The 52842-nt window shown below is 53.3% G+C and carries 71 protein-coding genes (2 of these 71 cut by a window edge); 16 read left to right on the forward strand and 55 right to left on the reverse strand.

Annotated features, from left to right (window positions below):
* From ACRQ84_RS13435 to fkpA, 38 genes are all read right to left on the reverse strand, one after another.
* Positions 1-767, reverse strand: the 5' portion of a protein-coding gene (locus ACRQ84_RS13435; protein WP_007891688.1) for a DNA-directed RNA polymerase subunit alpha. Its footprint begins 223 nt before the window's first position; 767 of the gene's 990 nt are visible here — the first part of the coding sequence; its start codon is at positions 765-767; its stop codon lies beyond the left edge, outside the window.
* A 25-nt stretch (positions 768-792) separates the two neighbouring features.
* Positions 793-1413: a 30S ribosomal protein S4 gene (rpsD, locus tag ACRQ84_RS13440; protein ID WP_007891687.1), complete on the reverse strand. Its 621-nt coding sequence runs from the start codon at positions 1411-1413 to the stop codon at positions 793-795.
* A 31-nt stretch (positions 1414-1444) separates the two neighbouring features.
* Complete coding sequence (gene rpsK / locus ACRQ84_RS13445; RefSeq protein WP_004160563.1) at positions 1445-1834, reverse strand: 30S ribosomal protein S11; 390 nt, start codon at positions 1832-1834, stop codon at positions 1445-1447.
* A gap of 16 nt (positions 1835-1850) precedes the next feature.
* Entirely contained in the window at positions 1851-2207 is a 357-nt protein-coding gene (rpsM, locus tag ACRQ84_RS13450; RefSeq protein WP_034830736.1) for a 30S ribosomal protein S13, read from the reverse strand.
* Between the two features lie 146 nt (positions 2208-2353).
* Positions 2354-2470 carry a 50S ribosomal protein L36 gene (rpmJ, locus tag ACRQ84_RS13455; RefSeq protein ID WP_004160566.1) on the reverse strand — a complete coding sequence of 39 codons (117 nt, stop codon included), beginning with the start codon at positions 2468-2470 and terminating at the stop codon, positions 2354-2356.
* 32 nt (positions 2471-2502) lie between these two features.
* Positions 2503-3834, reverse strand: coding sequence for a preprotein translocase subunit SecY (secY, locus tag ACRQ84_RS13460; protein WP_007891686.1), 1332 nt, complete (start codon positions 3832-3834; stop codon positions 2503-2505).
* Positions 3835-3841: 7 nt separating this feature from the next.
* A complete protein-coding gene (gene rplO, locus ACRQ84_RS13465; RefSeq protein ID WP_007891684.1) occupies positions 3842-4276 on the reverse strand; it encodes a 50S ribosomal protein L15 in 435 nt (144 codons plus the stop codon).
* Positions 4277-4279: 3 nt separating this feature from the next.
* The gene (gene rpmD / locus ACRQ84_RS13470) at positions 4280-4459 is read right to left on the reverse strand and encodes a 50S ribosomal protein L30 (RefSeq protein ID WP_007891681.1); all 180 of its coding nucleotides are present in this window, start codon (positions 4457-4459) and stop codon (positions 4280-4282) included.
* A 5-nt stretch (positions 4460-4464) separates the two neighbouring features.
* Positions 4465-4965: a 30S ribosomal protein S5 gene (rpsE, locus tag ACRQ84_RS13475; protein ID WP_007891679.1), complete on the reverse strand. Its 501-nt coding sequence runs from the start codon at positions 4963-4965 to the stop codon at positions 4465-4467.
* 14 nt (positions 4966-4979) lie between these two features.
* Complete coding sequence (gene rplR / locus ACRQ84_RS13480) at positions 4980-5333, reverse strand: 50S ribosomal protein L18 (RefSeq protein WP_007891678.1); 354 nt, start codon at positions 5331-5333, stop codon at positions 4980-4982.
* Between the two features lie 9 nt (positions 5334-5342).
* A complete protein-coding gene (rplF, locus tag ACRQ84_RS13485) occupies positions 5343-5876 on the reverse strand; it encodes a 50S ribosomal protein L6 (protein WP_064741586.1) in 534 nt (177 codons plus the stop codon).
* Between the two features lie 12 nt (positions 5877-5888).
* Complete coding sequence (rpsH, locus tag ACRQ84_RS13490) at positions 5889-6281, reverse strand: 30S ribosomal protein S8 (RefSeq protein ID WP_064741587.1); 393 nt, start codon at positions 6279-6281, stop codon at positions 5889-5891.
* 32 nt (positions 6282-6313) lie between these two features.
* Positions 6314-6619 carry a 30S ribosomal protein S14 gene (gene rpsN, locus ACRQ84_RS13495; RefSeq protein ID WP_039380805.1) on the reverse strand — a complete coding sequence of 102 codons (306 nt, stop codon included), beginning with the start codon at positions 6617-6619 and terminating at the stop codon, positions 6314-6316.
* 14 nt (positions 6620-6633) lie between these two features.
* Positions 6634-7173, reverse strand: coding sequence for a 50S ribosomal protein L5 (gene rplE, locus ACRQ84_RS13500; protein WP_007891665.1), 540 nt, complete (start codon positions 7171-7173; stop codon positions 6634-6636).
* A 14-nt stretch (positions 7174-7187) separates the two neighbouring features.
* Positions 7188-7502: a 50S ribosomal protein L24 gene (gene rplX / locus ACRQ84_RS13505; protein ID WP_007891664.1), complete on the reverse strand. Its 315-nt coding sequence runs from the start codon at positions 7500-7502 to the stop codon at positions 7188-7190.
* Positions 7503-7512: 10 nt separating this feature from the next.
* Complete coding sequence (gene rplN, locus ACRQ84_RS13510; protein WP_006120590.1) at positions 7513-7884, reverse strand: 50S ribosomal protein L14; 372 nt, start codon at positions 7882-7884, stop codon at positions 7513-7515.
* Positions 7885-8053: 169 nt separating this feature from the next.
* A complete protein-coding gene (rpsQ, locus tag ACRQ84_RS13515) occupies positions 8054-8308 on the reverse strand; it encodes a 30S ribosomal protein S17 (RefSeq protein ID WP_007891663.1) in 255 nt (84 codons plus the stop codon).
* Positions 8308-8496, reverse strand: a complete 189-nt coding sequence (rpmC, locus tag ACRQ84_RS13520) for a 50S ribosomal protein L29 (protein WP_007891662.1) — start codon at positions 8494-8496, stop codon at positions 8308-8310. The genes rpsQ and rpmC overlap by 1 nt, the downstream gene beginning before the upstream one ends.
* Complete coding sequence (gene rplP / locus ACRQ84_RS13525; RefSeq protein ID WP_002438716.1) at positions 8496-8906, reverse strand: 50S ribosomal protein L16; 411 nt, start codon at positions 8904-8906, stop codon at positions 8496-8498. The genes rpmC and rplP overlap by 1 nt, the downstream gene beginning before the upstream one ends.
* Positions 8907-8918: 12 nt before the next feature.
* Positions 8919-9617: a 30S ribosomal protein S3 gene (gene rpsC / locus ACRQ84_RS13530; RefSeq protein ID WP_034830744.1), complete on the reverse strand. Its 699-nt coding sequence runs from the start codon at positions 9615-9617 to the stop codon at positions 8919-8921.
* Positions 9618-9634: 17 nt separating this feature from the next.
* Entirely contained in the window at positions 9635-9967 is a 333-nt protein-coding gene (gene rplV / locus ACRQ84_RS13535; protein ID WP_007891659.1) for a 50S ribosomal protein L22, read from the reverse strand.
* A 13-nt stretch (positions 9968-9980) separates the two neighbouring features.
* The gene (rpsS, locus tag ACRQ84_RS13540; RefSeq protein WP_001138115.1) at positions 9981-10259 is read right to left on the reverse strand and encodes a 30S ribosomal protein S19; all 279 of its coding nucleotides are present in this window, start codon (positions 10257-10259) and stop codon (positions 9981-9983) included.
* Between the two features lie 16 nt (positions 10260-10275).
* Positions 10276-11097 (reverse strand): 50S ribosomal protein L2, encoded by an 822-nt coding sequence (rplB, locus tag ACRQ84_RS13545; protein ID WP_007891654.1) that lies wholly within the window; start codon positions 11095-11097, stop codon positions 10276-10278.
* Between the two features lie 17 nt (positions 11098-11114).
* Entirely contained in the window at positions 11115-11417 is a 303-nt protein-coding gene (gene rplW / locus ACRQ84_RS13550) for a 50S ribosomal protein L23 (RefSeq protein WP_007891652.1), read from the reverse strand.
* Positions 11414-12019, reverse strand: coding sequence for a 50S ribosomal protein L4 (gene rplD / locus ACRQ84_RS13555; RefSeq protein WP_064741589.1), 606 nt, complete (start codon positions 12017-12019; stop codon positions 11414-11416). The genes rplW and rplD overlap by 4 nt, the downstream gene beginning before the upstream one ends.
* 10 nt (positions 12020-12029) lie before the next feature.
* Positions 12030-12656, reverse strand: a complete 627-nt coding sequence (gene rplC / locus ACRQ84_RS13560) for a 50S ribosomal protein L3 (RefSeq protein ID WP_008104741.1) — start codon at positions 12654-12656, stop codon at positions 12030-12032.
* 32 nt (positions 12657-12688) lie between these two features.
* Positions 12689-13000 carry a 30S ribosomal protein S10 gene (gene rpsJ / locus ACRQ84_RS13565; protein ID WP_006120582.1) on the reverse strand — a complete coding sequence of 104 codons (312 nt, stop codon included), beginning with the start codon at positions 12998-13000 and terminating at the stop codon, positions 12689-12691.
* 321 nt (positions 13001-13321) lie between these two features.
* Positions 13322-13804 carry a bacterioferritin gene (bfr, locus tag ACRQ84_RS13570; RefSeq protein ID WP_064741590.1) on the reverse strand — a complete coding sequence of 161 codons (483 nt, stop codon included), beginning with the start codon at positions 13802-13804 and terminating at the stop codon, positions 13322-13324.
* Between the two features lie 103 nt (positions 13805-13907).
* Entirely contained in the window at positions 13908-14102 is a 195-nt protein-coding gene (gene bfd / locus ACRQ84_RS13575; RefSeq protein ID WP_064741591.1) for a bacterioferritin-associated ferredoxin, read from the reverse strand.
* Positions 14103-14279: 177 nt separating this feature from the next.
* Positions 14280-15464 carry an elongation factor Tu gene (gene tuf, locus ACRQ84_RS13580; protein ID WP_180822597.1) on the reverse strand — a complete coding sequence of 395 codons (1185 nt, stop codon included), beginning with the start codon at positions 15462-15464 and terminating at the stop codon, positions 14280-14282.
* A gap of 69 nt (positions 15465-15533) precedes the next feature.
* A complete protein-coding gene (fusA, locus tag ACRQ84_RS13585; RefSeq protein ID WP_064739692.1) occupies positions 15534-17648 on the reverse strand; it encodes an elongation factor G in 2115 nt (704 codons plus the stop codon).
* A gap of 93 nt (positions 17649-17741) precedes the next feature.
* On the reverse strand, positions 17742-18212 hold the full coding sequence (rpsG, locus tag ACRQ84_RS13590) for a 30S ribosomal protein S7 (protein ID WP_007886246.1): 471 nt from the start codon (positions 18210-18212) through the stop codon (positions 17742-17744).
* Positions 18213-18308: 96 nt separating this feature from the next.
* Positions 18309-18683, reverse strand: coding sequence for a 30S ribosomal protein S12 (gene rpsL, locus ACRQ84_RS13595; RefSeq protein WP_006120575.1), 375 nt, complete (start codon positions 18681-18683; stop codon positions 18309-18311).
* Positions 18684-18809: 126 nt separating this feature from the next.
* Positions 18810-19097, reverse strand: coding sequence for a sulfurtransferase complex subunit TusB (gene tusB, locus ACRQ84_RS13600; RefSeq protein WP_483816333.1), 288 nt, complete (start codon positions 19095-19097; stop codon positions 18810-18812).
* A gap of 9 nt (positions 19098-19106) precedes the next feature.
* Positions 19107-19466, reverse strand: coding sequence for a sulfurtransferase complex subunit TusC (tusC, locus tag ACRQ84_RS13605; RefSeq protein WP_064739694.1), 360 nt, complete (start codon positions 19464-19466; stop codon positions 19107-19109).
* A complete protein-coding gene (tusD, locus tag ACRQ84_RS13610) occupies positions 19466-19852 on the reverse strand; it encodes a sulfurtransferase complex subunit TusD (RefSeq protein WP_064739695.1) in 387 nt (128 codons plus the stop codon). The genes tusC and tusD overlap by 1 nt, the downstream gene beginning before the upstream one ends.
* Positions 19852-20574 (reverse strand): helix-turn-helix transcriptional regulator, encoded by a 723-nt coding sequence (locus ACRQ84_RS13615; RefSeq protein WP_007886240.1) that lies wholly within the window; start codon positions 20572-20574, stop codon positions 19852-19854. The genes tusD and ACRQ84_RS13615 overlap by 1 nt, the downstream gene beginning before the upstream one ends.
* A gap of 173 nt (positions 20575-20747) precedes the next feature.
* On the reverse strand, positions 20748-21578 hold the full coding sequence (gene fkpA, locus ACRQ84_RS13620) for an FKBP-type peptidyl-prolyl cis-trans isomerase (RefSeq protein ID WP_064739696.1): 831 nt from the start codon (positions 21576-21578) through the stop codon (positions 20748-20750).
* Between the two features lie 280 nt (positions 21579-21858).
* On the opposite strand from fkpA, the gene ACRQ84_RS13625 reads away from it, so the two are divergent.
* Positions 21859-22077: a protein SlyX gene (locus tag ACRQ84_RS13625; RefSeq protein WP_064739697.1), complete on the forward strand. Its 219-nt coding sequence runs from the start codon at positions 21859-21861 to the stop codon at positions 22075-22077.
* A 43-nt stretch (positions 22078-22120) separates the two neighbouring features.
* Here the strand turns inward: ACRQ84_RS13625 and slyD are convergent, their stop codons facing one another.
* From slyD to kefG, 4 genes are all read right to left on the reverse strand, one after another.
* Entirely contained in the window at positions 22121-22675 is a 555-nt protein-coding gene (gene slyD, locus ACRQ84_RS13630; protein WP_049851962.1) for a peptidylprolyl isomerase, read from the reverse strand.
* Positions 22676-22868: 193 nt separating this feature from the next.
* The gene (locus tag ACRQ84_RS13635) at positions 22869-23063 is read right to left on the reverse strand and encodes a YheV family putative zinc ribbon protein (protein ID WP_007892203.1); all 195 of its coding nucleotides are present in this window, start codon (positions 23061-23063) and stop codon (positions 22869-22871) included.
* Positions 23064-23108: 45 nt separating this feature from the next.
* Complete coding sequence (kefB, locus tag ACRQ84_RS13640) at positions 23109-24911, reverse strand: glutathione-regulated potassium-efflux system protein KefB (protein WP_483816334.1); 1803 nt, start codon at positions 24909-24911, stop codon at positions 23109-23111.
* Positions 24911-25462: a glutathione-regulated potassium-efflux system ancillary protein KefG gene (gene kefG, locus ACRQ84_RS13645; RefSeq protein WP_061719708.1), complete on the reverse strand. Its 552-nt coding sequence runs from the start codon at positions 25460-25462 to the stop codon at positions 24911-24913. The genes kefB and kefG overlap by 1 nt, the downstream gene beginning before the upstream one ends.
* Positions 25463-25576: 114 nt before the next feature.
* Here kefG and ACRQ84_RS13650 point away from each other — a divergent pair, with 114 nt between their 5' ends.
* Positions 25577-27481, forward strand: a complete 1905-nt coding sequence (locus tag ACRQ84_RS13650) for an ABC transporter ATP-binding protein (RefSeq protein ID WP_483816335.1) — start codon at positions 25577-25579, stop codon at positions 27479-27481.
* 76 nt (positions 27482-27557) lie between these two features.
* On the opposite strand, the gene tauD is transcribed toward ACRQ84_RS13650, so the two are convergent.
* Genes tauD through tauA form a run of 4 tightly spaced genes read right to left on the reverse strand, consistent with a single transcriptional unit; the run spans position 27558 to position 30977 of the window.
* Positions 27558-28397 carry a taurine dioxygenase gene (tauD, locus tag ACRQ84_RS13655; protein ID WP_483816336.1) on the reverse strand — a complete coding sequence of 280 codons (840 nt, stop codon included), beginning with the start codon at positions 28395-28397 and terminating at the stop codon, positions 27558-27560.
* Positions 28394-29221 carry a taurine ABC transporter permease TauC gene (tauC, locus tag ACRQ84_RS13660; RefSeq protein WP_483816337.1) on the reverse strand — a complete coding sequence of 276 codons (828 nt, stop codon included), beginning with the start codon at positions 29219-29221 and terminating at the stop codon, positions 28394-28396. Before tauC ends, tauD begins: the two co-directional genes overlap by 4 nt.
* Complete coding sequence (tauB, locus tag ACRQ84_RS13665) at positions 29218-29985, reverse strand: taurine ABC transporter ATP-binding subunit (RefSeq protein WP_483816338.1); 768 nt, start codon at positions 29983-29985, stop codon at positions 29218-29220. The genes tauC and tauB overlap by 4 nt, the downstream gene beginning before the upstream one ends.
* Positions 29986-29996: 11 nt before the next feature.
* Entirely contained in the window at positions 29997-30977 is a 981-nt protein-coding gene (gene tauA / locus ACRQ84_RS13670; RefSeq protein ID WP_483817928.1) for a taurine ABC transporter substrate-binding protein, read from the reverse strand.
* A gap of 233 nt (positions 30978-31210) precedes the next feature.
* Here tauA and ACRQ84_RS13675 point away from each other — a divergent pair, with 233 nt between their 5' ends.
* Entirely contained in the window at positions 31211-32191 is a 981-nt protein-coding gene (locus ACRQ84_RS13675) for a LacI family DNA-binding transcriptional regulator (RefSeq protein WP_483816339.1), read from the forward strand.
* 1 nt (position 32192) lies between these two features.
* Here the strand turns inward: ACRQ84_RS13675 and ACRQ84_RS13680 are convergent, their stop codons facing one another.
* Positions 32193-32795 (reverse strand): LysE family translocator, encoded by a 603-nt coding sequence (locus tag ACRQ84_RS13680; protein ID WP_064739704.1) that lies wholly within the window; start codon positions 32793-32795, stop codon positions 32193-32195.
* 60 nt (positions 32796-32855) lie between these two features.
* Between ACRQ84_RS13680 and ACRQ84_RS13685 the strand changes: the two genes are divergently transcribed.
* The 3 genes from ACRQ84_RS13685 (at position 32856) to ACRQ84_RS13695 (ending at position 35024) form a co-directional block, all read left to right on the forward strand.
* On the forward strand, positions 32856-33872 hold the full coding sequence (locus ACRQ84_RS13685; RefSeq protein ID WP_064739705.1) for a hydrolase: 1017 nt from the start codon (positions 32856-32858) through the stop codon (positions 33870-33872).
* Between the two features lie 2 nt (positions 33873-33874).
* On the forward strand, positions 33875-34093 hold the full coding sequence (locus ACRQ84_RS13690) for a YheU family protein (RefSeq protein WP_007892223.1): 219 nt from the start codon (positions 33875-33877) through the stop codon (positions 34091-34093).
* Positions 34094-34154: 61 nt separating this feature from the next.
* Positions 34155-35024, forward strand: coding sequence for a phosphoribulokinase (locus ACRQ84_RS13695; protein ID WP_483816340.1), 870 nt, complete (start codon positions 34155-34157; stop codon positions 35022-35024).
* Between the two features lie 80 nt (positions 35025-35104).
* Here the strand turns inward: ACRQ84_RS13695 and ACRQ84_RS13700 are convergent, their stop codons facing one another.
* On the reverse strand, positions 35105-35509 hold the full coding sequence (locus ACRQ84_RS13700; RefSeq protein ID WP_483816341.1) for an OsmC family protein: 405 nt from the start codon (positions 35507-35509) through the stop codon (positions 35105-35107).
* Between the two features lie 304 nt (positions 35510-35813).
* Between ACRQ84_RS13700 and crp the strand changes: the two genes are divergently transcribed.
* Together crp and ACRQ84_RS13710 are read left to right on the forward strand one after the other, a co-directional pair.
* Positions 35814-36446: a cAMP-activated global transcriptional regulator CRP gene (crp, locus tag ACRQ84_RS13705; RefSeq protein ID WP_003852956.1), complete on the forward strand. Its 633-nt coding sequence runs from the start codon at positions 35814-35816 to the stop codon at positions 36444-36446.
* A 58-nt stretch (positions 36447-36504) separates the two neighbouring features.
* On the forward strand, positions 36505-38583 hold the full coding sequence (locus ACRQ84_RS13710) for a YccS/YhfK family putative transporter (RefSeq protein ID WP_064739709.1): 2079 nt from the start codon (positions 36505-36507) through the stop codon (positions 38581-38583).
* Here ACRQ84_RS13710 and argD read toward each other — a convergent pair.
* Entirely contained in the window at positions 38580-39800 is a 1221-nt protein-coding gene (gene argD / locus ACRQ84_RS13715) for a bifunctional acetylornithine/succinyldiaminopimelate transaminase (protein ID WP_064739710.1), read from the reverse strand. The two genes, ACRQ84_RS13710 and argD, sit on opposite strands and share 4 nt — an antisense overlap.
* A gap of 87 nt (positions 39801-39887) precedes the next feature.
* Positions 39888-40463 (reverse strand): aminodeoxychorismate synthase component II, encoded by a 576-nt coding sequence (locus ACRQ84_RS13720; RefSeq protein ID WP_064739711.1) that lies wholly within the window; start codon positions 40461-40463, stop codon positions 39888-39890.
* 150 nt (positions 40464-40613) lie between these two features.
* On the opposite strand from ACRQ84_RS13720, the gene ACRQ84_RS13725 reads away from it, so the two are divergent.
* A complete protein-coding gene (locus tag ACRQ84_RS13725) occupies positions 40614-40985 on the forward strand; it encodes a type II toxin-antitoxin system RelE/ParE family toxin (RefSeq protein ID WP_483816342.1) in 372 nt (123 codons plus the stop codon).
* Complete coding sequence (locus tag ACRQ84_RS13730; RefSeq protein ID WP_483816343.1) at positions 40969-41292, forward strand: helix-turn-helix domain-containing protein; 324 nt, start codon at positions 40969-40971, stop codon at positions 41290-41292. The genes ACRQ84_RS13725 and ACRQ84_RS13730 overlap by 17 nt, the downstream gene beginning before the upstream one ends.
* Here the strand turns inward: ACRQ84_RS13730 and ACRQ84_RS13735 are convergent.
* The 3 genes from ACRQ84_RS13735 to ppiA form a co-directional block, all read right to left on the reverse strand.
* Entirely contained in the window at positions 41287-41886 is a 600-nt protein-coding gene (locus tag ACRQ84_RS13735; protein ID WP_064739714.1) for a putative adenosine monophosphate-protein transferase Fic, read from the reverse strand. The genes ACRQ84_RS13730 and ACRQ84_RS13735 overlap by 6 nt on opposite strands.
* Positions 41876-42046, reverse strand: a complete 171-nt coding sequence (locus tag ACRQ84_RS13740) for a YhfG family protein (RefSeq protein WP_483816344.1) — start codon at positions 42044-42046, stop codon at positions 41876-41878. The genes ACRQ84_RS13735 and ACRQ84_RS13740 overlap by 11 nt, the downstream gene beginning before the upstream one ends.
* 98 nt (positions 42047-42144) lie before the next feature.
* Entirely contained in the window at positions 42145-42717 is a 573-nt protein-coding gene (ppiA, locus tag ACRQ84_RS13745) for a peptidylprolyl isomerase A (RefSeq protein ID WP_064739715.1), read from the reverse strand.
* 262 nt (positions 42718-42979) lie between these two features.
* On the opposite strand from ppiA, the gene tsgA reads away from it, so the two are divergent.
* On the forward strand, positions 42980-44158 hold the full coding sequence (gene tsgA / locus ACRQ84_RS13750; RefSeq protein ID WP_483816345.1) for an MFS transporter TsgA: 1179 nt from the start codon (positions 42980-42982) through the stop codon (positions 44156-44158).
* Between the two features lie 33 nt (positions 44159-44191).
* On the opposite strand, the gene ACRQ84_RS13755 is transcribed toward tsgA, so the two are convergent.
* A complete protein-coding gene (locus tag ACRQ84_RS13755; RefSeq protein ID WP_483816346.1) occupies positions 44192-45475 on the reverse strand; it encodes a cytosine deaminase in 1284 nt (427 codons plus the stop codon).
* 288 nt (positions 45476-45763) lie between these two features.
* On the opposite strand from ACRQ84_RS13755, the gene nirB reads away from it, so the two are divergent.
* The 5 genes from nirB to ACRQ84_RS13780 all read left to right on the forward strand — a co-directional run bounded on the left by nirB (position 45764) and on the right by ACRQ84_RS13780 (position 51391).
* Positions 45764-48304, forward strand: coding sequence for a nitrite reductase large subunit NirB (gene nirB, locus ACRQ84_RS13760; protein ID WP_483816347.1), 2541 nt, complete (start codon positions 45764-45766; stop codon positions 48302-48304).
* Positions 48301-48627: a nitrite reductase small subunit NirD gene (nirD, locus tag ACRQ84_RS13765; protein WP_483816348.1), complete on the forward strand. Its 327-nt coding sequence runs from the start codon at positions 48301-48303 to the stop codon at positions 48625-48627. Before nirB ends, nirD begins: the two co-directional genes overlap by 4 nt.
* A gap of 30 nt (positions 48628-48657) precedes the next feature.
* Positions 48658-49461, forward strand: a complete 804-nt coding sequence (gene nirC, locus ACRQ84_RS13770; protein WP_483816349.1) for a nitrite transporter NirC — start codon at positions 48658-48660, stop codon at positions 49459-49461.
* Between the two features lie 44 nt (positions 49462-49505).
* Positions 49506-50870 carry a siroheme synthase CysG gene (gene cysG / locus ACRQ84_RS13775; protein ID WP_483816350.1) on the forward strand — a complete coding sequence of 455 codons (1365 nt, stop codon included), beginning with the start codon at positions 49506-49508 and terminating at the stop codon, positions 50868-50870.
* A 74-nt stretch (positions 50871-50944) separates the two neighbouring features.
* The gene (locus ACRQ84_RS13780; protein ID WP_064739722.1) at positions 50945-51391 is read left to right on the forward strand and encodes a hypothetical protein; all 447 of its coding nucleotides are present in this window, start codon (positions 50945-50947) and stop codon (positions 51389-51391) included.
* Between the two features lie 598 nt (positions 51392-51989).
* Here the strand turns inward: ACRQ84_RS13780 and trpS are convergent.
* Positions 51990-52842, reverse strand: partial view of a tryptophan--tRNA ligase gene (gene trpS, locus ACRQ84_RS13785; RefSeq protein WP_064739723.1) — the 3' portion only. 152 nt of this gene lie beyond the right edge of the window; the window shows 853 of its 1005 coding nt (coding positions 153-1005); its start codon lies off the right edge, out of view; its stop codon occupies positions 51990-51992.

Below are 52842 nucleotides of genomic sequence, written 5' to 3' on the forward strand. Positions count from 1 at the left end.
GGGCGCAGCAGGATCGGATCGAATTCTGGTTTCTCTTCTTTCACTTCCGGCTGACGTACATCACGTAAGTCAACGAAAGCTTCCAGTTGTTCTGCCAGGATGGTAGCCGCACGACGAATCGCCTCTTCAGGATCGATTGTGCCGTTAGTTTCCATTTCGATGACCAGCTTGTCCAGGTCGGTACGCTGTTCTACACGCGCTGCTTCAACATTGTAGGCGATACGGTCTACAGGGCTGTAGCAAGCGTCAACCAACAGACGGCCGATTGGGCGCTCATCTTCTTCCGAATGAATTCGGGCAGAAGCCGGCACATAACCACGACCACGCTGAACTTTGATGCGCATACTAATAGATGCGTTTTCATCGGTCAGGTGGCAGATCACATGCTGCGGCTTGACGATTTCAACATCACCGTCGTGGGTGATGTCGGCTGCAGTCACAGGGCCAATGCCAGATTTATTCAGAGTAAGGATGACTTCATCTTTACCTTGAACTCTTACCGCCAACCCTTTCAGGTTAAGCAGGATTTCCAGGATATCTTCCTGTACGCCCTCTTTGGTGGAGTACTCATGAAGCACACCATCAATCTCAACCTCGGTCACCGCGCAACCCGGCATGGAAGAAAGCAGAATACGGCGCAGTGCGTTACCAAGAGTATGGCCAAAGCCACGCTCTAACGGCTCAAGGGTCACCTTGGCGTGCGTCGAACTCACTTGCTCGATATCTACCAGGCGCGGTTTTAGAAACTCTGTCACAGAACCCTGCATTGTGTCCTCTCTTTGGTACTAAGCTTTACTTAGAGTAAAGCTCGACGATCAGGTGTTCGTTAATGTCCGCAGACAGATCAGTACGTTCAGGAATACGCTTGAACACACCTTCCATCTTAGTAGCATCAACTTCCAGCCAGGTTGGCTTTTCACGCTGCTCAGCCAGCTCCAGAGCGGCCTTCACGCGAGATTGCTGTTTGGCTTTCTCACGGATGCTTACGACATCATTCGGAGATACCTGATAAGAAGCGATGTTAACAACGCGACCGTTCACCAGGATAGATTTGTGGCTAACCAGCTGACGTGCTTCTGCACGAGTGGCGCCAAAGCCCATACGGTAAACAACGTTATCCAGACGACCTTCCAGCAGGGCCAGCAGGTTTTCACCTGTGTTGCCTTTCAGACGTGCTGCTTCTTTATAATAGTTACGGAACTGACGCTCCAGCACGCCGTACATACGACGAACTTTCTGCTTTTCACGCAACTGGCCGCCGTAGTCAGACAGACGCGGTTTACGCGCACCATGCTGACCAGGTGGTTGTTCAATTTTGCACTTGGTATCGATCGCGCGAACGCCAGACTTAAGGAATAAGTCGGTACCCTCACGACGGCTCAGCTTGAGCTTAGGACCCAAATATCTTGCCATTTTCTTTCTCCAACTAACCTAAAAACGGGCGTTAAACGCGACGTTTTTTCGGCGGACGACAACCGTTGTGAGGGATTGGAGTCACATCAGTAATATTAGTGATGCGGAAACCAGCAGCGTTCAGAGCACGAATTGTTGATTCGCGACCTGGACCCGGACCCTTAACCATAACTTCCAGATTCTTAATACCGTAATCTTTCACTGCTTCTGCACAGCGCTCTGCAGCTACCTGAGCAGCAAACGGAGTAGATTTACGTGAACCGCGGAAACCGGAACCACCGGCGGTTGCCCAACCCAGTGCGTTACCCTGACGATCCGTAATGGTAACGATGGTGTTGTTAAAAGATGCATGGACATGAGCCACGCCATCTGAGACTTGTTTTCTTACACGCTTACGTGCACGAACTGGTGCCTTTGCCATTATTTACTCACCCCGATTATTTCTTGATCGGTTTACGCGGACCCTTACGGGTACGTGCATTGGTCTTAGTACGCTGACCGCGAACTGGCAGACCACGACGATGGCGTAAACCACGATAGCAACCAAGGTCCATAAGACGCTTGATGCTCAGGGTGATTTCACGGCGCAGATCACCTTCAACAACGAATTTACCAACTGCTTCACGCAGCTGTTCAATTTGTTCTTCAGACAGCTCTCTGATCTTAACATTTTCAGCAATACCCGTTGAAGCGCAGATGGCTTTAGAACGAGTTTTACCGATACCGAAGATCGAAGTTAATGCGATAACGGTATGTTTTTGATCAGGAATGTTAATGCCTGCTATACGGGCCACTATGCACTCCTATAATTAAACAAATGCGTCCCATGCTGAAAAGCCCGTTTTCAGGATACTCAAATGGTAACGCATCGACATACAAAAGATTGGCTGGCTAATCTAGCCAGCTCAACCCGACTTTGCAAGAAAAATATGTGACAATATCAGCCTTGGCGCTGTTTATGCTTTGGCTCGGCGCTGCAGATCACACGTACGACACCGTCGCGGCGAATGATTTTGCAGTTACGACATAATTTCTTGACGGAAGCACGAACTTTCATTTTTACTCTCCGTAACTTCTCAAGCACCCGAATTAACGGCCATAGCCCTTCAGGTTAGCTTTCTTCAATGCAGACTCGTACTGACTCGACATCATCAGAGTTTGCACTTGAGCCATAAAGTCCATGATGACGACCACTACAATGAGCAGCGATGTACCGCCAAAGTAGAATGGAACTTTCATAGCATCACGCATGAACTCCGGGATCAGGCAGATAAAAGTAATATACAGTGCGCCGATTAAGGTCAAACGTGTCATTACTTTATCGATGTACTTCGCCGTTTGCTCTCCCGGACGAATTCCCGGTACGAATGCACCAGACTTCTTCAGGTTATCTGCTGTTTCACGTGGGTTGAATACCAACGCCGTGTAGAAGAAACAGAAGAAGATGATTGCAGTCGCATAGAGTAGCACATAAAGCGGCTGTCCTGGTTGCAAATACAGCGAAATTGTTGTCAGCCAGTTCCAACCGGTACCGCCCCCGAACCATGATGCTATGGTCGCTGGGAACAGAATAATGCTGGAAGCAAAAATAGCTGGGATTACGCCCGCCATGTTCACTTTCAACGGTAAATGTGTGCTCTGTGCAGCATATACACGACGACCTTGCTGACGTTTAGCGTAGTTGACCACAATGCGGCGCTGGCCACGCTCGACGAAAATAACAAAGAACGTCACTGCAAATACTAGAACTGCAACCAACAGCAACAGAAGGAAGTGCAGGTCACCTTGCCGCGCTTGCTCGATGGTATGGCCAATGGCCGGCGGGAGGCCCGCAACAATACCTGCGAAGATAATGATCGAGATACCGTTGCCGATACCTCGTTCAGTAATCTGTTCGCCCAGCCACATCAGGAACATTGTCCCGGTAACCAGACTTACAACAGCGGTAAAGTAGAATGCAAAGCCTGGATTCATTACCAGTCCCTGCATTCCAGGCATATTCGGTAAACCGGTAGCAATACCGATCGACTGGAATACAGCCAGAACCAGTGTGCCGTAGCGAGTGTACTGGCTAATCTTACGACGACCAGCTTCACCCTCTTTCTTAATCTCAGCTAACGCTGGATGAACCACCGTCAGCAGCTGGATAATAATAGAGGCCGAAATATACGGCATAATACCCAGTGCGAAGATTGAGGCACGACTGAGAGCACCACCAGAGAACATGTTGAACATTTCAATGATGGTGCCACGCTGTTGCTCAAGCAGTTTGGCAAGTACAGTGGCATCGATACCGGGGATTGGAATAAAAGAGCCAATTCGGAAGACAATGAGTGCACCGATTACAAACAACAGTCTGCGCTTCAGTTCACCAAAGCCACCTTTGGCACTTTGAAAATCTAATCCCGGTTGCTTTGCCATCTGCTACTTATTCCTCGATTTTACCGCCAGCAGCTTCGATTGCAGCACGAGCACCTTTGGTGACACGCAGACCGCGAACCGTTACCGGTGCAGAAACTTCACCAGAAAGAATCACTTTCGCGAATTCAATCTGAACACCGATAATATTGGCCGCTTTCAGCGTATTCAGGTCAACAATACCGCCTTCAACTTTCGCCAGATCAGACAGACGAACTTCTGTGGTGATCATTGCTTTGCGAGAGGTGAAACCGAATTTCGGCAGACGACGGTACAGAGGCATCTGACCACCCTCGAAACCGCGACGTACGCCACCGCCAGAACGAGAGTTCTGACCTTTGTGACCACGACCACCAGTTTTACCGAGGCCAGAACCGATACCACGACCCAGACGCTTAGAAGCGTGTTTAGACCCTTCGGCCGGAGACAGAGTGTTTAAACGCATCTCTTACTCCTCCACTTTCAGCATGTAGGAAATCGCGTTAATCATACCGCGTACAGCAGGCGTGTCTTCACGCTCAACGGTGTGATTGATGCGACGCAGACCCAAGCCAACCAGAGTCGCTTTGTGCTTAGGCAGGCGGCCGATTGAACTGCGGGTTTGTGTAATTTTAATAGTCTTAGCCATCGTGATTACCCCAGAATTTCTTCAACGGATTTACCACGCTTGGCAGCGACCATTTCCGGAGAATTCATATTGCCCAGGCCATCGATAGTTGCACGAACCACGTTAATCGGGTTTGTAGAACCATACGCTTTAGCCAAAACGTTATGTACTCCAGCGACTTCTAAAACGGCGCGCATTGCACCACCGGCGATAATACCGGTACCTTCAGAAGCCGGCTGCATGAACACACGAGAACCTGTGTGAGCACCTTTAACAGGGTGCTGCAGAGTTCCGTGAGTCAGCGCGACGTTAATCATATTGCGACGGGCTTTCTCCATCGCTTTCTGGATCGCTGCTGGAACTTCACGCGCTTTACCGTAACCAAAACCAACGCGGCCGTTACCATCACCCACTACAGTCAGTGCGGTGAAGGAGAAAATACGACCACCTTTTACAGTTTTAGATACACGGTTTACCGCGATCAGTTTTTCCTGCAGTTCGCCAGCTTGTTTCTCGATGTTTGACATCTTAGACCTCTACCTTAGAACTGAAGGCCAGCTTCACGGGCAGCATCTGCCAGTGCCTGGACACGACCATGATATTGGAACCCGGAACGGTCGAAAGAGACATTTTTGATGCCTTTCTCAACAGCGCGCTCAGCCAGAGCTTTACCTACAGCTGCAGCGGCGTCTTTGTTACCGGTATACTTCAGTTGTTCGGCAATAGCTTTTTCTACAGTAGAAGCAGCAACCAGAACTTCGGAACCGTTCGGGGCGATCACCTGTGCGTAAATATGACGCGGGGTACGATGTACCACCAGGCGAGTAGCACCCAGCTCTTTGAGCTTGCGACGTGCACGGGTCGCACGACGGATACGAGCAGATTTCTTATCCATAGTGTTACCTTACTTCTTCTTAGCCTCTTTGGTACGCACGACTTCGTCGGCGTAACGAACACCCTTGCCTTTGTAAGGCTCAGGACGACGGTAGGCGCGCAGATCAGCTGCAACCTGACCAATCAGCTGTTTATCAGCGCCTTTCAGCACGATCTCAGTCTGAGTTGGACATTCAGCAGTGATGCCGGCCGGCAGTGCATGGTCAACAGGGTGAGAGAAGCCAAGGGCCAAGCTCACAGAGTTGCCTTTAACAGCTGCACGATAACCAACACCAACCAGTTGCAGCTTCTTGGTGAAGCCTTCGGTAACACCGATAACCATGCCGTTCAGCAATGCACGAGCAGTACCTGCTTGTGCCCAACCATCCGCATAACCTTCGCGTGGAGCGAAAGTCAGGGCGTTGTCTGCTTGCTTAACTTCTACAGCACTGTTGATAGTACGAGTCAGCTCGCCGTTTTTGCCTTTAATCGAAACTTCCTGACCGTTGAGTTTTACCTCTACGCCCGCAGGAACAACGACAGGTGCTTTTGCAACACGAGACATTTTATCCTCCGATTACGCTACGTAGCAGATAATTTCGCCACCAAGACCAGCTTGGCGCGCTGCACGATCAGTCATGACACCTTTAGAAGTAGAAATTACAGCAATGCCCAGCCCAGCCATAACTTTTGGCAGCTCATCTTTTTTCTTATAGATGCGCAGACCTGGACGGCTAACACGCTGAATGCTTTCTACAACAGACTTACCCTGGAAATACTTAAGTGTTACTTCCAGTTCAGACTTGATGTCGCCTTCGATTTTAAAATCTTCAATATAGCCTTCTTCCTTCAGCACGTTGGCAATTGCCACTTTCAGCTTGGAGGAAGGCATAGAGACCGCAACTTTGTTCGCGGCCTGACCGTTACGGATACGGGTCAGCATATCCGCGATCGGATCTTGCATGCTCATCTGTGTTACTCCCGTGATTCAAATGGTGACAATTACCAGCTAGCCTTTTTAAGGCCCGGGATCTCACCGCGCATTGCGGCTTCACGGACCTTGATACGGCTCAACCCAAACTTCCGCAGGAAACCGTGCGGACGACCTGTCTGACGGCAGCGGTTACGCTGACGTGAAGGGCTGGAATCACGCGGCAGACTCTGCAGCTTGAGAACGGCATTCCAACGGTCTTCGTCGGAAGCGTTCACATCAGAAATGATCGCTTTCAGTTCAACACGTTTAGCGAAGAACTTGTCTGCTAATTTCACACGCTTAACTTCGCGTGCTTTCATAGATTGCTTAGCCATTAAGTAACCCTGCCTTACTTGCGGAACGGGAATTCAAAGGCAGCCAGCAGAGCACGGCCTTCATCATCAGATTTCGCAGTAGTGGTAATGGTAATATCCAAACCACGAACGCGATCGACTTTGTCATAATCGATCTCTGGGAAGATGATCTGCTCACGAACGCCCATGCTGTAGTTACCACGACCGTCGAAAGACTTCGCAGATAAACCACGGAAGTCACGGATACGCGGTACAGCAATAGTGATCAGACGCTCAAAGAACTCCCACATGCGCTCGCCGCGCAGAGTTACTTTACAGCCGATCGGATAGCCCTGACGGATTTTGAAGCCTGCAACTGATTTGCGTGCTTTGGTGATCAGCGGTTTTTGACCGGAGATTGCTGCCAGATCAGCTGCTGCATTATCCAGCAGTTTCTTGTCAGCGATCGCTTCACCAACACCCATGTTCAGGGTGATCTTCTCGACCCGAGGGACTTGCATGACAGAATTGTAGCCGAACTCTGTCATGAGTTTCTGGACTACTTCGTCTTTGTAGTAATCATGCAGTTTCGCCATCGTACTACTCCAAATTACTTGATAGTTTCGCTATTAGACTTGAAGAAACGGACTTTTTTGCCGTCTTCGAATCTAAAGCCTACACGGTCAGCCTTGCCGGTTGCCGCATTGAAGAGTGCAACGTTGGAAGCCTGAATTGCAGCCTCTTTCTCAACGATGCCACCTGGTTGGTTCAGGGCCGGGACCGGCTTCTGATGTTTCTTAACCAGGTTAATACCTTCAACGATGACCTTACCAGAAGTCAGGACATTCTTTACTTTACCGCGTTTACCTTTGTCTTTGCCGGTAAGCACGATAACTTCGTCGTTACGACGGATTTTCGCTGCCATTGCTCGCTCCTTAGAGTACTTCTGGTGCCAGAGAGATAATTTTCATGAACTTTTCAGTACGAAGTTCACGAGTTACCGGCCCAAAAATACGCGTACCGATAGGTTGCTCGCTGTTATTATTTAAAATAACGCATGCATTACCATCGAAGCGAATGACAGAACCGTCCGGGCGACGAACACCCTTCCTGGTGCGCACCACTACCGCTTTCAGGACATCACCTTTTTTCACCTTGCCACGAGGAATTGCTTCCTTGATGGTCACTTTGATGATATCGCCGACGCCTGCGTAGCGACGGTGCGAGCCACCCAGAACCTTGATACACATTACGCGACGTGCACCGGAGTTGTCGGCGACGTTCAGCATAGTCTGTTCTTGGATCATTTTAGTGCTCCGCTAATGTCAACTACTACTTCGGGACCCAAACCTCAGGTCGTTAAAAAGCCCCATAATTGAGGGCGCGGCATTATAACACCGGTTCTCGCACATGGGTAGAAAAAATGAACGGCTCAGACGAGCCGTTCATTTTATTTTTTAGAGGAAGCGGATTCTATTACAGAACCGCTTTCTCTACAACGCGAACTAACGTCCAAGACTTAGTCTTAGACAGCGGACGAGTTTCGCGGATTTCAACCACGTCACCAATACCGCATTCGTTGTTCTCGTCATGGATGTGCAGCTTAGTCGTACGCTTGATGAATTTACCGTAGATCGGGTGTTTCACGACACGTTCGATAGCAACAACTGCAGATTTCTGCATTTTGTCACTAATAACACGACCCTGCAGAGTACGGATTTTATCGGTCATTACGCCGCCTTCTCAGTCAGTAAAGTCTTAACACGTGCAACATTACGGCGCACTTCTTTCAGCAGATGGGTTTGCTGAAGTTGGCCGGATGCCGCTTGCATGCGCAGGTTAAACTGCTCACGCAGCAGGTTAAGTAGCTCAGTGTTCAGCTCTTCAACGCTTTTTTCACGCAGCTCATTTGCTTTCATTACATCACCGTCTTAGTAACAAAGGTGGTTTTGATAGGCAGTTTTGCTGCTGCCAGCTTGAAGGCTTCACGGGCCAGCTCTTCCGGAACGCCGTCCATTTCATACAGGACTTTACCCGGTTGAATGAGGGCAACCCAATACTCCACGTTACCCTTACCTTTACCCATACGCACTTCCAGCGGCTTCTCGGTAATTGGTTTGTCCGGGAATACACGGATCCAAATTTTACCTTGACGCTTAACTGCACGGGTCATAGCACGACGTGCTGCTTCGATCTGACGAGCAGTCAGACGACCACGGCCAACAGCTTTCAGACCGAAAGTACCGAAGCTGACATCCGTACCTTGCGCCAGACCACGGTTGCGGCCTTTGTGCACTTTACGGAATTTCGTACGCTTTGGTTGTAACATCAGCGACTCTCCTTACTTACGGCCTTTACGCTGCTGCTTTTTAGGTTGAGCAGCCGGTTCCGGTTGTTCAACAGCAGCCATACCACCCAGGATCTCGCCTTTGAAGATCCATACCTTAACGCCGATTACACCATAAGTGGTGTGCGCTTCAGAGGTGTTGTAGTCAATGTCTGCACGCAGTGTGTGCAACGGTACGCGACCTTCACGGTACCATTCGGTACGTGCGATCTCGGCACCGCCCAAACGGCCGCTGACTTCGACTTTAATACCCTTCGCGCCCAGACGCATTGCGTTCTGTACAGCACGCTTCATAGCACGACGGAACATCACACGACGCTCCAGCTGTGAAGTGATGCTATCAGCAACCAATTTAGCGTCCAGTTCCGGCTTACGGACTTCGGCGATGTTGATCTGTGCAGGAACGCCAGCGATTTTCGCGACGACCGTACGCAGTTTTTCTACGTCTTCACCTTTCTTACCGATAACGATACCCGGGCGAGCAGTGTGAATAGTCACACGGATGCTCTTAGCCGGACGCTCGATAACGATACGAGATACAGACGCTTTAGCCAGTTCCTTAGTCAGGAACTGACGGACTTTAAAATCGCTGTCCAGGTTGTCAGCGAATTCTTTGGTGTTCGCAAACCAGGTAGAGTTCCATGGTTTTACAATACCCAGGCGAATACCATTAGGATGTACTTTCTGACCCATTGCTAGTCTCCAGAGTCTCAGCGATCGGACACAACCACAGTAATGTGGCTGGTGCGCTTCAGGATGCGATCTGCACGACCTTTCGCACGCGGCATAATGCGCTTCATGCTTGGGCCTTCGTCTACGAAGATTTTCGCGACTTTCAGATCGTCGATATCAGCGCCATCGTTGTGTTCGGCGTTCGCAATGGCAGATTCCAGGACTTTCTTAACCAACACAGCAGCTTTCTTGTTGGTGTAGGTCAGAATATCCAGAGCCTGCGACACTTTCTTACCGCGAATCAGGTCTGCCACCAGGCGAACCTTCTGAGCAGAAGAACGAGCATGGCGATGTTGAGCAATAGTTTCCATCTCTTCCTCCTACTTATTTCTTCTTGGCTTTCTTATCTGCAGCATGGCCGCGATAAGTACGTGTCGGTGCAAATTCACCCAGTTTGTGGCCGACCATTTCGTCGGAAACAAAGACAGGAACGTGCTGACGACCATTATGGACAGCGATGGTCAAACCGATCATGTTAGGGAAGATCGTTGAACGACGGGACCAAGTGCGCAGGGGCTTCTTGTCACCGCTTTCCACCGCTTTCTCTACCTTCTTCAGCAAGTGCAGGTCAATAAAAGGACCTTTCTTGAGAGAACGTGGCATGGCTTATCCTCTAAAATTATTTGCTACGGCGACGTACGATAAATTTATCAGTACGCTTGTTGCTACGGGTCTTCTTACCTTTGGTCTGAACGCCCCACGGAGTTACCGGGTGCTTACCAAAGTTACGACCTTCACCACCACCGTGCGGGTGATCGACTGGGTTCATCGCAGTACCGCGAACGGTAGGACGAACACCACGCCAACGGGTTGCACCAGCTTTACCCAGCACGCGCAGCATGTGCTCAGAGTTGCCGACTTCGCCGAGAGTTGCACGACATTCGGATTCAACTTTGCGCATTTCGCCTGAACGCAGACGCAGGGTAACGTAGGAACCTTCACGCGCAACGATCTGCACGTAAGTACCAGCTGAGCGAGCAATCTGACCGCCTTTGCCTGGTTTCATTTCTACGTTATGAACGGTAGAACCCACCGGGATGTTACGCATCGGCAGGGTGTTACCTGCTTTAATCGCAGCATCAACGCCAGATTGAATCTGATCGCCGGCTTTCAGGCCTTTAGGGGCCAGGATGTAACGGCGCTCGCCATCTTTGTACAGAACCAGTGCGATGTTCGCAGAACGGTTCGGATCGTACTCAAGACGCTCAACAACTGCTGGGATACCATCTTTGTTGCGTTTGAAGTCAACAATACGGTAAGCCTGCTTGTGACCACCACCGATATGACGGGTAGTGATACGACCATTGTTGTTACGACCACCGGATTTGCTGTTTTTTTCTACCAGCGGGGCAAATGGTTTGCCCTTGTGCAGCTCTGGGTTCACCACTTTAACTACGTGACGACGACCCGGAGATGTCGGTTTACATTTAACAACTGCCATTGTCTTTCTCCTCCGACTTACTCAGCGCCGCCGACGAAGTCCAGATTCTGGCCTTCCTTCAGGGTGACGTAAGCTTTTTTCCAGTCGCTACGACGACCGATACGCTGTCCGTGACGCTTAACTTTCCCTTTAACTACCAGGGTGTTTACGTCTTTAACTTCCACTTCGAACAGTTTCTCAACAGCAGCAACGATCTCTGCTTTGGTCGCGTCTTTAGCAACTTTGAGAACGATGGTATTGGTTTTTTCCATCGCAGTAGATGCTTTTTCTGATACGTGCGGTGCACGCACTACTTTCAGCAGACGTTCTTCACGGATCATGCCAGCATCTCCTCAACTTGCTTAACTGCTTCCGCAGTCATAACGACTTTGTCGAAGGCGATCAGGCTAACTGGGTCGATGCCCGCTGCATCACGCACGTCAACCTTGTACAGGTTACGCGCAGCCAGGAACAGATTCTCATCCAGTTCACCGGTGATGATCAGCACATCTTGCAGCGCCATGTCTTTCAGTTTCTGTACCAGCAGCTTAGTTTTAGGTGCTTCTACAGAGAACGTCTCGACAACGATCAGACGGTCCTGACGTACCAGCTCGGACAGGATGCTTTTCAGCGCGCCGCGGTACATCTTTTTGTTAACTTTTTGACTGTGGTCCTGCGGACGTGCAGCGAAGGTCACGCCACCTGAACGCCAGATTGGGCTCTTTACAGAACCTGCACGCGCACGGCCGGTACCTTTCTGGCGCCAAGGCTTTTTGCCTGAACCAGTAACTTCAGCACGAGTCTTCTGCGCACGAGTACCCTGACGAGCACCAGCGGCATAAGCAACAACAACCTGGTGAACCAGCGCTTCGTTGAAATCACGACCGAAGGTAGTTTCGGAAACAGTCAGCGCGCTCTGCGCGTCTTTCAGTACTAATTCCATTGCTATCCCCTTACGCCTTCACAGCTGGTTTAACAATCAGATCGCACCCAGTTGCACCCGGGACGCCACCTTTGACCAGCAGCAGGTTGCGCTCAGCGTCAACACGTACTACTTCCAGGCTCTGAACGGTTACGCGCTCATTACCCAGCTGACCAGCCATTTTCTTGCCTTTGAACACTTTGCCCGGAGTCTGGTTCTGACCGATAGAACCCGGAACGCGGTGTGACAAGGAGTTACCGTGTGTAGCGTCCTGGGTACGGAAGTTCCAGCGCTTAACGGTACCTGCGAAACCTTTACCTTTAGAGGTACCGGTAACGTCTACTTTTTTAACGTCAGCGAAAATTTCAACACTGATGCTCTGGCCAACAGAGAAATCTTCACCTTCGGTGCGGAATTCCCACAGACCACGGCCAGCGTCAACGCCAGCTTTAGCAAAATGACCTGCTTCAGGCTTGCTCACACGGCTTGCTTTTTTAGCACCGGTGGTAACCTGGATAGCTTGGTAACCATCGTTGTCCAGGCCTTTAACCTGAGTAACGCGGTTTGCTTCAACTTCGATAACGGTTACTGGGATTGAAACGCCATCTTCAGTGAAGATGCGGGTCATACCCACTTTTTTACCGACTAAACCAATCATTGTATCAACCTCTCAATCGCTCGATGACCTGATTAACCCAGGCTGATCTGCACGTCAACACCGGCAGCCAGGTCCAGACGCATCAGAGCATCAACGGTTTTTTCAGTTGGCTCAACGATGTCTACCAGACGCTTGTGAGTGCGGATTTCGTACTGATCACGCGCGTCTTTGTTAACGTGCGGAGAGATCAGAACGGTAAAACGCTCTTTGCGGGTTGGCAGCGGGATCGGACCACGTACCTGCGCACCAGTGCGCTTGGCAGTCTCAACGATTTCCGCGGTTGATTGATCGATCAGGCGATGATCAAACGCTTTAAGACGGATACGGATTCTTTGGTTCGACATGAGACCAAGGCTCCAAACATTTTATAAACGAAAAGAATTACTACCCACATCCATTACGATTGATGGAGGAGTGTAATCGTTCAGCATATAACTCCCCAATTGGGAGTATTGTTAGGCGATACATGAACTGCTATCCCCTGCGATTCTGCTCGAATCGCGCCGCACCAATATCGGCAGGCCCGCGCATTATACTTAGATCTGTTTAGGAAGCAACCCGTGTTGTGTTTTTAACCACATCAATCTGGCTTCTGACCAAAAAAAAACCGCGACATTCGTTTTTGATTGTCGCGGGCTTGAGTGGAATTACTTATTGGCATCAGGCTAGTGTTCGTTTTGTTCTTTTAATTGAGACTGAAGATAATTTTGCAGGCCGAGCTTTCTTACCAGTTCGAGTTCGGTTTCCAACCAATCTATGTGACCCTCCTCTTCCGTAAGAATCTCAATCATCATGTCTCTGCTGACATAGTCATGAACCTTGTCAGCATAGGCTATCGCTTCCCGCAAATCCTTTGCGCCTTCCAGTTCTAATGACAGGTCAGACTGCAGCATTTCCGGCACGTCTTCGCCGATGCGCAGTCGGCCGAGATCTTGCAGATTTGGAATCCCTTCAAGAAAAAGAATCCGTTCAATGTACTTATCGGCATGCTTCATTTCATCGATTGACTCGTGATACTCAACATCGTTGAGTCGCATCAAGCCCCAATTTTTAAACATACGCGCATGAAGAAAGTACTGATTGATTGCAACCAGCTCATTTCCCAGCAATTTATTGAGATAACTTATGATTTTACCGTCGCCCTTCATTTTGTATCCTCCGCTTCCAACTACATAAATCGTAGATGCGGTTAGAAGGAAGTCAAAAAAACGCGACAGTTATTGTGGTTATTGCGGAAGTAAGATTACGCAGTCACGCTATCTCTTTATACAACGGAACATTTTGCAGTTCATCTTCCATGATCTCCCGGGCAAAGCGCACGCACTTGCCACACTGTTTGCCAATCGGAACCAACTGACGCAAGTGCTGCATGGATTTAGGTTGATAGCGGCGAATCACTTCGCGAAGAGTTTTATCACTCACGGCATTACACAAGCAGACGTACATTTACTGCGAACTCCCGTACAATTTATGATCAAATTGTAAATGAGAATGGTTTTTATTTCAAACGCAGCTTTTATGTGGGATTAATCGAAACGGCGGAATTCAGACATAAAAAAAGAGCACCGAAGTGCTCTTTTCCTGCTGCGGTGGCTACCTGAGCAGCCACCGACATTAACGCAATTAAGCGATAATTGTAGCAACAACACCCGCACCAACAGTACGGCCGCCTTCACGGATAGCGAAGCGCAAGCCTTCATCCATCGCGATTGGGTGGATCAGCTCAACGGTCATCTGAACGTTGTCGCCTGGCATTACCATCTCAACGCCTTCTGGCAGCTCAACGTTGCCGGTCACGTCAGTGGTACGGAAGTAGAACTGTGGACGATAGCCTTTGAAGAACGGAGTATGACGGCCGCCTTCATCTTTAGACAGAACGTACACTTCTGAAGTGAACTTGGTATGCGGCTTGATTGAAGCCGGCTTAGCCAGAACCTGGCCACGCTGGATATCTTCACGCTTAATACCACGCAGCAGAACGCCGCAGTTCTCGCCTGCCTGACCCTGGTCCAGCAGTTTGCGGAACATTTCAACGCCGGTACAGGTAGACTTAACAGTCGCCTTGATACCAACGATTTCAACTTCGTCGCCCACTTTAACGATACCGCGCTCAACACGACCGGTAACAACAGTACCACGGCCTGAGATTGAGAATACGTCTTCGATTGGCAGCAGGAACGGCAGGTCGATTGCACGTACTGGCTCTGGGATGTAGGTATCCAGATGCTCAGCCAGTTCAATGATCTTAGCTTCCCACTCTGCTTCGCCTTCCAGCGCTTTCAGAGCAGAACCACGAACGATTGGCGTGTCGTCGCCTGGGAAGTCATATGCTGACAGCAGGTCACGTACTTCCATCTCAACCAGTTCCAGCAGCTCTTCATCATCAACCATGTCGCACTTGTTCAGGAACACGATGATGTAAGGAACGCCAACCTGACGACCCAGCAGGATGTGCTCACGGGTCTGAGGCATAGGGCCATCAGTCGCAGCAACAACCAGGATCGCGCCGTCCATCTGCGCAGCACCGGTGATCATGTTTTTCACATAGTCGGCGTGGCCTGGGCAGTCAACGTGCGCATAGTGGCGAGTCGGGGTTTCATATTCAACGTGAGAAGTGTTGATGGTGATACCACGTGCTTTCTCTTCTGGCGCCTTATCGATCTCGTCGAATTTGCTTGCCTTACCGCCGTAGGTTTTAGCCAGAACGGTAGTGATTGCTGCAGTCAGGGTGGTTTTACCGTGGTCGACGTGACCGATGGTGCCCACGTTTACGTGCAGTTTGTTACGCTGAAATTGCTCTTTCGCCATGGCGATAATTCCTTACGTTGTGCCTTCATGAGTCATGAAGGCATCAGTTCACAATTTTTAAACCGTAGCTTATTTGCTACGAGCTTCAATAACGGCTTGAGCGACGTTGTTCGGCGCATCATCGTACTTCAGGAACTCCATGGAGTAAGAAGCACGGCCTTTGGTCAGAGAACGCAGCTGGGTTGCATATCCGAACATTTCAGACAGCGGAACTTCAGCATGGATCTGAACGCCAGTAGCGTTAGATTCCTGTCCTTTGAGCATACCACGACGACGGCTAAGGTCACCGATAACGTCACCGGTGTTCTCTTCCGGAGTCTCTACTTCAACCTTCATGATTGGCTCAAGCAGCACAGGTTGTGCTTTCTTAAAGCCATCTTTAAAGGCCAAAGAAGCAGCCAGTTTAAACGCTAGCTCTGAGGAGTCGACATCATGGTATGAACCGAAGTGCAGACGAACACCCAGATCGACTACCGGATAACCGGCCAGAGGACCTGACTTCAGCTGCTCCTGGAGACCTTTATCAACCGCAGGGATGTATTCAGTTGGAATCACACCGCCCTTGATATCGTTGACAAATTCGTAACCTTTCGGGTTAACGCCCGGCTCCAGTGGGTACATGTCGATAACAACATGACCATACTGACCACGACCACCAGACTGCTTGGCGTGTTTACCTTCGATGTCGGTAACTTTCGCGCGAATTGCTTCACGGTAAGCAACCTGAGGTTTACCGACGTTCGCTTCAACGTTGAATTCACGCTTCATACGGTCAACGATGATGTCGAGGTGCAGCTCACCCATACCAGCGATGATGGTCTGGTTGGTTTCTTCATCAGTCCATACGCGGAATGATGGATCTTCCTTCGCCAGACGACCCAGAGCCAGACCCATTTTTTCCTGGTCAGCTTTGGTTTTCGGCTCAACGGCGATAGAGATTACCGGCTCAGGGAATTCCATACGCTCAAGAATGATGACGTTATCTGGGTCACACAGGGTGTCACCAGTGGTCACGTCTTTCAGACCGATCGCCGCGGCGATATCGCCCGCGCGAACTTCCTTGATCTCTTCACGTTTGTTCGCGTGCATCTGAACAATACGGCCCAGACGCTCACGGTTTGACTTAACCGGGTTGAACACGGTGTCACCGGTGTTAACAACACCAGAGTAAACGCGGAAGAAGGTCAGGTTACCAACAAACGGGTCGGTAGCAATTTTGAACGCCAGTGCAGCAAACGGCTCTTTGTCATCAGAATGACGTTCAGCCGGCGTGTCTTTACCGTCGTCCAGCATACCGTTAATCGCGGTAACGTCAGTCGGTGCTGGCAGGTATTCAACAACCGCATCCAGCATCGCCTGAACACCTTTGTTCTTAAATGCAGAACCACAGGTCACCAGGATGATTTCGTTTTTCAGAACGCGCTTACGCAGAGAAGTTTTGATCTCTTCTTCAGTCAGTTCTTCACCGCCGAAGAATTTCTCCATCAGCTCATCAGAACCTTCAGCTGCGGCTTCAACCAGATTCGCACGCCATTCTTCAGCCAGTTCCTGCATATCAGCTGGGATGTCTTCGTAAACGAAGGTAACGCCCTGATCGGCATCGTTCCAGTTGATCGCTTTCATCTTCACCAGGTCAACAACGCCGGTGAAGCCTTCTTCTGCGCCGATAGCCAGCTGAAGTGGAACTGGGTTTGCACCCAAGCGCGCTTTCATCTGGTCAACAACTTTCAGGAAGTTAGCACCCATACGGTCCATTTTGTTAACGAACGCGATGCGTGGAACTTTATATTTGTTAGCCTGGCGCCATACGGTTTCAGACTGTGGCTGAACACCACCAACCGCACAGTAAACCATTACTGCGCCATCAAGCACACGCATAGAACGTTCAACTTCGATGGTGAAGTCAACGTGTCCCGGGGTGTCGATGATGTTTACGTGGTGTGGTTCAAACTGCTTAGCCATACCAGACCAGAAACAGGTAGTCGCAGCAGACGTGATGGTGATACCACGTTCCTGCTCCTGCTCCATCCAGTCCATGGTTGCTGCGCCGTCATGCACTTCACCGATTTTGTGGTTTACACCGGTGTAGAACAGAACACGTTCGGTAGTTGTAGTCTTACCGGCGTCGATGTGCGCACTGATACCAATGTTACGGTAGCGCTCAATGGGTGTTTTACGAGCCATTTGATTCCTCTGATTCTTAGACGTTCTAAGTTAAAAAAGCCCAGCAGGTGAGTCACTGGGACGCCCGCTGGGTTAATAACAACTACGTTGCTGTTACCAGCGGTAGTGTGCGAACGCCTTGTTGGCTTCAGCCATGCGGTGAACGTCTTCACGTTTCTTAACTGCAGTACCTTTGTTCTCTGCAGCATCAGAAAGTTCGTTCGCCAGGCGGAGAGCCATAGATTTATCACCGCGTTTACGAGCAGCTTCTACGATCCAACGCATTGCCAGGGCATTACGACGAACCGGACGGACTTCAACTGGAACCTGGTAGGTAGAACCACCAACGCGACGTGACTTAACTTCGACAGTCGGACGTACGTTTTCGAGAGCAACCTCGAACGCTTCCAGGCCATCTTTACCAGCGCGTTGAGCCAGGGTATCAAGCGCGGTATAGACGATAGATTCAGCAGTAGATTTTTTACCATCTACCATCAGGATATTTACAAATTTAGCCAGCAGCTCTGATCCGAACTTAGGATCCGGCAGAATTTTACGCTGACCAATGACGCGACGACGTGGCATGGAAATACTCCGTTGTTAATTCAGGATTGTCCAAAACTCTACGAGTTTAGTTTGACATTTAAGTTAAAACGTTTGGCCTTACTTAACGGAGAACCATTAAGCCTTTGGCTTCTTCACGCCGTACTTGGAGCGTGACTGCTTACGGTCTTTAACACCTGAGCAGTCCAGCGCGCCACGAACGGTGTGGTAACGCACACCTGGCAAGTCTTTAACACGACCGCCACGGATCAGGATCACGGAGTGCTCCTGCAGGTTATGACCTTCACCGCCGATGTAGGAGGTAACTTCAAAACCGTTAGTCAAACGCACACGGCAAACTTTACGCAGTGCTGAGTTTGGTTTTTTAGGGGTGGTGGTGTACACACGAGTACAAACACCACGTTTCTGCGGGCAAGCTTCCAGCGCAGGCACGTTGCTCTTTGCAACTTTGCGTACGCGTGGTTTGCGAACCAGCTGGTTAACTGTTGCCATTAAATAGCTCCTGGGATTTAGCTTTTTGCTTCGTAAACACGTAATAAATCGCCTCGTATTACTACGAGGAGGCAGAATTTTAGGGCTGTGTCAAAAGGGTGTCAAGAAATAACCAGGTTTTCGCTCTTACCAGGCCACTTGTTGTTGATGCTTCGCTGTCATAGCAACGAAACCAGTATAGTCCAAACGTGCTACTTTGGTCGAAATTTGCTCAGTCAGGCCGCGCGCCGCTACATCTTCTAGTAATACCCACAGCGTAGCCGGCGATGTGCTGAGCTTGGTTAACATCTGGCTGCCGGCCAAAGCGGCGGTCACGCCATCCTGCAACAAAAGCAGATCGTCGCCATCTTTCAATAGAAGCAGCAGGCTATCGAGATCGCATTGCCAGGGAGAGTGCAGCAGCGTGTAGAGCATAATCAGTTCTCAGAAACGAATAACACGATGATAGGTAGCAAGCTTCTCGCGCAGCGATGCAGCATCCAGCACCTCAGCAGCCAACACACGTTCAGCCGTCAAACTTTGGCCACGCGCCAGCAGCGAATCAGCGCAGATAAAACACTGGTCGATATCGTACAGCGCCAGTACGCCAAAGGTAGCGATATAGTTGCGCGCCAGAATCTGCTCGGGTTGTTGGTCGCGTTGGAGCTGCAGCACGCCATCACCGATAAAGAACAGACCGATATCCTCGCTTAACGCGCCTGTCGCCAGCACAGCATCCAGCCCTTCCCTGCCGGCGCTGCTGCCGTGCGGTGCCTGAGTAAACAGGAAGGCCACGCGGTTCATCAGAATTGCACCAGACGATCGCAGCCGAGCGCGGCTTCTGCCAGTGCGCCCAAACCGCTCAGTTCAAAACCTGGCTGCAGATTACTGCCCGCCAGTTGCAAGCGCGCCGCTTCCTGCGCATCCGTTACGCCACGTCGTAATGCTGCGGCCACACAGATGTTCAGCGCGGTGCCACTTTCAGCACGCAACTGCTGCCATTCACGTACCATATCCACCTCATCGCTCGCCGGCGCGCTAAGTTGGTTAGCATTTAACACGCCTTCACGATAAAAGAACACGCTCTCTAGCTGATGTCCGGCCTTTACTAGCGCGCGCGCAAACAATAGCGCACTGCTGGCATGTTGCGTGCCGTATGCCGGTCCGGTGACTAGCAACGTGTAGCGCATTAGCGATCCTGCCCCTGGAAATCACCGCTTTTAAACTGGCGAATGTAGAGATAAACCGTGTGCTTAGAAATATTGAGGCGATCGGCCACCTGGTTAATCGCGTCTTTAATATCGAAGATGCCCTTCTCATACATATTCAGCACGATCTGGCGATTTTTGGCATTGTTGGAGACGTTGCGATCAGCGCTTACTTCTTCAATCGCGAACTCAAGCGTCTGCATCACCAGATCTTCCACCGAACTGGCAAAATTGACGTTGGAATCCACCTGCTGCATTTCCGGTGGCATAAAGGTCGACATTATTTGCGAGAACGGGACGTCAAGGTTCATGTTGATGCACAGCAAGCCAATGACGCGCTGCTGGCGATTACGAATCGCAATAGTGACCGATTTCATCAGCACGCCGCTTTTCGCACGCGTGAAGTAGGCTCTGGACACATTGCTGTCTGCGCCGTGCATATCGTGCAGCATACGTAGCGCCAAATCGGTAATAGGCGAACCCACTTTGCGTCCGGTGTGTTCACCGTTAGCGATACGCACCGCGGAACACTTCAAATCTTCCAGGGAATGCAGCACGATTTCGCAGTGCGAGCCAATCAGCATCGCCAGGCCATCGACAACGGCTTCGTATGATTTGAGGATATCGTAGTCTGCTTGCTCGAACGGACGTTGCTCCAGTAAATCGAAGTCAGTCAGTTCACCGGGATTGAATGGATTAGACATCGAAGACATTACCCTAAATGGCTGGAGCCTGTCTCGACAGCATTGGGGCAGACTCATATTGTGATAATTGTGCAGGCGCTAGTCTGGCAAATGTCATGGTCTTTAGCCAGACCTTTACTCTCTTCTCCGAAATAAAAACGCCGCCCGCAGGCGGCGTGAGTAGAAAGTTCAGATTACTGTGCTTTCTGATCGCCAGCGACCGGAGCCTGTGCTTTCTCATCGGCCTTTGGTGCCGGCTTGATATCGAGCAGTTCAACATCGAACACCAGCGTGGAGTTAGCCGGAATACCCGGAACGCCATTTTTGCCGTAAGCCAGGTTCGGTGGAATCACCAGCTTGATCTTTCCGCCTTTCTTCACGTGCTTCAGACCTTCGGTCCAGCCCGGAATTACACCGTCCAGACGGAACGACAGCGGCTCACCGCGAGTATAAGAGTTATCGAACTCAGTACCGTCGATCAGCGTACCTTTGTAATTGACAACTACAGTGTCGCTGTCTTTTGGCGCGCTACCGGTACCTTCTTTCTCTACCTGATACAGCAGGCCAGATTCGGTTTTCTTCACGCCTTTTTCTTTCGCGAATTTGTCGGCGTAAGCAGAACCCTTATCGGAGTTCTCTTTCGCGTCTTTTTCCATCTTAGCCTGAGCAGCGCCTTTCACGCGGCCTTCAAAGGACTGCAGGGTTTGCTCGATCTCTTGATCAGAGAGTTTGCTCTTGCCGCCAAATGCGTCCTGAACACCCGCGATCAACTGATCTTTATCCAGTTTGATGCCCAGCTTCTCTTGTTCCTTCAGAGAGTTGTCCATGTAGCGACCGAGGGAGGCACCAAGCGCATAAGCTGATTGCTGGTCTTCGTTTTTGAAAGCAGCATTTTTCGGTGCTTGCGGCGCTGCCTGCGCAGCGTCTGCTGGAGCAGCGGCGGTTTCTGCTGCCATTGCCAGCGGTGCATTCAGCGCGAAGGCCATGGTGGTAGCTAACAATGTGACTTTAAACAGTGAATTCATCCTTTCTCCAAAACCGAAGCCTCTAACCTCGGGAATCATTGCGGACTGAGGCCCACACTATAACTTTACGTGGCAGCGGCGAACACTCCCACAATGTAATTACCCGTTCAACCTCCGACCTTTTTTGCTTCAGGAAGTTTCATCAGAGATATAGGCGTTATGCGTCGTTTCAATGCAGCATGGCGCGTTAAGATAAAATATCAGGTGATTCTGAAGCGAAAGGCCGTAGAATCACGCCCGAAACAGATTAATGCGCAGCACCGGAAGATGAGGAAAGATCATGCCGCAAATAGAATGGGAACAACGCCTTGAGGCGCTGGAAAGCAAACTGGCTTTTCAGGAATACACCATCGATCAGCTCAATCAAACGGTAGTTCAGCACGAGCTGGAGATGATCAGACTGCGTGAGCAGGTCCGTCTGTTAGTGGACAAGGTGAAAGATAGCGCGCCGTCGATGATCGCCTCGCAGTCTGAAGAGACCCCACCACCCCATTACTAAAAAGAAAGGCCACCCGAAGGTGGCCTCGCCAGCGTAGTACTGATTAGTGGCTGCAGCCGCAACCGCCAGTGCCACATCCGCCCTGGCCGTGATCGTGACCATGGTCGTGGTCATGATCGTGATGATGACCATCCGCGCCATGCACGTGGCCGTGGGCCAGCTCTTCTTCAGTCGCTGCGCGAATCGCCACAACTTCCACGTTGAAGTTCAGGTTCTGACCCGCCAGCATGTGGTTACCATCAACCACTACGTGCTCGTCTTCAACTTCGGTGATTTCAACCGGAACTGGACCCTGATCGGTTTCTGCCAGGAAGCGCATGCCAACCTGCAGTTCGTCAACGCCCATAAACACGTCTTTTGGTACGCGCTGTACGAGGTTGTCATCGTACTGACCGTAAGCGTCGTTTGCCGGGATATGCACGTCAAACTTATCGCCTACATCATGATTTTCCAGCGCTTTTTCCAGACCAGAAATCAGGGAACCATGACCGTGCAGATAGTCCAACGGTGCACTCACCGGTGACTCGTCAACCAACACACCGTCTTCGGTACGAACCTGATACGCCAGGCTCACCACCAGGTCTTTTGCTACTTTCATGATATCTCCTAACCGTTGAGAACTAAGATCCCGTCCCATTGGTCAATTTTGCGTGCAATAACCAACCAGAAAGGTTCAAGACTGAGGATGCCAACAAATGTGTTGTTGCATACTGCTCAGCGTTAATGGCGCCGATTGTAACGGAATTCAATCCCGCTGTAAGTTCAAGCGTAAAAAAACCTGAGCCATTGCGCTACTCAGGATGAAAAATGCCGATCACTTGCTCATTGCTGCGAACCTGATCGCGCACTTGCTTATCCGCTTCACGCATTTGATGACCGCACTCTACGCATTCCACCACATCAACATTGTTTTCACGCCACAACGCTAATGTGTCTTTTTCCTGGCAGTGCGGACAAACCGCACCGGCAATAAACTGTTTACGCATACTCTTTCCTGCCGCTATTCATGAACGGATACGTTAAGTGTAGCCTCACTCATCATCCCAGCCGTCAAACTGGCGTTTTTCATGCTGCATTTCGCGCTGGAAGATGTCTTCCAATTCGCGCCGCGCCTCACGCACGCGTGAAACCTGCGCGCTATCATCGTGGCTCGGCACCAGTTCACGCAGCATTCGCATATCCAGGCGACGAAAATGTTGCTGCGCGCGCTGCGCCTGATGCGGATGCATGCCAAGCGTGATCAATGCTTTGCGCCCCAGCTCCAGCGCACTTGAGAAGGTCTCACGCGAGAAGAGCGTAACACCCGCTTGCAACAGTTCGTGTGCTTCAACACGACCGCGCGCGCGCGCCAGGATTTCCAGCTGCGGGAAATGCTGCTGACACAGCTGCACAATGGTCATCGAATCTTCCGGATCGTTACAGGTAATCACGATGGATTGCGCATTCTCGGCGCCCGCCGCACGCAGCAGCTCCAGTTCAGTGGCATCGCCATAGTAAACCTTATAGCCATATTTACGCATCAGGCTCACCGCAGAGATATCACGCTCCAGCACCGTGATACGTTTATTATTGGCCATCAGCAAACGGCCCACAACCTGACCAAAACGCCCAAAGCCAACCACAATTACCTGTGGCTGATCGTCTTCAACAAAGTGTTTTTCGGCATTTTCATCGGGTTCATTAAAGCGACGCGCCAGTAATCGGTCGATGCCGTTCATCAGCAGCGGCGTGGTCATCATCGATAGCGTAACCGTCACCAGCAGCAGTGGCATTTGGTCGCCGCTGAACATTTTGGCCGAAGACGCCGCCGAGAACAGCACAAAGGCAAATTCACCGCCCTGGCTTAACACGCCGGCAAATTGCTGACGCTCTGAGCTGCGCAGGCCATAAATGCGGCCCAGCACATACAGCACCAGCGTTTTCACCGTAACCAAAATTAACACGCCCAACAAAATTTCGGTGATGTGGGTATAAAGCACGCCGAGGTTCAGCGCCATGCCTACCGAGATAAAGAACAAGCCCAACAGCAAGCCTTTAAACGGTTCGATGGCCACTTCCAGCTCATGACGGTATTCACTTTCTGCCAACAGAATACCGGCGATAAAAGTACCCAGCGCCATCGACAGGCCCAGCGCGTCCATAAACAACGCCGAACCGAGTACCAGCAGCAACGACGCAGCAGTAAACACCTCGCGCACGCCGGATGCGGCAATAAAACGCAGGATCGGACGCAGCAGATAACGGCCACCAATCAGCATCCCACCGAATGCCAGCACTTTCATGCCGACTTTCAACCAATCAACGTGGCCGCTGTCGCCGCCCGCCAGCAGCGGCACCAGCGCCAACGCCGGAATCACCGCCAAATCCTGGAACAGCAGCACCGAGAAGCCGAGCTGGCCGGATTCACTGCGGTTCATGCCTTTATCGCGCATCAGCTGCAGCGCCATCGCCGTCGATGACATCGCCAGGCCAATACCGCCGATCACCGCCGCCTGCCAGCTAAAGTCCGTCAGCCACAGCAATCCACCCAGAATGGCCGCAGAGATCAGCACCTGAGCGGCGCCGACACCAAAGATAGAGCGGCGTAACGACCAGAGTTTCGAGGGGTTCAGTTCGAGACCGATGATAAACATCAGGAACACCACACCCAGTTCGGAGAAGTGAAGAATCTCCTCAACGTCGCTGATGAAGCCCAAACCCCAAGGGCCAATTGCAATACCGGCCAGCAGATAACCCAGCACAGCGCCAATGCCGAGCCGCGCCGCAATCGGCACAATTAATACCGCCGCGACCAGATAAATGACGCCAGCCGTCAGTAACGTTTCACCTTCCATCACACACCTCCTTGCGGCAGCGGTGAGGCCAGCCAATCGCCGTACGCCCGCGCAAAATTACGCATCACTTCCGGCGTCTGCCGACGCGCCCAGTGAATGACCATCGGCGTCATCCAGTGCATACGACACATCTGCGCCGTCAGCTCAAACGGACGCATGATGTCACTCATCGGATAGCGATTCAGGCCGCTATGGTGATACGCCGCCTCCGGTTCGCCGGTGGTCACCACGCTGCGCCAATATTTGCCTTCCAGCGCATTGCCATCCGGACCACTGGCAAAGCCGCGCGACAGCACGCGATCCAGCCACTCCTTTAGCAGCGCCGGGCAGCTGTAGGTATAAAGTGGGTGTTGGAATACAACGATTTGATGTTCGCGCAGCAGCTGTTGCTCATAGTGAATATCAATAAAGAAATCCGGATAGTGGGCGTATAAATCGTGCACCGTGACGTGGTCCAGTTCCATAGCCGACTGCAGCAAAACCCGATTAGCAATCGAATCCTGTGATTCCGGATGGGCGTAAAGCAGCAATATTTTGGGTGGCTGCGACATCGTTCCCCTCCAAAGCGTCGTCACGGCACAGGAATTCCGCTACCATGCTCGACGCAACAAATTTTCTCGAATTATGTTGCCGGTAAATTAACATATTCTGACGATACGGCGCTTATGATTGTCTTTTCAGCACTACAAATTCGCCGCGGCACCAATGTGCTGCTGGATAACGCAACAGCCACCATTAACCCAGGCCAGAAAGTGGGTTTAGTGGGCAAAAACGGCTGCGGCAAATCGACGCTGCTGTCACTGCTGAAAGGCGAAATCAGCAGTGATGCAGGCAATGCCACCTTCCCGAGCAACTGGGCGCTGGCGTGGGTTAACCAGGAAACCCCGGCGCTGAGCAAACCCGCGCTGGAGTATGTTATCGACGGCGATCGCGAATATCGTCAGCTTGAATCTGAATTAGCCGATGCCAATGCGCGCAACGATGGCAATGCCATCGCCCTGCTGCACGGCAAGCTGGATGCGATTCAGGCGTGGAGCATACCTGCTCGCGCCTCAAGTTTGTTGCACGGTTTGGGCTTTAGTCAGGAACAATTAATGCGGCCGGTGAGCGACTTCTCCGGCGGCTGGCGCATGCGCCTCAACCTCGCGCAGGCGCTGGTGTGCCGTTCCGATCTGCTATTGCTGGATGAACCCACTAACCACCTTGATCTTGATGCCGTCATCTGGCTTGAACGCTGGCTGAAAAGCTACGAAGGCACGCTGGTGCTGATATCGCACGACCGCGACTTCCTCGATCCGGTGGTCGACAAGATCATCCACATCGAACAACAGACGATGTTCGAATACACCGGCAACTACAGCTCGTTCGAACGTCAGCGTGTCGCCAAGCTGGCGCAACAGCAGGCGCTGTTCCAGAGCCAGCAGGAAAAAGTGGCGCACCTGCAGAAGTATATCGATCGCTTCCGCGCGCAGGCGACCAAAGCCAAACAGGCGCAGAGCCGCATCAAAATGCTGGAGCGCATGGAGCTGATTGCGCCCGCGCACGTCGATAATCCGTTCAGCTTCAGTTTCCGCGCGCCGGAAAGCTTGCCCAATCCGCTGTTGAAGATGGAGCGGGTTACCGCCGGTTACGGCGAGCGCATTATTCTCGACGCCATCAAACTCAACCTGGTGCCAGGTTCGCGTATTGGTCTGCTGGGCCGAAATGGTGCGGGTAAATCCACCCTGATCAAACTGTTAGCCGGTGAATTAGAGGCGCTGGGCGGCAAAGTCGGCCTGGCGAAAGGCATCAAGCTCGGTTACTTCGCTCAGCATCAGCTGGAATATCTGCGCGCCGATGAATCGCCGTTGCAGCATCTTTCACGCATCGCGCCGAAAGTGCTCGAACAGCAGTTGCGCGATTACCTGGGCGGCTTTGGCTTCCAGGGCGATAAAGTCAGCGAAATCACCGAGCGTTTCTCCGGCGGCGAAAAAGCGCGCCTGGTATTGGCCTTAATTGTCTGGCAGCGGCCAAACCTGCTGCTGCTCGATGAACCGACCAACCACCTCGATCTGGATATGCGTCAGGCGTTGACCGAGGCGCTGATCGATTTCGAAGGCGCGCTGGTGGTGGTCTCGCACGATCGTCATTTACTGCGTGCCACCACCGACGATCTCTATCTGGTGCATGATGGCAAGGTCGATGTGTTTGAAGGCGATCTGGAAGATTATCAGCAGTGGCTGAGCGATCTGCAGAAGCAGCAAGCGCAACAGGATGCCGCGCCGAAGCAGGATAACGGCAACAGTGCGCAATCGCGCAAAGATCAAAAACGCCGTGACGCCGAACTGCGCGCACAAACCCAACCGCTGCGTAAAGAGATCGAGAAGCTTGAAAAGCAGATGGCGAAGTGGCAGACCCAGCTCAGCGAAGCCGAGGCGCAACTGGCCGACAGCGCGATCTACGATCAGAGCCGCAAAGCCGATTTGAATGTTGCATTGCAGCGTCAGGCCGAAAGCAAGGCTGCGCTGGAAGAGGTCGAAATGGCATGGCTGGATGCACAGGAACAGCTGGAGCAGATGCTAGCGCAGTGATGCACGTTAGCTGGTCAGCATAAATGCTGACCCTACGTGAATTTGTAGGGTCGGCATTCATGCCGACCACGCTAAATCAAACCGGCTTATCACCAAGAACAGTCGCACGATGCATCACCCGCCGCGCTGGATAATAATCCGCATTCGCATAGTGTTGCGTCACACGATTATCCCAGATCGCCACATCATTCTCCTGCCAGCGCCAGCGCACCTGGAACTCCGGTTTAGCACTATGCCAAAACAGGAAGTTTAGAATCGCATCGCTCTCTTTTTCGCTCAGGCCCAGTAAACGCGTGGTGAAACCTTCATTCACAAACAAGGCTTTACGTCCGCTGACGGGATGGGTGCGAATCACCGGATGCTGCACTGGCGGATTTTTTGCCACCGCCTGCTGCCAGCGCTGATGCTCTTCCTTGGTTTTACGGTATTTGTACTCCTGGAACGACTTCTTGAAGTCATGCTCCGCCTGCAATCCACTTAGTAGCTGCTTGAACGGCTCAGAAAGCGCTTCGTATGCCGCAATGCCGGTTGACCATAAGGTGTCGCCGCCGCTCTCCGGCAGCAGCTTCGACGCCAAAATAGCAATCGCCGGCGGCGTTTCTATAAAGGTAACGTCGGTGTGCCAGTTATCGTTGTCCGGCGGATTGTCCTGATGGGTATCCAGCACAATGATCTCGTCCACACCTGCTGCATGCGGATAGACCGGATGGATGTGCAGATCGCCAAAGCGAATCGCCAGCGCGCGCTGCTGTTCCGGGGTAATCACCTGATTGCGCAGGAACAGCACCTGATGGCGCAGCAGGCCATGATAAAGCTGTTCAAACTGTGCATCGCTCAACGGGCGGCTGAGATCCACATCGCTGACCTGCGCCCCGATATTCGGGCCCAGAGCGGTAAAAGAAAGTCGTTCGTTCATTGCTGTTCTCCATTCCAGGGCGTCAGTCGGCGCTGCAAGGCGCGCAGACTCAGTTCTAAGCCAAAGGCAATCAGGGCAATCACGGCGATCCCGGCCAGCACCACGTCGGTGGCGAGAAACTCACCGGCCGACTGCACCATAAAGCCCAGTCCACGCGTGGCGGCAATCAGCTCGGCTGCCACCAGCGTTGACCAACCTACGCCGAGACCGATGCGCAAACCGGTGAGGATTTCAGGCAGCGCGCCAGGCAAAATGACAAAGCGCAGCAACTGCCAGCGCGATGCGCCAAGAGCCTGCGCGGCACGAATCCGCACCTGCTGCGCATTCTTCACGCCGGCCAGCGTCGATAAGGTCACCGGGGCGAAAATCGCCAGATAAATCAGTAAAATTTTCGAGGTTTCGCCGATGCCGAACCAAATCACCATTAGCGGCAAATAGGCCAGCGGCGGCACTGGGCGATAAAGTTCGATCAGCGGATCAAGCAAGCCGCGAATCGCCGGGCTCAGGCCCATGGCGATGCCCACCGGAATGCCAATCAGCGCGGCAAAGAACAGCGCCACCAGCATGCGCGCCAGGCTGGCACCTAAATGCTGCCAAAGCGTAGCGTCCATAAAGCCTTGCGGGCTGGCGATCAATATTAGCTTCTGCAGCACCACTTGCGGCGGCGGTAAAAACAGTGGGGCAACTAAGCCCAGCGCCGTTATGCCCCACCACAGCAGCAGCAACAGGCCTACGCTCAGCAAGCTGAGTGAGAACTGGCGGGAGAACGGCCAGCGCAGTCCACCACGACGCGGCTGGGTTTTCTCATCAAGCAACGCACTCATATAAATGCCTCACGCTGGGAAAACACTTGATTCAGTACATATTCACGACGCTCGATAAACGCCGGATCGGATTTGATGCTGCGGCATGGTTCCCCGGCCGCAAAGCGCTGACCAAAATCAAGTTTCAGACGCTCCACGACGCGGCCCGGTCCCGGTGACAGCAGCACCAGTTCGCTGGCGAGGAACACCGCTTCTTCGATGTCATGGGTGATCAGCAGAATCTGTTTGCCAGTCTCTCGCCACAGCGTCAGCAGTAAGGTTTGCATCTGTTCACGGGTAAAGGCGTCCAGCGCACCAAACGGCTCATCTAACAGCAGCAACTGCGGATCAGCCGCCAGCGCACGCGCAATCCCCACGCGCTGACGTTGCCCCCCAGAGAGCTGCCAGATAAAACGCTGCTCTGCACCTTCAAGTCCCACTTTGCGGATTAAACGGCGCGCAATGGTATGACGCTCCACCTTCGCCATCCCCGCCAGTTGCAAACCGAACGACACGTTATCAATCACGTTGCGCCATGGCAGCAATCCTTCATTTTGAAACACCACGCCGCGCTCGGCACCCGGCCCTTTCACCACTTTGCCATCCAGCATAATGCTGCCAGATTCCAGCGGCAGAAAGCCGGCGATCAGGTTGAGCAGCGTGGTTTTTCCGCAGCCGGAGGGGCCTAACACCACCAGCAGGTCTCGGCTGCCCAACTGCAGGTTGATGTCCTGCAGCGCGGGTTGTCCGGCATAACGCGCATTGAGATGGGTGATGTTGAGCATAGGGCCTCCGGTTATTTTGCTAAGGGCGCAACGAATCGCGTCGTGACGAAGCTGCTGTAATCGTTGTCCGCCGCAGGCACTTTGCCCTGCTCTTTCAGGAAGTTGGCGGTATCCACAATGGCCTTGTTTACCGGCTTGCCGAGCTGCTCAACCTGCTGTTGCGCGGTCAGATACGTGTTGCCTTTCACCAGCACCGGTACATCCGCTTCCGGTACACCGCTCAGACGCGCCAGCTTGCTCAGGTTGTCTGACTGCTTCAGCCATTGTTCCGGATTGGCAATATAAGCTTGCTGCGCTTCAACGGCGCTTCGGGCAAAGGCGGTGACGATGTCTGGATGCTGCTGCGCGAAGTCCTTACGCACCACCCACACATCCAGCGTTGGCGCGCCCCACTTGCCGACCTGCGAAGAATCCGTCAGCACGTTGCCATCTTTCTCCAGCTCATTCACTGCCGGAGACCAGACGTAAGCACCGTCAATGTCACCGCGTTTCCAGGCGGCAATAATCGCTGGCGGCTGCAGGTTGACTAACGTGACTTGTGAAGACTTGATGCCCCAATGCTTGAGCGCGGCGAGGAAGCTGTAATGCGTCGTCGAGATGAACGGTACGGCGATGCGCTTACCAATCAGGTCTTTAGGATCTTTGATGGTTTTCTTCACCACCAGCGCTTCGGAGTTACCGAGCTGTGAGGCCAGCAGGAAAGCTTCAATTGGCAGCTTTTGCGTGGCGGCGACCGCCAGCGGGCTTGAACCGATATTGCCAATCTGTACGTCGCCCGATGCCAGTGCGCGCAACACGCTGGCACCGCTATCAAATTTGCGCCAGTCGACGGTGGCACCGCTCTCTTTGGCGAAAGTATTATCCGCCTGCGCCACTTTGGCCGGTTCAGCCGACGTCTGGTATGCCACGGTAACGTTGACCGCTTGCGCCTGGAACGCCATCAGGGCCAGAGCCGCCGCGACCGCCGTTATTGTTTTTTTCATCGCCATCATCATTCACCCCAATGTGTTTTTGTCTGGGCAGTTTCTCCAGCGACAGTAATTTCATAAAGGAATTAAAAATTATCCCTAATGCCGATCTGTTCTTAGATCAACATCGGGCAAGGCTATGCAAAAAACACAAATGGAAAGAAGGTAGAAATCGATAAATATGTCACGCGCTCACATTACGTCTGTGATATTGATAGACTTCTCATTTTTCACCTTTCACTTGCGGTCCTAAATACATGTCGATTGAAAAAGTCGCGCACCTGGCTGGCGTGTCAAAAGCCACTGTTTCACGGGTTTTGAACCAAAATCCCGGCGTGCGCCCGGATACGCGCGCCAAAGTGCTGGCAGCCATCGACATCTGCGACTATCAGCCCAATTTGCTGGCGCGCCAGTTGCGCACCGCGCAAAGCCATATGTTGTTAGTGTTGATCCCCGACATTACCAATCCCTTCTGCTCGCGTGTGGTTCAAGGCATTGAGGCGGAAGCGGAAGCGCAGGGTTACCACATTCTGTTGTGCAACTCAGGATCACAGCTGCGACGCGAAGCGGCCTATATTGCGCTGCTCACCGGCAAGGTGGTGGATGGCGTGATCACCATGGACGCGGCCGGCTGTTTGCAGGAGCTGAAAGCGCTGATTGGCGATGCGCCTTGGGTGCAGTGTGCGGAATACGATCCATCGATCGAAGCGTCCAGCGTGACGATTGATAATAAAGAAGCGGCCTTCGAAACCGTGCGTTATCTGGCGGAGAAAGGCCGCCGCCGTATTGCACTCGTGAACTGCGATATGCGCTACCTCTACTCTCATCAGCGTGAAGAAGGTTATCGCGCGGCGCTGGAGCAGTTGGATCTTACGTGGGGGGGCGTGGCCTACGCCGAGAATATCACCTGCGAAGCGGGCAGCGCGGCATTGCGTGAACTGCTGTCGCAGCCGGAACGTCCTGATGCCGTGTTTGCGGTCTCTGATGTATTGGCTGTCGGCGTCATCCACGCAGCGTTGGAAGCGGGGTTGCGCGTACCAGAGGATTTAGCGGTGGTGGGATTTGATGGTATCAACTTTACCAGCAGCCTGAATCCGCCGCTGACGACCATTGAGCAGCCAATGAATCACATGGGGGCACGCAGCGTGCAATTGCTGCTGCAGCGCATCCGGCAGCCGAACTCACCGGTGGTGCAGGAAGTGTTGCCGTGGAAGCGCGTAGAACGCGCTTCCAGTTAACTCAGCGCCAAATCAGCAACACGCACGCGGCAGTGAGTAAACCCATCGCCAGATTGAAGATTTTCCACGCGCGTGGGCTGCGCAGCAGACGTCCAATCAGCGAGCCAAAGCCCATCCAAATCACGCCAGAGACCACGTTCACCAGCGCCATGCCGATGCTGATCGCCACCACCGAATGCAGATATTCGCTGCCTGCCAGGCTAAAGCTCGCCACCGCACCCAGCGCCATCAGCCAGGCTTTCGGGTTGATCAGCTGCAGCAAACCGCCTTGCCAGAACGGCATTTGCTTCACCGTAACCTCATCGGTTTCCAGCTTTTCATACTCGGCGGTGGCGATTTTCCACGCCAGCCACAGCAGATAAAGGCTACCGGCAATTTTCAGGATCAGATGCAGTGAAGGATAAAGCAGGATAAGACCGCCAATGCCAAATGCCACCATCAGCAACATGACTTGCATGCCGATCATGATACCAATGAGCAGCGGAAGGGTGCGCAGGAAGCCAAAATTAGCACCCGAGGCCGTAAGTAACATATTATTGGGCCCGGGCGTGATGGCCGCGACCCAGAGAAAACCTAACATTGATAAAAAAAGACTCAGTTCCATGTATATTCGGGTGCTCCTCACCCAGTAAAGCGAACAACCCATCGAAGCTATCAGCGACTTATGCATCAGACAAGCCTTTACCCAAGCTATTTTGATCGCCCCAGCGGCGAGCGCTTTAAACCACTGCGCGGATTCACTAACGCGCATCTGCAAACGCTGCTGCCGCGCATTCTACGTCGCCGCGTTACCTTACGTCCGCACTGGCAGCGTCTTGACCTGCCGGACGGCGATTTTGTTGATTTAGCGTGGAGTGAAGACCCGGCGCAGGCGCGTCATAAGCCGCGCATGGTGATGTTTCACGGTCTGGAAGGCAGCTTTCGCAGTCCCTACGCGCACGGCCTGATGCAGGCGTGTCAAGCGCGTGGCTGGCTGGCGGTGGTAATGCACTTCCGCGGCTGCAGCGGCGAACCGAACCGCTTAAAGCGCATCTATCACTCCGGTGAAACCGAAGACGCAACCTACTTTCTTAACTGGCTGCAGCGCGAATGGGGCACCGTGCCAACCGCCGCCGTCGGCGTATCCCTGGGCGGCAACATGCTCGCTTGCCTGCTGGGTCAGCAAGGTCACGATGTACCGATTGATGCGGCCATTGCCATCTCGGCGCCGCTGGCGCTCGAGCCATGCAGCACCAAACTGGATGTCGGCTTCTCGCGTTTCTATCAGCACTATTTGCTGACGCGGCTGAAGAAAAACGCCACGCGTAAATTACACGCCTGGCCCGGCACGTTGCCGGTCGATCTCGCCCAACTGCGCGCTTTTCGCCGCTTACGCGAATTTGATGATGCGATAACCGCACGTGCGCACGGTTTTATTGACGCGAACGACTATTATCAACGTGCCAGCGCGATGCCGCTGCTGACCGGCGTGCGTAAACCGCTGCTGATTATTCATGCGCAAGACGATCCCTTTATGACCGATGCGGTTATTCCGCAACCTGACCAGCTTTCAGCATCGATTCAGTATCAACTGACGCAGCAAGGCGGCCACGTTGGCTTTGTCGGCGGCACCTTGCTTAAACCGAAAATGTGGCTGGAACAGCGCGTACCCGATTGGCTCTCAACGTATCTGGATGTGTAATTGTGATTATTCCCTGGCAAGAACTCGAAGCGGACACGCTGGAAAACCTGATTGAAACCTTTGTGTTACGCGAAGGTACTGATTATGGCGAGCAGGAACGCAGTTTACTGCAAAAAGTTGCCGACGTGCGCCGCCAGCTGGAGCGTGGCGATGTGGTGCTGGTGTGGTCGGAACTGCATGAATCCATCAATATCATGCCAAAAGGTGAATTCCGCGGCTGATGCACCCCGCGGCAATTCGTGGTAACAATGCTCATCGCCGGACCTCACAGGGAGCTCTGTTATGTCAGCCAGGCATCCAATTATTGCCGTTACCGGTTCCAGCGGCGCCGGAACCACTACCACCAGCCTTGCCTTCCGTAAGATTTTCCAGCAGCTGAATTTGCATGCAGCGGAAGTAGAAGGTGACAGTTTCCATCGCTTCACGCGTCCGGAAATGGACATGGCGATCCGCAAGGCGCGCGATCTGGGTCGCCATATCAGTTACTTCGGCCCGGAAGCCAACGACTTCGGCTTGCTTGAGCAGACGTTCAGGCATTACGGCCAAACCGGTTTGGGCGAATCGCGTAAATATTTGCACACTTACGACGAAGCCGTGCCGTGGAATCAGGTGCCGGGCACTTTCACCCCCTGGCAACCGCTGCCGGAGAACACTGATGTGCTGTTCTATGAAGGCTTGCACGGCGGCGTGGTCACGCAGCAGCAAAATGTCGCAGAGCATGTCGATTTGCTGGTTGGCGTAGTCCCGATTGTTAATCTTGAGTGGATTCAGAAGCTGGTGCGCGACACGGGCGAGCGCGGTCATTCGCGTGAGGCGGTGATGGATTCGGTGGTGCGTTCAATGGAGGATTACATCAACTTCATCACGCCACAGTTCTCACGCACCCACATTAACTTCCAGCGTGTGCCAACCGTTGATACGTCCAACCCATTTGCGGCACGCGAAATTCCGTCGCTCGACGAAAGTTTCGTAGTGATTCATTTCCGCGGTCTGGAAGGCATCGCGTTCCCCTATCTCCTGTCGATGATTCAGGGATCGTTTATCTCCCACATCAATACGCTGGTGGTGCCGGGCGGAAAAATGGGACTGGCGATGGAGCTGATTATGCTACCGCTGGTGCAGCGACTCATTGAAGGGAAGCGGATTGAGTGAGTGTCATTGGTCGCCATGAATGGCGACCCTACGAAATGAGAGCGTTTTGTAGGGTGCGCATTAATGCGCACCTGCCAGCATTAAAGCGCGATCACTTCGTAGCTATGCGTAATTTCCACGCCTTTGCCCAGCATGATCGCCACCGAGCAATATTTTTCCGCTGACAAATCAACCGCGCGTGAAACCGCCTTGTCGCTTAACGCTTTGCCGCTGACGATGAAGTGCAGATTGATGCGGGTAAAAATACGTGGCGCTTCTTCGCGACGTTCTGAAGTGAGTTTCACTTCGCAATCGGCGACATCGCTGCGCCCTTTTTGCAGGATCGACACCACATCAATAGCGCTACAACCGCCCGCCGCCATCAGCACCATCTCCATTGGACTTGGCGCTTTATCACCGGAATTACCGTCCATTAATACCTGATGGCCGGATGAGGATTCTCCGAGAAAGGTCAAACCTTCCACCCATTTCACTCGTGCCTGCATTATTCTTTCTCCTGAAGAGGCGGTTTTGCCGCCAGAGTACGCTTTCACCTGACAAACAGCAATCCAGAGTAATCCCCCTTCTGCTGAAGCGAGACAACACAAGACAGCTCGCTAAAGCTGTGCTACAAACAGTGCTGAAAATATTTTCGTCATTACAGACGAAGGCGGGAAGAATCAAAAGCGTAGCTTAAGAGTCCACCCGGAATAATTTTTCCTTTACTGGAAACGCTCGACGATTAAACCGCCTGACAGGGAAAAATGCCCCCTGTATTTTGGGCACGATTACAACAGAGGATAATAGCGAATGGTTCTCGGCAAACCGCAAACAGACCCTACACTCGAATGGTTCCTGTCCCATTGCCATATTCACAAATATCCATCCAAAAGCACGCTCATCCATCAGGGTGAGAAAGCGGAAACGCTGTACTACATCGTGAAAGGTTCCGTAGCGGTACTGATTAAAGATGAAGAAGGCAAAGAGATGATTCTCTCCTATCTCAATCAGGGAGATTTTATCGGCGAACTCGGTCTTTTCGAAGAAGGCCAGGAACGCAGTGCTTGGGTGCGTGCGAAGTCTGCCTGCGAAGTGGCTGAAATTTCATACAAAAAATTCCGTCAGCTGATTCAGGTAAACCCGGATATTTTAATGCGACTTTCGTCGCAAATGGCGCGTCGTCTGCAAGTGACATCTGAGAAAGTGGGCAACCTTGCCTTCCTCGATGTGACCGGACGTATCGCGCAAACGCTGCTAAATCTGGCCAAACAGCCAGATGCGATGACTCACCCGGACGGGATGCAAATCAAAATCACCCGTCAGGAGATTGGTCAGATCGTGGGCTGCTCACGCGAAACCGTGGGTCGTATCCTGAAAATGCTGGAAGATCAGAATCTGATCTCCGCACACGGTAAAACCATCGTCGTTTACGGCACCCGCTAATTTCTTCTCACCCACGGCGTGATGGCAACATCGCGCCGTTTCTATTTGCGATGAGCTGATGTGGCGCCGAATCATCTATCATCCTGAAGTTAACTATGCGCTGCGGCAAACGCTGGTGCTGTGCCTGCCTGTGGCTCTCGGCTGGCTGTTTGGCGATCTGCAAAAAGGTCTGCTGTTCTCGTTAGTGCCTGCCTGTTGCAATATGGCGGGGCTGGATACGCCGCACAAACGCTTCTTCAAACGCCTGATTGTAGGGGGTTCGCTGTTTGCCACCGGCAGTTTCCTGATGCAAATCCTCACCGCGTACCAAATTCCGCTGCCGCTGATTTTGCTGGCGCTGCCGCTGCTGATTGGCGTGACCGGTGAAATCGGCCCACTGCATGCGCGCCTGCTCCCCGCGACGTTAATCGCCGCCATCTTTACGCTCAGTTTAGTGGGACGCATGCCGATGTGGGTGCCGCCGCTGCTCTACATAGGCGGCACGCTGTGGTACGGCTTGTTCAACTGGTTCTGGTTCTGGCTGTGGAAAGAGCAGCCGATGCGCGAATCGCTTAGCCTGCTGTTCCGTGAGCTGGCCGATTATTGCGATGCCAAATACACCTTACTGACGCAGTTGACCGATCCGGAAAAAGCGCTGCCCCCCCTGCTGGCACGCCAGCAAAAGGCGGTCGATCTCATCACGACCTGCTACCAGCAAATGCACATGTTGTCGGCCAGCCGTGATAACAGCCACAAACGTCTGACACGCGCTTTTCAGGTGGCGCTGGATTTACAGGAACACATCTCGGTGAGTTTGCATCAGCCCGAAGAGGTGCAAAAGCTCGTGGAGGAGAGCCACGCCGAAGCGGTGATTCGCTGGAACGCCAAAATCATCTCAGCCCGGCTGCGCGTGCTGGCCGATGCGATCCTCTACCATCAATTACCCGATCGTTTTCACATGGAGAAACAGCTCGGCGCGCTGGAGAAAATTGCGCGCCAGCATCCGGATAATCCGGTCGGCAACTTCTGCCTGTATCACTTCAGTCGCATCGCCCGCGTGTTGCGCACGCAGAAGCCACTCTACACACGTGACCTGATGGCCGATCGCCAGCGCCGTTTGCCGCTGTTGCCGGCGTTGCGCAGTTATCTGTCGTTCAAATCTTCCGCGTTACGCACCGCCGCTCGTTTCGCCGTGATGCTGATGTTTGGCAGCGCGTTGGCGCTGTTCTTCAACATTCCCAAACCTTACTGGATTCTGATGACCATCATGTTCGTCAGCCAGAACGGCTACAGCGCGACACGCGTGCGTATTCAGCACCGTGCGCTGGGCACCTTTGCGGGTTTGCTGATCGCTGCCGCCTCGCTACAGCTGGCGGTGCCGGAATCGATCACGCTGCTGTTTATGCTGGGGATCACGCTGGCAAGTTATCTGATCACGCGGAAATATTATGGCTGGTCGATGATTGGCTTCACCGTCACCGCAGTGTATTCGCTGCAGCTGCTGTCACTTAACGGCGCGCAATTTTTACTGCCACGCATGATGGATACCCTGATGGGCTGTTTGATTGCCTTCGCCGGGATGATTTGGTTGTGGCCGCAGTGGCAAAGCGGGCTGCTGCGCAAGAACGCACACGATGCGCTGGAAGCGTATCAGGATGCCTTGCGACTGTTGCTGGGACCGGAACAGTCGCCCGAGAAACTGGCTTATCAGCGCATGAAGGTTAATCAGGCGCACAATGCGCTGTTCAACTCATTGAACCAGGCATCGAGCGAGCCGGGCTTTAACCTGCAATATCTAAAAGATATGCGCATGTGGGTAACGCACAGTCAGTTCATTGTCGAGCATATTAACGCCATGACGATCCTGGCGCGCGAACACACCATGTTGACGGCGAAGCTGGCAGAACGTTATCTGCAATCCTGTGAAATCGCGCTGCAGCGTTGTCAGCAGCGGCTGGCATATGACGGGCCGGGCAACGACAGTAATATTCTGGAGGCGCCGGAGAATCTTAATGAAGGGCCGGTGACGATTGTCGAACAGCATGTGAAGCGGATCTTGCAGCACCTTAACGTCATGCACACCATCTCTTCACTGGCGTGGAGCCAGCGACCGCATCATGGTCGCTGGCTCAAGGTGTTACGTCCTAAAGCGGATTAAGCGGCCAGTACCTTTTCAATCGCGCGGGCGAAACGCGTCATGCCTTCGGCGATATCGGTAGGTTCAATCACCAGTGACGGCACAAAACGAATCACATCGGTGCCCGCAGTGAGAATCATCAGCCCTTCCGCTGCGCAAGCGTTGAGAATGTCACGCGCTTTGCTGGCAAACTGCGGCTTCAGCGCGGCCCCCATCAGCAGACCTTTGCCGCGAATCTCGCTAAAGATAGCGAATTTGCTGTCGATGGCTTGCAGCGCTTCAACAAATTGCTGACGACGTGCTTCTACACCTGCCAGCACTTGCGGCGTGTTGATGATATCCAACGCGGTTTCGGCAATCGCACAGGCCAGCGGATTGCCGCCGTAGGTGGTGCCGTGTACGCCCGGCGCCATCACCGAGGCAATTTCGTTGGTAGTCAGCATCGCACTCACCGGGAATCCGCCGCCCAGCGCTTTCGCGGTGGTGAGGATATCGGGCTTAATGCCGTAATGTTCATAGCTAAACAGTTTGCCGCTGCGGCCCATGCCGCTCTGCACTTCATCCAGCACCAGCAACGCATGGTGTTCATCACAGAGCGCGCGCAGACCTTGCATAAATTCTTGCGTAGCCGGCACAACGCCACCTTCGCCCTGAATCGGCTCGACCACGATGGCGCAGGTATGATCGTCAATCACCGCTTTGACCGCCTCAAGATCGTTGAACGGCACATGCACGATATCCGCCGGTTTTGGACCGAAACCATCGGAGTATTTCGGTTGGCCACCAACCGACACGGTAAACAGCGTGCGGCCGTGGAAGGCATTGTGAAAGGCGATGATTTTGCTTTTGAACGGGCTGTGTTTTTTACAGGCGTAATAACGCGCCAGCTTGAATGCCGCTTCGTTGGCTTCCGCACCGGAGTTACCGAAAAATACCCGATCGGCAAAGGTAGCAGCGATCAGTTTGCTGGCCAGACGCAGCGCCGGTTCGTTGGTGAACACGTTGCTGGTGTGCCACAGCGTTTCGCCCTGCGTTTTCAGCGTTTCCACCAGCGCCGGATGGCAATGGCCCAATGCAGTCACCGCGATACCGCCGGAGAAATCGATATACTCTTTGCCCTGCTGATCCCACACTCGGCTGCCTTTGCCTTTAACCGGCACAAACTGCGCAGGTGCATAAACAGGCAAAATAACGTTATCGAACGTTTCCCGGGTTACCGCTAGTTTTTCCGCTGCCATTGACGACCTCATCGGGTTATTTGTTGAGCTGATGTGAAATTATAATCACAAAATATGCATAAAAAATCACACGAAGGCAAACATAAGTTACGCGTTGAGGAAATTAGCCAGCAGCTGATGCCCTTGCTCACTGAGAATGCTTTCCGGATGAAACTGCACGCCTTCCAGCGACAAGCGACGATGGCGGAAACCCATGATCTCATCCGGCTGGCCATCGCGCAGGCTCCACGCGGTGACTTCAAACTCAGCAGGCAGCGAATCGCGCGCCACAATCAATGAATGGTAGCGCGTCACAGTAAGCGGATTGTTCAGACCGCGAAACACACCTTGACTGGTGTGCTGGATCAGCGAGGTTTTGCCGTGCATCACCTGGCGCGCGCGCACCACCTGCGCACCATAGGCTTGTGCGATCGCCTGATGCCCGAGGCAAACGCCAAGAATCGGCACGCGTCCGGCGAAATGGCGAATAGCCGCGAGCGAAATGCCGGATTGATCCGGCGTACATGGGCCAGGTGAAATCACCAGATGCGTCAGCGGCAGCGCGTCAATCTCATCCAACGTAATGGCGTCGTTGCGCACGACGCGCACGTCAGCGCCCAACTCGCAGAAGTATTGGTAGAGATTCCAGGTAAAGGAGTCGTAGTTATCGATTAGCAGCAGCATATTAAGTCGTAAATGTGAGTCATTGCTGGCGACCGGCGCAAGAAAGGTCGCAAAAGAGCCATGTTAACACCTTCAAATTGAATACCCGCTAGCTGACAAAAAAAGAATCTGATTACTCTCACACTCAGTGCTATATTTTGGAGAGTTGCTATGTCAGCTAATGCACGTGTGTTCAAAACGAAGTGGTTCAGCAAGCAAGCCCGGCGGCATTTAATTGGTGATGAAGAACTTTGCCGCGCTATGGCAGCAGTAAGACTTGGCTATGCCGATGATTTAGGTGGTGGAGTATTTAAAAAGCGTCTGCAGCAGAATCGCGATCGCGCCATCATTTTGGCGAAAGGCGGGAAAAACTGGATTTATACTTTCCTATTCGCCAAACAAGACCAGATTAGCTTGAGCGAAAGCGAGCTTGAAGGCTTTCGCGAGCTGGCAAAACATTACTCGCTTATTTCAAATGAGGCTCTGAACCGGTTGATCGCCGTGCGGGAGTTGGTGGAGATGTGTCATGACCATAACGCGTAAATTTAAAAGTCCGGCTCTGGAAGCCATCCATAGCGCTGCATCGGGTCTGTTTGAAGCCGATGCTATCAGTAAACAAAGCATGCGTAACTTTGATGAACGTTGCCTAAGCGATGTCGTCGCGCTCGATGCGCAGGCGATAAAAAACCTGCGCGAGAATTTAAACATCAGCCAGCCGGTTTTTGCCCGCTATTTGAATACCAGCGTTTCAACCGTGCAAAAGTGGGAAACCGGTGCTAAACGCCCCGGCGGTATCTCTCTTAAGCTGTTGTCGGTAGTGCAAAAGCACGGTTTGGAAGTGTTGTTATAAGATCTGCGCCGGACTCACCACTTTCGCAAACTGCGCGGTGAGCGGTTCGAGATCGCCTGCGACGCCAGCCGAGATCGCGGCGCGCCACGCCTCGCGTTCAAGGGTTTCCCACGACAGCTGATAACCGGCATGCAGCGCTAACTGTTCGAAGAAAATACGCTGGACGCGGCCATTACCGGCGCGGAACGGATGCAGCACGAAAATCTCACAGTAATAATGCGCAATGCGCGCCACGAACGCCTGTTGCTCGAGGTCGGCCAATCCGCGCTCTTCCTCAAGCGCCTGCATCAGCGTATTGCCCTCTTTCTCAATATATTCGCAGTGACAATACGGTGTTTCGTCACGCCAGATATCGATGGTACGCAGTTCTCCCGCCCAGCTGTAGAGATCCTGAAACAGGGTGCGATGAATGTGGCACAGGCGCGGCAAACCGAGGCTGCGCTGACCTAGTTCTAAGGTCGCCAGGCGTGCGGTGCTAAAAGCCAGTTCGGCTTTACGCAGCTGCGTTTCATCATGAATTTCAAGGCGATTCTTCAGCACGCTATCGTTATGCCACAAATAGGGATCGCGTACTGCCAGACTGTTATCCGCCATATTGTCTCCTTAGCGACGCAAGTCGTTCTTCTGCGTGTTCGGCGTCGATTAGCGGCTCATTGGACGTGTAACCGGCCAGACGACAGCTGGCTTGATAGCTCGCAGCACGGCGCTGCTGCCACAAGGTGGCTTTCTGTTTCTCGGTGAGTTTGCTGGTCATAGCGCCTCCGGCAAGCAATGAGCCCTAAGTATAAGCAGCATTTTTTTGCTTTGCCGGAGTGCAAATGACGCGCCTATAAAAAATGGCGCGTTTCGGAATTAAGGCAGGACTTTGGCGGAGAGGATAACAATCGGTTTTGACGGCACATTTTGGTACGGACCCACATCTTTAGTCGGGACCTGCGCAATCTTATCGATCACATCCTGGCCTTTCACAACTTTACCAAATACCGCATAGCCGAAATCACGCTGACCGTGATCGAGGAACGCGTTATCGGCCACGTTGAGGAAGAACTGGCTGGTGGCGCTATCTTTATCTGCGGTACGTGCCATCGAAATGGTGCCACGCAGATTACGCAAGCCGTTGTCGGCTTCGTTTTTGATTGGCGCTACCGTTTGTTTCTGCTGCATATCGGTGGTGAAACCCCCGCCCTGAATCATAAAACCAGGAATAACGCGGTGGAAAATGGTGTTGTTGTAGAAACCGTTGTTGACGTAATCAACGAAGTTTTTCACCGAAACCGGGGCTTTCTGGTTGTTCAGTTCGAGTTCAATATTGCCCGCAGAGGTGGTGAGCAGCACATGCGTATCCCCTTTTGCTGCCAGCGCAGCAGAAGATACGGAAGAGAGTGCTAACAGGGCAACCGCCGCTGTCAAAGTACGCTTAAGCATGAAAGATTCCTTACCATGGAGAGCTAGCTTAAAAACGAGATCGATTGTAAAGAGCATGTGATCCAAGAGCCAGCGTTTTACCGATATTTACGTGGATGTTGCTATTGTCATACTTTTGCCGCCACGCAATCATTTGCGTGACTAAAATCACACTATTAATGAAATATCTCAGCCTTGTTTCACTCGTTGTTTATTAAGATCACGCTTGCACTTACAATTCATGACACTTTTTGCCAACCTCGGCGCTTAACAGGTTCAGAACATGACAAACCGTAATCGGCTCGGCCTTACCTGGATTAGCTATTTCTCTTACGCGCTCACTGGCGCACTGGTGATCGTTACCGGTATGGTGCTGGACAATATCGCGCAGTATTTCCAGCGTCCTATCTCTGAAATGAGCAACACCTTCACTTTCCTTAATGCAGGCATTTTGGTGTCGGTGTTCCTGAACGCCTGGCTGATGGTGATTGTGCCGTTGAAGCGCCAGCTGATCTTTGGCTTCGTACTGATGATCCTCGCCGTTGCGGGTCTGATGACCAGCCACGATCTCACCGTCTTCTCGCTATGCATGTTCGTGCTCGGCGTAGTCAGCGGTATCACCATGTCGATCGGTACGTTCCTGATCACCCATCTTTACGATGGTCGTCAACGCGGCGCACGTCTGCTGTTCACCGATTCATTCTTCAGCATGGCGGGCACCATCTTCCCGATCATTGCCGGTGTCCTGCTGGCGCGCGCGCTGCCATGGTATTGGGTTTATGCCTGCATCGGCATCATTTATGTCGCGATCTTTGTGCTGACGCTGTTCATTGAGTTCCCGGTACTGAAAAGCGAAGCCGCTAAGCCGGGCGTTGAGAAAGAGAAGTGGGGCATCGGCGTGCTGTTCCTGTCGATTGCAGCGCTGTGCTACATCCTGGGCCAGCTCGGCTTTATTTCGTGGGTGCCAGAATACGCCACCAAATCGATGGGCATGGATATCGCCGCTGCCGGTCAACTGGTAGGTAACTTCTGGACCGCGTATATGGTCGGTATGTGGGTGTTCAGCTTCGTGCTGCGCTTCTTCGATCTGCAACGCATTCTGATGGTGCTGGCCGCGCTGGCAACCGGTTTGATGTACTGGTTCGTCACCGCCAAAGACGCCAGCATGCTGCACTGGATCATCATGACGTTGGGCTTCAGCTCAAGCGCCATTTACACCACCATCATCACGCTGGGTTCGCTGCAAACCAAGGTCTCTTCACCAAAGCTGGTGAACTTCATCCTGACCTGCGGCACCGTTGGCACTATGCTGACGTTCGTCGTCACTGGCCCAATCGTGGCGCAAGGTGGCGCGCATGCTGCGCTCTCTACCGCTAACGGTTTGTACGCAGTAGTGTTTGTGATGTGTGTTCTGCTGGGCTTTGTAACCAAACATCGCCAGCACGGCCACGTAACGCACTAAGTTTGACGGGCGGAGAGAGCTCCGCCCTGCTCTTCAGCGTTTGAACGTTACCGCTTCTTTTTCCGCTAAATAGATCGCACTGCTGGCGGGCTGGGTCGCGGCGACTAGCACCCCTTTGCGCAGCGAATAACGCACCGGCACCTGACGCCGCACCGCATCAAATCCGCTTTCCGCCGGCAGAATAATCAGACTGGCATCATTGCCTGGTTCCATACCGTAATGCTTCAGCTGCATCGTTTTGGCGCTGTTCGCCGTAATCAGCTGCAATCCATTATCGATCTGCTCGTAGCCCATCAGCTGACAAACGTGCAATCCCATATGCAGCACCTGCAACATGCTGGCGGTGCCAAGCGGATACCAGGGATCGAATACATCATCGTGCCCGAAACAGACGTTAATATTCGCGTCCAGCAGTTCTTTCACCCGCGTGATGCCACGACGTTTCGGATAGCTATCAAAGCGCCCTTGCAGATGGATGTTTACCAACGGATTGGCCACAAAGTTGATATTAGAGAGCTTGAGCAGGCGGAACAGCCGCGACGTGTACGCATTGTTGTAAGAGTGCATCGCCGTGGTGTGGCTGGCGGTCACGCGCTCGCCGTTGCCATCGCGATGCGCCAGCGCCGCCACGGTTTCGACAAAGCGCGACTGTTCATCATCGATCTCGTCGCAATGCACATCCACCAGCCGATCGTAGCGATTCGCCAGCGCAAACGTCTTATGCAGCGACTCTATGCCATATTCGCGGGTGAACTCATAATGTGGAATCGCGCCCACCACATCCGCGCCCATGCGCAGCGCCTCTTCCAGCAAGGCTTCGCCATTGGGATAAGAGAGAATCCCTTCCTGCGGAAACGCCACAATCTGAATATCGATCCACGGTGCCATTTCCGCTTTCACCTCCAGCATCGCTTTTAACGCGGTGAGCGTGGGATCCGAAACATCAACGTGGGTGCGCACATGCTGAATACCGTTGGCGATTTGCCACTTCAATGTTTGCTGCGCGCGCTGTTTCACATCTTCATGACTCAGCAGCGCTTTGCGCTCCGCCCAGCGTTCGATGCCTTCAAATAGCGTGCCGGATTGGTTCCAGGCAGGTTCGCCAGCAGTTTGCGTGGTGTCGAGGTGAATATGCGGCTCGATAAACGGCGCGCTCGCCAGTCCGCCCTCAGCATCCAACGTGTCAGGCTGTGCTGGGGTTTGCGACGGCTGCGGGCGAAGGTGCGCAATTTTGCCGTTGTCGATTTCGATTTGCCACAAGCCTTGCTGGCCCGCTACGCGCAGGTTGTTGATCCACTTCAGTGACGGATTTGCCATGCCGTTCTCCTGTAAAACACAAAATCTAAAGCTAGCATGAAAACCAATGCCACCGCGGGCACATTCCGTAGCTGCGCAATTTATTGCGCGACAAATCGCCCCGCTACGGAATGTGCGACGAAGAAAATGATTGGGTAATTATCAACCAAATAAGCCACTTAACTAATTCGTTCAAAATCAGTTACATACCTCAAAATAGGTATATGGGGACGCGCTTGATGTACATCAATAAGCGCCAAAAGCGACACGTTAAGGTAAGCGCAGATACCGCAATTTTTTGAGGCAAGCATGAGCAAGCACAGTGTCGTTATTATTGGCAACGGCATGGTCGGCCACCGCTTTATAGAAGAACTTATCGACAAAGATGAATCTAATCAGTTTGCGATAACCGTTTTCTGTGAAGAACCCCGCGTCGCCTATGACCGCGTCCACCTTTCCGCCTATTTCTCCCACCATACTGCTGAAGAACTGTCGCTGGTACGCGTGGGTTTCTATGAAAAGCATCAGGTCAAGCTGCTGCTAGGCGAACGCGCTATCACCATCAACCGTGATGAAAAATTGATCCATTCTAATACCGGTCGCGCGGTGCATTACGACACGCTGATTTTCGCCACCGGCTCATATCCGTGGATTCCGCCGATCAAGGGCGCGGAAGGCAGCGACTGCTTTGTCTATCGCACCATTGAAGACCTCAACGCCATCGAAGCCTGTTCACGCCGCACCACGCGCGGAGCAGTCATTGGTGGCGGATTACTGGGGCTCGAAGCGGCAGGCGCGCTGAAAAACCTCGGCATTGAAACCCACGTGATTGAGTTCGCGCCGGTGCTGATGGCAGAGCAGCTCGATCCGCAAGGCGGCGAGCAGCTACGACGCAAAATCGAGCAGATGGGCGTACGCGTGCATACCGGCAAAAACACGCAGCAAATCGTCCATCATGCCAAAGGCGGTAAAACGCTGGAGTTTGCCGACGGCAGCGCGCTGGATGTGGATTTCATCGTCTTCTCCACCGGCATTCGCCCGCAGGACAAACTCGCCAAACAGTGCGGTTTGCAGCTAGGCCAGCGCGGCGGTATTGCCATTGACGACAATTGCCAGAGCAGCGATGCAGACATCTTCGCCATCGGTGAATGCGCCGCCTGGCAGAACCGCATTTATGGCTTAGTCGCACCGGGCTATAAAATGGCGCAGGTCGCCAGCGACAGGTTGGTTGGTCGCGACAATGCCTTTGCTGGGGCAGATATGAGCGCCAAGCTGAAATTGCTGGGCGTTGATGTCGGCGGAATTGGCGATGCGCATGGTCGCACGCCGGGCGCGCGCAGCTTCGTGTGGCTTGATGAGCAAAAAAATATCTATAAGCGCCTGATTGTTAGCGAAGATAACCGCACGCTGTTAGGTGCCGTGTTAGTCGGTGATACCAGCGATTACGGCAATCTGCTGCAGCTGGCGCTGAATAATATCGCGTTACCGGAAAATCCGGCCTTGCTGATCCTGCCCGCAGGCAGCGGTGAGAAGCCGGTAATGGGCGTGGATTCGCTGCCGGACAGCGCGCAAATTTGCTCCTGCTTCGACGTCAGTAAAGGCGATATCGTCAAAGCCGTGCAAGGCGGTTGCCATACGGTCGCCGCACTGAAAACCGAAACCCGCGCCGGAACCGGCTGCGGCGGCTGTATTCCATTGATTACTCAGGTACTGAATGGCGAACTCAGTCGTCAGGGTATCGAAGTTAATAATCATCTGTGCGCACACTTCCCCTACTCACGCCAGGAGTTGTATCACCTGATTCGCGTGGAAGAGATCAAATCCTTCGATGCACTGCTAGCCAAATATGGTCAAGGTTACGGCTGTGAAGTATGCAAACCCACGGTGGGTTCGCTGCTGGCTTCCTGCTGGAACGAGTATGTGCTGAAGCCGCAGCTGGCACCGCTGCAGGACAGCAACGATCTGTTCCTCGGTAATATCCAGAAAGACGGCACTTATTCGGTGATCCCGCGCTCAGCCGGTGGCGAGATCACGCCGGAAGGGTTGATGGCGATTGGCGCCGTGGCGCGTCAGTACAATCTTTACACCAAAATCACCGGCTCGCAGCGTATTGGTTTGTTTGGCGCACAGCGCGATGACTTGCCAGCTATCTGGACGCAGCTGATTGACGCAGGCTTTGAAACCGGCCAGGCGTACGCTAAAGCGCTGCGCATGGCGAAAACCTGCGTGGGCAGCGTCTGGTGCCGCTTTGGCGTCGGCGATAGCCTCGGCTTCGGCATCGAACTGGAAAACCGCTACAAAGGCATTCGTACCCCGCACAAGATGAAGTTTGGCGTCTCCGGCTGCACGCGCGAGTGTGCCGAAGCGCAGGGTAAAGACGTGGGCATCATCGCCACCGAGAAAGGCTGGAACCTGTATGTCTGCGGCAACGGCGGCATGAAGCCACGTCACGCCGATTTGCTGGCCGCCGATCTCGATCGCGACACACTGCTGCACTATCTCGATCGCTTCATGATGTTCTATATCCGCACCGGCGATCGCCTGCAGCGTACCTCGCTGTGGCTGGAAAGCATGGATGGCGGCATCGATTATCTGCGCAGCGTGATTGTCGACGACAAGCTCGGTCTGAATACGCAGCTGGAGCATGAACTGACGCGTCTGCGTGCCGAGGTGGAATGTGAATGGGCCGCGACGGTGCAAGATCCGCAGCAGCAGAGCCACTTCAGTACCTTTATCAACAGCGATCGACGCGATCCGCTGGTGCAGCATATCAACCAACGCGATCAGCACCGTCCGGCGCAACCCGCCGAACGTATTGCGGTCACCCTGATTGAGGAGATCGACGCATGAGCCAGTGGCATTCAGTGTGTGAACTCAGCCAAATCCTGCCTGCGACCGGTGCATGCGCGCTGATCAAAGGCCAGCAAATTGCCATCTTCCGTCCGCGTGACGATGAGCAACTCTACGCCATAAGCAATATCGATCCTTTTGCCCAGGCTAGCGTGTTATCCCGCGGCCTGATTGCAGAGCACCAGCAGGCGCTGTGGGTGGCGAGTCCACTGAAGAAACAGCGTTTCCGCCTGAGTGACGGCTTGTGTCTGGAAGACGAAGCGCGCTCGGTGGCGAGCTATCCGGTGCGCGTCAGCGCGGGCAAGGTTGAGATATGTGCCTGACAGCATTCCTTCACTTTATGAGACGTCACTATGTTCACTGACACCCTGAATAAATGCGCCGCCAACGCGGCGCGCATTGTGCGTACTGCGCAGCACAGCCCGCTGGCCTTCTGGATCAGCTCGGCGATGGCGGGCGCTTACGTTGGCCTGGCGATTATCCTGATCTTCACGCTCGGCAATCTGGTCGATCCGGCTTATCGTCCACTGTTGATGGGCGCGACCTTTGGTATCGCCTTAACGCTGGTGATCATCGCCGGTTCCGAGCTGTTCACCGGCCACACCATGTTCCTGACCATTGGTGTGAAAGCGGGCAGCATTAATCAAGGCCAGATGTGGTGCGTATTGCCGCAAACCTGGCTGGGTAATCTGCTCGGTTCGGTATTGGTCGCACTGATTTATTACTCTGCAGCGGGTCCGCTGCTGCCGAATGCCGGATCGCTGCTTCACAGTGCGGCGCTGGCAAAAACCGTGCAGCCGGCGATGGCGCTGTTCTTTAAAGGCGCGCTGTGTAACTGGCTGGTATGCCTGGCGATTTGGATGGCGGTACGTACTGAAGGAACGGCGAAGTTCATCGCTATCTGGTGGTGTTTGCTGGCGTTTATCGCTTCCGGCTATGAGCACTCCATCGCCAACATGACGGTCTTTGCGCTGTCGTGGTTTGGTCAGCATAATGCAGACCTCACTTTGAGCGGCATCGGCCACAACTTGCTGTGGGTGACACTGGGCAACATGTTCTCCGGCATGGTACTGATGGGTCTCGGTTACTGGTACGCCACCCCGCAGGCGCAACGCCCGCAGGCAGAAGCGCAAACCACGCCGCTCAAAACGGCATAACACTTTTTTCAGCCCGCCTTGAGCGGGCTTTTTTAGGATGAGCGATGGACTACTTTCCGCTGTTTTGCCGCCTGCAAGGTAAACGCTGTTTGCTGGTTGGCGGTGGTGATGTGGCAGAACGCAAAGCGCGTTTACTGTTGGAAGCCGGTGCCGATCTGCACGTTGGCGCACTGGATTTCTCCCCTGCGTTTCAGCAGTGGGCACAACAGGGAAAGTTGACTTTATTACCCGGCGCGTTTGATGAACGCTGGTTAGAAGGCTGTTGGTTGGTGATTGCCGCCACCGACGATGATGCGGTTAACCAGCAGGTCGGTGATGTGGCGGAGCAGCGACGCATCTTCTGCAATCTGGTGGATGCACCGCAGGAAGCCAGCGCGATTATGCCATCGATTATCGATCGCTCACCGCTGATGATTGCCGTCTCTTCTGGCGGCCGCGCACCGGTGCTGGCGCGTTTACTGCGAGAAAAACTTGAAGCGATGCTGCCACAACATCTCGGCGAGCTAGCGTCATTGGCCGGTTCGCTGCGAAGCCGCGTAAAGCGGTCCTTCAACAGCATGGCGCAGCGTCGTGCTTTCTGGGAGCGCTTCTTCGTTAGCGATCGTCTGGCACAAAGCCTTGCAAATGGCGATCGGCCGCGCGCGAAGCACATCGTCAAGACCTTGTTCGATGCGCCGCTGTCGCAGCAAGGCGAAGTGGTGCTGGTGGGGGCCGGGCCGGGCGATGCGGGACTGCTGACATTAAAAGGCCTGCAGCATATCCAGCAGGCCGATGTGGTGGTGTATGACCGCTTAGTCTCCGAGCCGATTCTCAACCTGGTGCGCCGCGATGCTGAGCGCATCTTTGTGGGTAAACAAGCGGGTAATCACTGCGTACCGCAAGCGCAGATTAACCAGGTTCTGCTGGAGCAAGCGCAGAGCGGCAAGCGCGTAGTGCGACTGAAAGGCGGCGATCCTTTTATCTTTGGTCGCGGCGGCGAGGAGCTGGAACTGCTGGCGCAGCACAACATCCCGTTTAGCGTAGTGCCGGGTATCACCGCCGCGTCGGGCTGTTCCGCCTACAGCGGCATTCCGCTTACGCATCGTGACCACGCGCAAAGCGTGCGCTTCGTGACCGGCCATTTGCAGCAGCACGGTGAAATCGAATGGCGCAAACTGGCCGCCGAGCAACAAACGCTGGTGTTCTATATGGGGTTGGCGCAGGCGCCTGAAATCCAAAAGCAACTGATGCAGCACGGCATGGATGCAGCGATGCCGGTGGCGATTGTGCAAAACGGTACCACGCCGCAGCAGCGCGTAGAGACCGCAACCCTGGCGGAGCTGGCAACCCTGGCGCAGCAGTTTGCCAGTCCGGCTCTGATTATTGTGGGTCGCGTAGTGGAGCTGCGTTCCCAGTTACGCTGGTTCTGAAGCGGCAAAAACTGTACAGCACTGCGCTTTGTCGCCAGACTAATAGCCATCTTTCTCATTGATAAGGAGTTTCCATGCGCGTTGCTTCACTGGTTTGCGCGTTGTTATTGCCGCTGAGCGCGGTTGTCACCGCTGCACCCGTTACCTGGTCGAACGTCATCGGCGAATGGCAGGTGGTGGCGGTAACGCCCAGGAAGGAAGTCGGGCAGCTGTATATCAAGAATGACCCGCAGTTTATGGGCGCGCGCGTGGCATTTAAGCCGAACGCGATAACCTGGACACGTGGTACCGCCGAACGCAGCATCCATCCTGCGGTCGATAACTGCGCAACTAAACCGCGTCTCACTGCCGCCAATGGCGCGGGACAAGATCGTGATTTCACCTTCCGCTACGGTTTTAACGTGAGCTGTGGCAATAAGGCGTGGGGACCGGCACCCGGCGCGGTAATCAGCGTGCTGGCTGACGGCAACGCCCGCCTGTTTTGGGATGGCGCAGAACTGGCGTTACATCGCATCAAATAAAAAACGGCGGGTCATAGAGACCTAATGCTCGTCAGTTAAGCGCCGTATCAAATCGCCGCACCTTCCGTAGCAGCGCGATTTATCGCGCAATGAATTGCGCCGCTACATTGTGCGCACTCGGTAATTAGGGTTTTCATCTCTTAAATGACGAGCATTAGCCATTTATGGCGACAAGGACACCACCCTTGTGCGGCCATTGAAATGGTCGTCATTAATGACGACCCTACAATTCTGGCAGCGATTATGCAGTTTAATATGCACTGCAGTAGCAGCGTGGGTGTTGAGGCGACATCCTAACCCGCTGAGCGAGAGAGGGATTCCAGGGCGAACCGCATGGATGCGGTGAGAGGCGGCGCTGAGCAGGAGCGAATCGCCGCCGGTCCGTCAGGAATCTTGTCGAGTGAAGGCACCGCGTAGCGGCGGGTTGGGCTGGCGCAGGGCCCGGGAGTGAAGAGGGCGTGGCCAGACGCCCTCTTCTCGTTCGCCGCACGGCTGAACTGCAACTGCCACAGCCAATGGCGAACGAAAGTCGCTCTGCGCATAACTGATCGGCATTAGGTCATAACGACCCGCCGTTACGCGTTATCCCGCCAGCCGCTTACGGCTGCGCGACAAAGCCGACCGCTTCGTACACTTTCTTCAGCGTTTCCTGCGCATGCGCGCGGGCTTTCGCTGCGCCATCGCGCATCACCTGATTCAGCAGCTCTTCGTCGTTACGGAAACGATGGTAGCGCTCCTGCAGATCGGTCAGCATGCCGGAAACCGCATCCGCTACCGCGCCTTTCAGGTGGCCGTACATTTTGCCTTCGAACTCCTGCTCCAGCTCGGCAATGGTTTTGCCGGTCACGCCTGAGAGAATATCCAGCAAGTTGGAAACACCGGCTTTCTCTTTGACGTCGTAGCGCACCACTGGTGGCTCGGCGGAGTCAGTCACCGCGCGTTTGATCTTCTTGACCACCGCTTTAGTGTCTTCCAGCAGACCAATCACGTTATTGCGGTTGTCGTCTGACTTGGACATTTTCTTCGTCGGCTCAAGCAGCGACATCACGCGTGCGCCCGATTTCGGAATGAACGGCTCTGGCACTTTGAACACATCGCCGTATAGCGCATTGAAACGCTGCGCGATATCGCGGCTCAGTTCCAGATGCTGCTTCTGATCCTCGCCAACCGGCACCTGATTGGTTTGATACAGCAGGATATCGGCCGCCATCAACACCGGATAATCAAACAAACCCGCGGTGATGTTTTCCGAGTAGCGCGCTGATTTATCTTTGAACTGCGTCATGCGGCTCAATTCGCCGAAATAGGCGTAGCAGTTCAGCACCCAACTCAGCTGCGCGTGCTCTGGCACGTGCGACTGAACAAAGATGGTGCTTTTAGCCGGGTCGATGCCGCAGGCAAGATAGAGCGCTAAGGTATCCAGCGTAGCTTTACGCAGCGCAACAGGATCC

The sequence above is a fragment of the Pantoea sp. E2023-21 genome (assembly GCF_051302795.1).
Lineage (GTDB): Bacteria > Pseudomonadota > Gammaproteobacteria > Enterobacterales > Enterobacteriaceae > Pantoea > Pantoea ludwigii_A.

Excerpts from the sequence above, each read along its gene's own strand:
- fkpA (WP_064739696.1), bottom strand. The coding sequence starts at position 21,578 with ATGAATTCACTGTTTAAAGTCACATTGTTAGCTACCACCATGGCCTTC.
- nirB (WP_483816347.1), top strand. The coding sequence starts at position 45,764 with ATGAGCAAGCACAGTGTCGTTATTATTGGCAACGGCATGGTCGGCCAC.
- ppiA (WP_064739715.1), bottom strand. The coding sequence starts at position 42,717 with ATGCTTAAGCGTACTTTGACAGCGGCGGTTGCCCTGTTAGCACTCTCT.
- tauD (WP_483816336.1), bottom strand. The coding sequence starts at position 28,397 with ATGAACGAACGACTTTCTTTTACCGCTCTGGGCCCGAATATCGGGGCG.
- rplN (WP_006120590.1), bottom strand. The coding sequence starts at position 7,884 with ATGATCCAAGAACAGACTATGCTGAACGTCGCCGACAACTCCGGTGCA.
- tusB (WP_483816333.1), bottom strand. The coding sequence starts at position 19,097 with ATGCTCTACACGCTGCTGCACTCTCCCTGGCAATGCGATCTCGATAGC.
- ACRQ84_RS13720 (WP_064739711.1), bottom strand. The coding sequence starts at position 40,463 with ATGCTGCTGCTAATCGATAACTACGACTCCTTTACCTGGAATCTCTAC.
- rplD (WP_064741589.1), bottom strand. The coding sequence starts at position 12,019 with ATGGAATTAGTACTGAAAGACGCGCAGAGCGCGCTGACTGTTTCCGAA.
- rpsL (WP_006120575.1), bottom strand. The coding sequence starts at position 18,683 with ATGGCAACAGTTAACCAGCTGGTTCGCAAACCACGCGTACGCAAAGTT.
- secY (WP_007891686.1), bottom strand. The coding sequence starts at position 3,834 with ATGGCAAAGCAACCGGGATTAGATTTTCAAAGTGCCAAAGGTGGCTTT.
- ACRQ84_RS13700 (WP_483816341.1), bottom strand. The coding sequence starts at position 35,509 with ATGCAGGCACGAGTGAAATGGGTGGAAGGTTTGACCTTTCTCGGAGAA.
- rpsH (WP_064741587.1), bottom strand. The coding sequence starts at position 6,281 with ATGAGCATGCAAGATCCGATCGCGGATATGCTGACCCGTATCCGTAAC.
- kefG (WP_061719708.1), bottom strand. The coding sequence starts at position 25,462 with ATGTCGCAGCCACCCAAAATATTGCTGCTTTACGCCCATCCGGAATCA.
- ACRQ84_RS13635 (WP_007892203.1), bottom strand. The coding sequence starts at position 23,063 with ATGCGTAAACAGTTTATTGCCGGTGCGGTTTGTCCGCACTGCCAGGAA.
- tusD (WP_064739695.1), bottom strand. The coding sequence starts at position 19,852 with ATGCGCTACACGTTGCTAGTCACCGGACCGGCATACGGCACGCAACAT.
- ACRQ84_RS13625 (WP_064739697.1), top strand. The coding sequence starts at position 21,859 with ATGCCGCAAATAGAATGGGAACAACGCCTTGAGGCGCTGGAAAGCAAA.
- rpsD (WP_007891687.1), bottom strand. The coding sequence starts at position 1,413 with ATGGCAAGATATTTGGGTCCTAAGCTCAAGCTGAGCCGTCGTGAGGGT.
- rpmD (WP_007891681.1), bottom strand. The coding sequence starts at position 4,459 with ATGGCTAAGACTATTAAAATTACACAAACCCGCAGTTCAATCGGCCGC.
- ACRQ84_RS13685 (WP_064739705.1), top strand. The coding sequence starts at position 32,856 with ATGCATCAGACAAGCCTTTACCCAAGCTATTTTGATCGCCCCAGCGGC.
- rpsG (WP_007886246.1), bottom strand. The coding sequence starts at position 18,212 with ATGCCACGTCGTCGCGTCATTGGTCAGCGTAAAATTCTGCCGGATCCT.
- ACRQ84_RS13730 (WP_483816343.1), top strand. The coding sequence starts at position 40,969 with ATGACCATAACGCGTAAATTTAAAAGTCCGGCTCTGGAAGCCATCCAT.
- rpsN (WP_039380805.1), bottom strand. The coding sequence starts at position 6,619 with ATGGCTAAGCAATCTATGAAAGCACGCGAAGTTAAGCGTGTGAAATTA.
- nirC (WP_483816349.1), top strand. The coding sequence starts at position 48,658 with ATGTTCACTGACACCCTGAATAAATGCGCCGCCAACGCGGCGCGCATT.
- bfr (WP_064741590.1), bottom strand. The coding sequence starts at position 13,804 with ATGAAGGGCGACGGTAAAATCATAAGTTATCTCAATAAATTGCTGGGA.
- rpsC (WP_034830744.1), bottom strand. The coding sequence starts at position 9,617 with ATGGGTCAGAAAGTACATCCTAATGGTATTCGCCTGGGTATTGTAAAA.
- fusA (WP_064739692.1), bottom strand. The coding sequence starts at position 17,648 with ATGGCTCGTAAAACACCCATTGAGCGCTACCGTAACATTGGTATCAGT.
- ACRQ84_RS13780 (WP_064739722.1), top strand. The coding sequence starts at position 50,945 with ATGCGCGTTGCTTCACTGGTTTGCGCGTTGTTATTGCCGCTGAGCGCG.
- rplE (WP_007891665.1), bottom strand. The coding sequence starts at position 7,173 with ATGGCGAAACTGCATGATTACTACAAAGACGAAGTAGTCCAGAAACTC.
- ACRQ84_RS13755 (WP_483816346.1), bottom strand. The coding sequence starts at position 45,475 with ATGGCAAATCCGTCACTGAAGTGGATCAACAACCTGCGCGTAGCGGGC.
- ACRQ84_RS13680 (WP_064739704.1), bottom strand. The coding sequence starts at position 32,795 with ATGGAACTGAGTCTTTTTTTATCAATGTTAGGTTTTCTCTGGGTCGCG.
- rplR (WP_007891678.1), bottom strand. The coding sequence starts at position 5,333 with ATGGATAAGAAATCTGCTCGTATCCGTCGTGCGACCCGTGCACGTCGC.
- rplV (WP_007891659.1), bottom strand. The coding sequence starts at position 9,967 with ATGGAAACTATTGCTCAACATCGCCATGCTCGTTCTTCTGCTCAGAAG.
- rpsK (WP_004160563.1), bottom strand. The coding sequence starts at position 1,834 with ATGGCAAAGGCACCAGTTCGTGCACGTAAGCGTGTAAGAAAACAAGTC.
- ACRQ84_RS13710 (WP_064739709.1), top strand. The coding sequence starts at position 36,505 with ATGTGGCGCCGAATCATCTATCATCCTGAAGTTAACTATGCGCTGCGG.
- argD (WP_064739710.1), bottom strand. The coding sequence starts at position 39,800 with ATGGCAGCGGAAAAACTAGCGGTAACCCGGGAAACGTTCGATAACGTT.
- tauC (WP_483816337.1), bottom strand. The coding sequence starts at position 29,221 with ATGAGTGCGTTGCTTGATGAGAAAACCCAGCCGCGTCGTGGTGGACTG.
- tauA (WP_483817928.1), bottom strand. The coding sequence starts at position 30,977 with ATGATGGCGATGAAAAAAACAATAACGGCGGTCGCGGCGGCTCTGGCC.
- rplC (WP_008104741.1), bottom strand. The coding sequence starts at position 12,656 with ATGATTGGTTTAGTCGGTAAAAAAGTGGGTATGACCCGCATCTTCACT.
- tsgA (WP_483816345.1), top strand. The coding sequence starts at position 42,980 with ATGACAAACCGTAATCGGCTCGGCCTTACCTGGATTAGCTATTTCTCT.
- rplB (WP_007891654.1), bottom strand. The coding sequence starts at position 11,097 with ATGGCAGTTGTTAAATGTAAACCGACATCTCCGGGTCGTCGTCACGTA.
- ACRQ84_RS13740 (WP_483816344.1), bottom strand. The coding sequence starts at position 42,046 with ATGACCAGCAAACTCACCGAGAAACAGAAAGCCACCTTGTGGCAGCAG.
- ACRQ84_RS13675 (WP_483816339.1), top strand. The coding sequence starts at position 31,211 with ATGTCGATTGAAAAAGTCGCGCACCTGGCTGGCGTGTCAAAAGCCACT.
- rpsJ (WP_006120582.1), bottom strand. The coding sequence starts at position 13,000 with ATGTCGAACCAAAGAATCCGTATCCGTCTTAAAGCGTTTGATCATCGC.
- crp (WP_003852956.1), top strand. The coding sequence starts at position 35,814 with ATGGTTCTCGGCAAACCGCAAACAGACCCTACACTCGAATGGTTCCTG.
- ACRQ84_RS13725 (WP_483816342.1), top strand. The coding sequence starts at position 40,614 with ATGTCAGCTAATGCACGTGTGTTCAAAACGAAGTGGTTCAGCAAGCAA.
- rplO (WP_007891684.1), bottom strand. The coding sequence starts at position 4,276 with ATGCGTTTAAACACTCTGTCTCCGGCCGAAGGGTCTAAACACGCTTCT.
- rpsQ (WP_007891663.1), bottom strand. The coding sequence starts at position 8,308 with ATGACCGATAAAATCCGTACTCTGCAGGGTCGTGTTATTAGTGACAAA.
- nirD (WP_483816348.1), top strand. The coding sequence starts at position 48,301 with ATGAGCCAGTGGCATTCAGTGTGTGAACTCAGCCAAATCCTGCCTGCG.
- slyD (WP_049851962.1), bottom strand. The coding sequence starts at position 22,675 with ATGAAAGTAGCAAAAGACCTGGTGGTGAGCCTGGCGTATCAGGTTCGT.
- rpmC (WP_007891662.1), bottom strand. The coding sequence starts at position 8,496 with ATGAAAGCAAATGAGCTGCGTGAAAAAAGCGTTGAAGAGCTGAACACT.
- cysG (WP_483816350.1), top strand. The coding sequence starts at position 49,506 with ATGGACTACTTTCCGCTGTTTTGCCGCCTGCAAGGTAAACGCTGTTTG.
- rplF (WP_064741586.1), bottom strand. The coding sequence starts at position 5,876 with ATGTCTCGTGTTGCAAAAGCACCTGTCGTTGTTCCTGCGGGCGTAGAG.
- rplW (WP_007891652.1), bottom strand. The coding sequence starts at position 11,417 with ATGATCCGTGAAGAACGTCTGCTGAAAGTAGTGCGTGCACCGCACGTA.
- rplX (WP_007891664.1), bottom strand. The coding sequence starts at position 7,502 with ATGGCAGCGAAAATCCGTCGTAACGACGAAGTTATCGTGCTTACCGGC.
- rpsE (WP_007891679.1), bottom strand. The coding sequence starts at position 4,965 with ATGTCAAACATCGAGAAACAAGCTGGCGAACTGCAGGAAAAACTGATC.
- tauB (WP_483816338.1), bottom strand. The coding sequence starts at position 29,985 with ATGCTCAACATCACCCATCTCAATGCGCGTTATGCCGGACAACCCGCG.
- ACRQ84_RS13615 (WP_007886240.1), bottom strand. The coding sequence starts at position 20,574 with ATGTCTAATCCATTCAATCCCGGTGAACTGACTGACTTCGATTTACTG.
- rpmJ (WP_004160566.1), bottom strand. The coding sequence starts at position 2,470 with ATGAAAGTTCGTGCTTCCGTCAAGAAATTATGTCGTAACTGCAAAATC.
- ACRQ84_RS13650 (WP_483816335.1), top strand. The coding sequence starts at position 25,577 with ATGATTGTCTTTTCAGCACTACAAATTCGCCGCGGCACCAATGTGCTG.
- rpsS (WP_001138115.1), bottom strand. The coding sequence starts at position 10,259 with ATGCCACGTTCTCTCAAGAAAGGTCCTTTTATTGACCTGCACTTGCTG.
- tuf (WP_180822597.1), bottom strand. The coding sequence starts at position 15,464 with ATGGCGAAAGAGCAATTTCAGCGTAACAAACTGCACGTAAACGTGGGC.
- ACRQ84_RS13695 (WP_483816340.1), top strand. The coding sequence starts at position 34,155 with ATGTCAGCCAGGCATCCAATTATTGCCGTTACCGGTTCCAGCGGCGCC.
- rplP (WP_002438716.1), bottom strand. The coding sequence starts at position 8,906 with ATGTTACAACCAAAGCGTACGAAATTCCGTAAAGTGCACAAAGGCCGC.
- ACRQ84_RS13735 (WP_064739714.1), bottom strand. The coding sequence starts at position 41,886 with ATGGCGGATAACAGTCTGGCAGTACGCGATCCCTATTTGTGGCATAAC.
- bfd (WP_064741591.1), bottom strand. The coding sequence starts at position 14,102 with ATGTACGTCTGCTTGTGTAATGCCGTGAGTGATAAAACTCTTCGCGAA.
- tusC (WP_064739694.1), bottom strand. The coding sequence starts at position 19,466 with ATGAACCGCGTGGCCTTCCTGTTTACTCAGGCACCGCACGGCAGCAGC.
- kefB (WP_483816334.1), bottom strand. The coding sequence starts at position 24,911 with ATGGAAGGTGAAACGTTACTGACGGCTGGCGTCATTTATCTGGTCGCG.